General features: G+C 63.8%; 55 protein-coding genes (2 of these 55 only partly in view). 37 read left to right on the forward strand and 18 right to left on the reverse strand.

What is annotated here, in order from left to right:
• Positions 1-1,404: the 3' portion of a dihydrolipoyllysine-residue acetyltransferase gene (gene aceF / locus AWB67_RS15625; RefSeq protein ID WP_087657159.1), read on the forward strand. It extends 243 nt beyond the left edge of the window; 1,404 of the gene's 1,647 nt are visible here — the last part of the coding sequence; its start codon lies beyond the left edge, outside the window; the stop codon is at positions 1,402-1,404.
• 219 nt (positions 1,405-1,623) lie between these two features.
• A complete protein-coding gene (lpdA, locus tag AWB67_RS15630; protein WP_087657160.1) occupies positions 1,624-3,693 on the forward strand; it encodes a dihydrolipoyl dehydrogenase in 2,070 nt (689 codons plus the stop codon).
• Between the two features lie 126 nt (positions 3,694-3,819).
• On the opposite strand, the gene AWB67_RS15635 is transcribed toward lpdA, so the two are convergent.
• On the reverse strand, positions 3,820-4,395 hold the full coding sequence (locus tag AWB67_RS15635; protein WP_087657161.1) for a phasin family protein: 576 nt from the start codon (positions 4,393-4,395) through the stop codon (positions 3,820-3,822).
• A gap of 316 nt (positions 4,396-4,711) precedes the next feature.
• Between AWB67_RS15635 and AWB67_RS15640 the strand changes: the two genes are divergently transcribed.
• Together AWB67_RS15640 and pbpG are read left to right on the forward strand one after the other, a co-directional pair.
• Positions 4,712-5,635, forward strand: coding sequence for a histone deacetylase family protein (locus AWB67_RS15640; protein WP_087657162.1), 924 nt, complete (start codon positions 4,712-4,714; stop codon positions 5,633-5,635).
• A 381-nt stretch (positions 5,636-6,016) separates the two neighbouring features.
• Positions 6,017-7,213: a D-alanyl-D-alanine endopeptidase gene (pbpG, locus tag AWB67_RS15645; RefSeq protein ID WP_125477605.1), complete on the forward strand. Its 1,197-nt coding sequence runs from the start codon at positions 6,017-6,019 to the stop codon at positions 7,211-7,213.
• A 75-nt stretch (positions 7,214-7,288) separates the two neighbouring features.
• On the opposite strand, the gene AWB67_RS15650 is transcribed toward pbpG, so the two are convergent.
• Complete coding sequence (locus tag AWB67_RS15650; protein ID WP_087657164.1) at positions 7,289-8,086, reverse strand: IclR family transcriptional regulator; 798 nt, start codon at positions 8,084-8,086, stop codon at positions 7,289-7,291.
• 180 nt (positions 8,087-8,266) lie between these two features.
• Between AWB67_RS15650 and AWB67_RS15655 the strand changes: the two genes are divergently transcribed.
• Positions 8,267-8,989, forward strand: a complete 723-nt coding sequence (locus tag AWB67_RS15655) for a (Fe-S)-binding protein (protein ID WP_087657165.1) — start codon at positions 8,267-8,269, stop codon at positions 8,987-8,989.
• A 14-nt stretch (positions 8,990-9,003) separates the two neighbouring features.
• Positions 9,004-10,416 carry a lactate utilization protein B gene (locus tag AWB67_RS15660; protein WP_087657166.1) on the forward strand — a complete coding sequence of 471 codons (1,413 nt, stop codon included), beginning with the start codon at positions 9,004-9,006 and terminating at the stop codon, positions 10,414-10,416.
• Between the two features lie 71 nt (positions 10,417-10,487).
• Here the strand turns inward: AWB67_RS15660 and AWB67_RS15665 are convergent, their stop codons facing one another.
• Entirely contained in the window at positions 10,488-11,075 is a 588-nt protein-coding gene (locus AWB67_RS15665) for a hypothetical protein (protein ID WP_087657167.1), read from the reverse strand.
• Positions 11,076-11,333: 258 nt separating this feature from the next.
• Between AWB67_RS15665 and AWB67_RS15670 the strand changes: the two genes are divergently transcribed.
• The 10 genes from AWB67_RS15670 to iscX all read left to right on the forward strand — a co-directional run bounded on the left by AWB67_RS15670 (position 11,334) and on the right by iscX (position 18,185).
• Positions 11,334-11,573: a hypothetical protein gene (locus AWB67_RS15670; RefSeq protein ID WP_087657168.1), complete on the forward strand. Its 240-nt coding sequence runs from the start codon at positions 11,334-11,336 to the stop codon at positions 11,571-11,573.
• 130 nt (positions 11,574-11,703) lie between these two features.
• Positions 11,704-12,186: a low molecular weight protein-tyrosine-phosphatase gene (locus AWB67_RS15675; protein ID WP_087657169.1), complete on the forward strand. Its 483-nt coding sequence runs from the start codon at positions 11,704-11,706 to the stop codon at positions 12,184-12,186.
• 121 nt (positions 12,187-12,307) lie between these two features.
• The gene (iscR, locus tag AWB67_RS15680; protein WP_087657170.1) at positions 12,308-12,835 is read left to right on the forward strand and encodes a Fe-S cluster assembly transcriptional regulator IscR; all 528 of its coding nucleotides are present in this window, start codon (positions 12,308-12,310) and stop codon (positions 12,833-12,835) included.
• Positions 12,836-12,920: 85 nt separating this feature from the next.
• Positions 12,921-14,144, forward strand: coding sequence for an IscS subfamily cysteine desulfurase (locus AWB67_RS15685; RefSeq protein WP_087657171.1), 1,224 nt, complete (start codon positions 12,921-12,923; stop codon positions 14,142-14,144).
• A 50-nt stretch (positions 14,145-14,194) separates the two neighbouring features.
• Positions 14,195-14,623 (forward strand): Fe-S cluster assembly scaffold IscU, encoded by a 429-nt coding sequence (gene iscU, locus AWB67_RS15690; protein WP_087657172.1) that lies wholly within the window; start codon positions 14,195-14,197, stop codon positions 14,621-14,623.
• A gap of 125 nt (positions 14,624-14,748) precedes the next feature.
• Positions 14,749-15,072, forward strand: coding sequence for an iron-sulfur cluster assembly protein IscA (gene iscA, locus AWB67_RS15695; RefSeq protein ID WP_035937934.1), 324 nt, complete (start codon positions 14,749-14,751; stop codon positions 15,070-15,072).
• Positions 15,073-15,170: 98 nt separating this feature from the next.
• Positions 15,171-15,701, forward strand: coding sequence for a Fe-S protein assembly co-chaperone HscB (hscB, locus tag AWB67_RS15700; protein WP_087657173.1), 531 nt, complete (start codon positions 15,171-15,173; stop codon positions 15,699-15,701).
• A gap of 36 nt (positions 15,702-15,737) precedes the next feature.
• Positions 15,738-17,603 carry a Fe-S protein assembly chaperone HscA gene (hscA, locus tag AWB67_RS15705; RefSeq protein WP_087657174.1) on the forward strand — a complete coding sequence of 622 codons (1,866 nt, stop codon included), beginning with the start codon at positions 15,738-15,740 and terminating at the stop codon, positions 17,601-17,603.
• A 28-nt stretch (positions 17,604-17,631) separates the two neighbouring features.
• On the forward strand, positions 17,632-17,973 hold the full coding sequence (fdx, locus tag AWB67_RS15710) for an ISC system 2Fe-2S type ferredoxin (protein WP_087657175.1): 342 nt from the start codon (positions 17,632-17,634) through the stop codon (positions 17,971-17,973).
• Positions 17,974-17,987: 14 nt separating this feature from the next.
• Positions 17,988-18,185: a Fe-S cluster assembly protein IscX gene (gene iscX / locus AWB67_RS15715; protein WP_087657176.1), complete on the forward strand. Its 198-nt coding sequence runs from the start codon at positions 17,988-17,990 to the stop codon at positions 18,183-18,185.
• An 88-nt stretch (positions 18,186-18,273) separates the two neighbouring features.
• Here the strand turns inward: iscX and AWB67_RS15720 are convergent, their stop codons facing one another.
• The 5 genes from AWB67_RS15720 to AWB67_RS15740 form a co-directional block, all read right to left on the reverse strand.
• A complete protein-coding gene (locus tag AWB67_RS15720; protein ID WP_087657177.1) occupies positions 18,274-18,978 on the reverse strand; it encodes a glycine zipper 2TM domain-containing protein in 705 nt (234 codons plus the stop codon).
• Between the two features lie 249 nt (positions 18,979-19,227).
• Complete coding sequence (gene lysS, locus AWB67_RS15725) at positions 19,228-20,754, reverse strand: lysine--tRNA ligase (protein ID WP_087657178.1); 1,527 nt, start codon at positions 20,752-20,754, stop codon at positions 19,228-19,230.
• A 108-nt stretch (positions 20,755-20,862) separates the two neighbouring features.
• Positions 20,863-21,967, reverse strand: a protein-coding gene (gene prfB / locus AWB67_RS15730; protein WP_125474126.1) for a peptide chain release factor 2 whose coding sequence is annotated in 2 segments (ribosomal slippage) — positions 20,863-21,885 and positions 21,887-21,967 — 1,104 coding nt in all. Because the reading frame shifts where the segments join, the coding sequence is not laid out codon by codon here.
• A gap of 94 nt (positions 21,968-22,061) precedes the next feature.
• Positions 22,062-23,768, reverse strand: coding sequence for a single-stranded-DNA-specific exonuclease RecJ (gene recJ, locus AWB67_RS15735; RefSeq protein ID WP_087657236.1), 1,707 nt, complete (start codon positions 23,766-23,768; stop codon positions 22,062-22,064).
• A gap of 8 nt (positions 23,769-23,776) precedes the next feature.
• Positions 23,777-24,874, reverse strand: coding sequence for a regulator (locus AWB67_RS15740; RefSeq protein WP_087657179.1), 1,098 nt, complete (start codon positions 24,872-24,874; stop codon positions 23,777-23,779).
• A 200-nt stretch (positions 24,875-25,074) separates the two neighbouring features.
• Between AWB67_RS15740 and AWB67_RS15745 the strand changes: the two genes are divergently transcribed.
• The 10 genes from AWB67_RS15745 (at position 25,075) to ftsB (ending at position 36,345) form a co-directional block, all read left to right on the forward strand.
• Positions 25,075-26,328, forward strand: coding sequence for a lipoprotein-releasing ABC transporter permease subunit (locus AWB67_RS15745; protein WP_087657180.1), 1,254 nt, complete (start codon positions 25,075-25,077; stop codon positions 26,326-26,328).
• Entirely contained in the window at positions 26,321-27,028 is a 708-nt protein-coding gene (lolD, locus tag AWB67_RS15750; RefSeq protein ID WP_087657181.1) for a lipoprotein-releasing ABC transporter ATP-binding protein LolD, read from the forward strand. Before AWB67_RS15745 ends, lolD begins: the two co-directional genes overlap by 8 nt.
• 4 nt (positions 27,029-27,032) lie before the next feature.
• Positions 27,033-27,821, forward strand: coding sequence for a TatD family hydrolase (locus AWB67_RS15755; protein ID WP_087657182.1), 789 nt, complete (start codon positions 27,033-27,035; stop codon positions 27,819-27,821).
• Between the two features lie 81 nt (positions 27,822-27,902).
• The gene (locus AWB67_RS15760) at positions 27,903-30,371 is read left to right on the forward strand and encodes a DNA internalization-related competence protein ComEC/Rec2 (RefSeq protein WP_235025184.1); all 2,469 of its coding nucleotides are present in this window, start codon (positions 27,903-27,905) and stop codon (positions 30,369-30,371) included.
• A 183-nt stretch (positions 30,372-30,554) separates the two neighbouring features.
• Entirely contained in the window at positions 30,555-31,382 is an 828-nt protein-coding gene (locus AWB67_RS15765) for an alpha/beta fold hydrolase (protein WP_087657184.1), read from the forward strand.
• A 101-nt stretch (positions 31,383-31,483) separates the two neighbouring features.
• Positions 31,484-33,181 (forward strand): CTP synthase, encoded by a 1,698-nt coding sequence (gene pyrG, locus AWB67_RS15770; RefSeq protein ID WP_087657185.1) that lies wholly within the window; start codon positions 31,484-31,486, stop codon positions 33,179-33,181.
• Positions 33,178-34,032 carry a 3-deoxy-8-phosphooctulonate synthase gene (kdsA, locus tag AWB67_RS15775; RefSeq protein WP_087657186.1) on the forward strand — a complete coding sequence of 285 codons (855 nt, stop codon included), beginning with the start codon at positions 33,178-33,180 and terminating at the stop codon, positions 34,030-34,032. Before pyrG ends, kdsA begins: the two co-directional genes overlap by 4 nt.
• 66 nt (positions 34,033-34,098) lie before the next feature.
• Entirely contained in the window at positions 34,099-34,401 is a 303-nt protein-coding gene (locus AWB67_RS15780) for a DUF1330 domain-containing protein (RefSeq protein WP_374729821.1), read from the forward strand.
• A gap of 115 nt (positions 34,402-34,516) precedes the next feature.
• Positions 34,517-35,800, forward strand: coding sequence for a phosphopyruvate hydratase (gene eno, locus AWB67_RS15785; protein WP_087657187.1), 1,284 nt, complete (start codon positions 34,517-34,519; stop codon positions 35,798-35,800).
• 89 nt (positions 35,801-35,889) lie between these two features.
• Positions 35,890-36,345 carry a cell division protein FtsB gene (gene ftsB / locus AWB67_RS15790; protein ID WP_087657188.1) on the forward strand — a complete coding sequence of 152 codons (456 nt, stop codon included), beginning with the start codon at positions 35,890-35,892 and terminating at the stop codon, positions 36,343-36,345.
• 80 nt (positions 36,346-36,425) lie between these two features.
• Here ftsB and AWB67_RS15795 read toward each other — a convergent pair whose 3' ends face one another.
• The 3 genes from AWB67_RS15795 to AWB67_RS15805 all read right to left on the reverse strand — a co-directional run bounded on the left by AWB67_RS15795 (position 36,426) and on the right by AWB67_RS15805 (position 38,418).
• The gene (locus AWB67_RS15795) at positions 36,426-36,764 is read right to left on the reverse strand and encodes a hypothetical protein (protein WP_087657189.1); all 339 of its coding nucleotides are present in this window, start codon (positions 36,762-36,764) and stop codon (positions 36,426-36,428) included.
• 138 nt (positions 36,765-36,902) lie between these two features.
• Complete coding sequence (gene hslO, locus AWB67_RS15800; RefSeq protein WP_087657190.1) at positions 36,903-37,847, reverse strand: Hsp33 family molecular chaperone HslO; 945 nt, start codon at positions 37,845-37,847, stop codon at positions 36,903-36,905.
• Between the two features lie 46 nt (positions 37,848-37,893).
• Entirely contained in the window at positions 37,894-38,418 is a 525-nt protein-coding gene (locus tag AWB67_RS15805; protein WP_087657191.1) for a gamma carbonic anhydrase family protein, read from the reverse strand.
• A 189-nt stretch (positions 38,419-38,607) separates the two neighbouring features.
• Between AWB67_RS15805 and AWB67_RS15810 the strand changes: the two genes are divergently transcribed.
• The 10 genes from AWB67_RS15810 (at position 38,608) to AWB67_RS15855 (ending at position 47,773) form a co-directional block, all read left to right on the forward strand.
• A complete protein-coding gene (locus AWB67_RS15810) occupies positions 38,608-39,432 on the forward strand; it encodes a ferritin-like domain-containing protein (RefSeq protein ID WP_087657192.1) in 825 nt (274 codons plus the stop codon).
• A 60-nt stretch (positions 39,433-39,492) separates the two neighbouring features.
• Entirely contained in the window at positions 39,493-40,377 is an 885-nt protein-coding gene (locus tag AWB67_RS15815) for an alpha/beta fold hydrolase (protein ID WP_087657193.1), read from the forward strand.
• A 62-nt stretch (positions 40,378-40,439) separates the two neighbouring features.
• Positions 40,440-41,270 carry a 3',5'-nucleoside bisphosphate phosphatase gene (locus tag AWB67_RS15820; RefSeq protein WP_087657194.1) on the forward strand — a complete coding sequence of 277 codons (831 nt, stop codon included), beginning with the start codon at positions 40,440-40,442 and terminating at the stop codon, positions 41,268-41,270.
• 208 nt (positions 41,271-41,478) lie between these two features.
• Positions 41,479-42,114, forward strand: a complete 636-nt coding sequence (locus tag AWB67_RS15825) for an L-threonylcarbamoyladenylate synthase (RefSeq protein WP_087657238.1) — start codon at positions 41,479-41,481, stop codon at positions 42,112-42,114.
• Between the two features lie 172 nt (positions 42,115-42,286).
• Complete coding sequence (locus tag AWB67_RS15830; RefSeq protein ID WP_087657195.1) at positions 42,287-42,952, forward strand: site-2 protease family protein; 666 nt, start codon at positions 42,287-42,289, stop codon at positions 42,950-42,952.
• 4 nt (positions 42,953-42,956) lie between these two features.
• Positions 42,957-44,159, forward strand: a complete 1,203-nt coding sequence (locus tag AWB67_RS15835; RefSeq protein ID WP_087657196.1) for a tryptophan--tRNA ligase — start codon at positions 42,957-42,959, stop codon at positions 44,157-44,159.
• Positions 44,159-44,743 (forward strand): class I SAM-dependent methyltransferase, encoded by a 585-nt coding sequence (locus AWB67_RS15840; protein ID WP_087657197.1) that lies wholly within the window; start codon positions 44,159-44,161, stop codon positions 44,741-44,743. Before AWB67_RS15835 ends, AWB67_RS15840 begins: the two co-directional genes overlap by 1 nt.
• A gap of 42 nt (positions 44,744-44,785) precedes the next feature.
• Positions 44,786-45,691: a 4-hydroxy-tetrahydrodipicolinate synthase gene (dapA, locus tag AWB67_RS15845; protein ID WP_087657198.1), complete on the forward strand. Its 906-nt coding sequence runs from the start codon at positions 44,786-44,788 to the stop codon at positions 45,689-45,691.
• A 156-nt stretch (positions 45,692-45,847) separates the two neighbouring features.
• Positions 45,848-46,990 carry an NlpB/DapX family lipoprotein gene (gene bamC / locus AWB67_RS15850; RefSeq protein WP_087657239.1) on the forward strand — a complete coding sequence of 381 codons (1,143 nt, stop codon included), beginning with the start codon at positions 45,848-45,850 and terminating at the stop codon, positions 46,988-46,990.
• A 9-nt stretch (positions 46,991-46,999) separates the two neighbouring features.
• Positions 47,000-47,773 carry an MBL fold metallo-hydrolase gene (locus tag AWB67_RS15855; protein ID WP_087657199.1) on the forward strand — a complete coding sequence of 258 codons (774 nt, stop codon included), beginning with the start codon at positions 47,000-47,002 and terminating at the stop codon, positions 47,771-47,773.
• Positions 47,774-47,870: 97 nt separating this feature from the next.
• Here the strand turns inward: AWB67_RS15855 and AWB67_RS41855 are convergent, their stop codons facing one another.
• Together AWB67_RS41855 and AWB67_RS15870 are read right to left on the reverse strand one after the other, a co-directional pair.
• The gene (locus AWB67_RS41855) at positions 47,871-48,122 is read right to left on the reverse strand and encodes a hypothetical protein (RefSeq protein ID WP_235007615.1); all 252 of its coding nucleotides are present in this window, start codon (positions 48,120-48,122) and stop codon (positions 47,871-47,873) included.
• A 232-nt stretch (positions 48,123-48,354) separates the two neighbouring features.
• Positions 48,355-49,563, reverse strand: coding sequence for a cupin domain-containing protein (locus AWB67_RS15870; RefSeq protein WP_087657201.1), 1,209 nt, complete (start codon positions 49,561-49,563; stop codon positions 48,355-48,357).
• A 33-nt stretch (positions 49,564-49,596) separates the two neighbouring features.
• Between AWB67_RS15870 and AWB67_RS15875 the strand changes: the two genes are divergently transcribed.
• On the forward strand, positions 49,597-50,148 hold the full coding sequence (locus AWB67_RS15875; protein WP_087657202.1) for an FKBP-type peptidyl-prolyl cis-trans isomerase: 552 nt from the start codon (positions 49,597-49,599) through the stop codon (positions 50,146-50,148).
• A 50-nt stretch (positions 50,149-50,198) separates the two neighbouring features.
• Here AWB67_RS15875 and AWB67_RS15880 read toward each other — a convergent pair whose 3' ends face one another.
• From AWB67_RS15880 to AWB67_RS15900, 5 genes are all read right to left on the reverse strand, one after another.
• Positions 50,199-51,449 carry a hypothetical protein gene (locus AWB67_RS15880; protein ID WP_087657203.1) on the reverse strand — a complete coding sequence of 417 codons (1,251 nt, stop codon included), beginning with the start codon at positions 51,447-51,449 and terminating at the stop codon, positions 50,199-50,201.
• Positions 51,412-54,105 carry a DNA mismatch repair protein MutS gene (gene mutS, locus AWB67_RS15885; RefSeq protein WP_087657204.1) on the reverse strand — a complete coding sequence of 898 codons (2,694 nt, stop codon included), beginning with the start codon at positions 54,103-54,105 and terminating at the stop codon, positions 51,412-51,414. The genes AWB67_RS15880 and mutS overlap by 38 nt, the downstream gene beginning before the upstream one ends.
• Before the next feature lie 190 nt (positions 54,106-54,295).
• On the reverse strand, positions 54,296-54,664 hold the full coding sequence (locus AWB67_RS15890; RefSeq protein WP_087657205.1) for an ElaB/YgaM/YqjD family protein: 369 nt from the start codon (positions 54,662-54,664) through the stop codon (positions 54,296-54,298).
• A gap of 200 nt (positions 54,665-54,864) precedes the next feature.
• The gene (gene lplT / locus AWB67_RS15895) at positions 54,865-56,163 is read right to left on the reverse strand and encodes a lysophospholipid transporter LplT (protein WP_087657206.1); all 1,299 of its coding nucleotides are present in this window, start codon (positions 56,161-56,163) and stop codon (positions 54,865-54,867) included.
• 162 nt (positions 56,164-56,325) lie between these two features.
• Positions 56,326-56,548, reverse strand: partial view of an inositol monophosphatase family protein gene (locus AWB67_RS15900; protein WP_087657207.1) — the 3' portion only. It continues 581 nt past the right edge of the window; 223 of the gene's 804 nt are visible here — the last part of the coding sequence; its start codon lies off the right edge, out of view; its stop codon occupies positions 56,326-56,328.

Genomic DNA, 56,548 nt, shown 5'->3' on the forward strand with positions numbered 1-56,548 from the left:
AACGCGGGGTCTTCCGCGGCTGCTCCGGCCGCTGCGCCCGCGAAGGCCGAAGCGGCGCCTGCTGCTGCGGCGGCTCCCGCATCGGGCGGCGGCACGATCGACGTGAAAGTGCCGGACATCGGCGATTTCACGGATATTCCGGTCATCGAGATCGGGGTGAAGGTCGGCGACAAGGTCGAGAAAGAGCAGTCGCTCATCACGCTCGAATCCGACAAGGCGACGATGGACGTGCCATCGCCCGCCGCCGGCACGGTCAAGGAACTGAAGGTCAAGCTCGGCGACACGGTCTCCGAAGGCACGCTGATCGTCGTGCTGGAAGGCGGTGGCGGTGCTGCTGTCGCGCCGGCCGCTCCCGCCGCGAAGCAGGAAGAGCCGAAAACCGTTCCGTCCGATGCGCCCGCGAAGCCCGCCGCGCAGAAGGAAGCACCGTCCGCGCTCGCTCAAGCGCCCGCGATGCCTGCCGGCGACGGCACGCACACGTCGAGCCACGCGTCGCCGTCGGTGCGCAAGTTCGCTCGCGAACTGGGCGTCGACGTGTCGCGCGTCACGGGTTCGGGTCCGAAGGGACGCATCACGCAAGGCGATATCACCGCGTTCGTCAAGGGCGTGATGTCCGGCCAGGGCAAGGCGCCGGCGGCGGCTGCCGCACCGGCTGGCGGTGGCGGCGGCGAGTTGGGCCTGCTGCCGTGGCCGAAGGTCGACTTCACGAAGTTCGGTCCGGTCGAGCCCAAGCCGCTCTCGCGCATCAAGAAGATTTCGGGCGCGAACCTGCATCGCAACTGGGTCATGATCCCGCACGTTACGAACAACGACGAAGCGGACATCACCGAGCTGGAAGCGCTGCGCGTGAAGCTGAACAAGGAGAACGAGAAGGCCGGCATCAAGATCACGATGCTCGCGTTCGTCATCAAGGCGGTTGTATCGGCGCTTAAGAAGTTTCCGACGTTCAACGCGAGTCTCGACGGCGACAACCTCGTATTCAAGCAGTATTACAACGTCGGTTTCGCCGCCGATACGCCGAATGGCCTGATGGTCCCGGTCATTCGCGATTGCGACAAGAAGGGCCTGCTCGACATCGCGAAGGAAATGGCGGACCTGTCGAAGGCGGCGCGCGACGGCAAGCTGAAGCCCGATCAGATGCAGGGCGGCTGCTTCTCGATTTCGTCGCTCGGCGGGATCGGCGGCACGAATTTCACGCCGATCATCAACGCGCCGGAAGTCGCGATTCTCGGGTTGTCGCGGGGCGCCATGAAGCCGGTCTGGGACGGCAAGCAGTTCGTGCCGCGCCTGACGCTGCCGCTTTCGCTCTCCTATGACCATCGCGTCATCGACGGGGCGGAAGCTGCGCGCTTCAATGCGTATTTGTCGGGGATTCTGGCGGATTTCCGTCGGGTGATTCTTTGAACGTGGTGCGTGGGTGAGTTTGTTTCGGTCATCCACGCGCGTCATTGAACTTGTCGACTCGCCGGTCTATTAGCGTTGCCCCTGTCCGGGGCGGGACTTACTTGCTTTGGCTATCGCCAAAGAAAGTAGGCAAAGAAAGGCGAGTCTGCCGACGGCAGAACCGATCACCACGCTCGTTGCTTAAGGTCGGTTCTCTCCGCTACATCTTTAGGGGACAACATGAGTCTCGTCGAACTAAAAGTACCCGATATCGGCGACTTCACTGACGTCGATGTCATCGAAGTCAATATCAAAGCCGGCGACGCCATCGAAAAAGAACAAGGCGTCATCACCCTCGAAACCGACAAGGCCACGATGGAAGTGCCCGCCGACGTCGCAGGCACCATCAAGGAAGTGAAGGTCAAAGCCGGTGACAAAGTATCGCAAGGTTCGGTCATCGCAATGATTGAAACCGAAGGCGCGAGCGCCGCCGCCCCCGCTCCGAAGGCCGAAGCGCCCAAGGAAGCACCCGCCGCGAAACCCGCCGGCGGTGGCGGCACGCAGGACGTGAAAGTACCGGACATCGGCGATTTCTCCGATATCCCGGTCATCGAAATCCACGTCAAGCCGGGCGATACCGTCGAGAAGGAGCAGTCGCTCGTCACGCTCGAATCCGACAAGGCCACGATGGACGTGCCGTCGCCCGCCGCCGGAACCGTCAAGGAACTGAAGGTCAAGATCGGCGACAACGTGTCGGAAGGCGTCGTCATCCTGACGCTCGAAGGCGCGGGCGGCGGCGCAGCTTCTGCCGCCGAAACCAAGCCCCAACAAGCCGCGCCGCAAGCAGCCGCGGCGCCGGCCGCGCCCGCGCCGAAGGCCGGCAGCTACTCGGGCGCAGCCGACTTCGAATGCGACATGCTCGTGCTCGGCGCAGGCCCCGGCGGCTATTCCGCCGCGTTCCGCTCGGCCGACCTCGGCATGAAGACCGTGCTCGTGGAACGCTACGCGACGCTCGGCGGCGTGTGCCTGAACGTCGGCTGCATTCCGTCGAAGGCGTTGCTGCACACGGCGCTCGTGCTCGATGAAGCGAAAGCGCTCGAACACCACGGCATCACGTTCGGCGCGCCGTCGGTCGATCTCGACAAGCTGCGCGGCTTCAAGGAAGGCGTCGTCAAGAAGCTGACCGGCGGCCTCGCCGGCATGGCGAAGGCGCGCAAGGTGCAGGTGGTCAACGGCGTCGGTACGTTCGTCGATCCGAACCACATGGAAGTCGCTACCGCCGATGGCAAGAAAGTCGTGAAGTTCGCGAAAGCGATCATCGCGGCGGGGTCGCAAGCGGTGAAGCTGCCGTTCATGCCGGAAGACCCGCGCGTCGTCGATTCGACCGGCGCGCTCGAACTACGCCAGATTCCGAAGCGCATGCTCGTGATCGGCGGCGGCATCATCGGTCTCGAAATGGCGACGGTGTACGCGGCGCTCGGCTCGCAGATCGACGTGGTCGAAATGCTCGACGGCCTGATGACGGGCGCCGACCGCGATCTCGTGAAGGTCTGGGAGAAGTACAACGCGAAGCGCTTCGCGAACTTCATGCTCAAGACCAAGACGACCAAGGCCGAAGCGAAGGACGACGGCATCTACGTGTCGTTCGAAGGCGAGAAGGCCCCGGCCGAAGCGCAGCGCTACGACCTCGTGCTCGTCGCGGTGGGGCGCAGCCCGAACGGCGGCAAGATCGGTGCGGACAAGGCGGGCGTCGCGGTGACGGAGCGCGGCTTCATCAACGTCGACAAGCAGTTGCGCACCAACGTGCCGCACATCTTCGCGATCGGCGATCTCGTCGGCCAGCCGATGCTTGCACACAAGGCGGTGCACGAGGCGCACGTCGCGGCGGAAGTGGCGCACGGCGAGAAGGCGTATTTCGACGCGATCCAGATTCCGTCGGTGGCCTACACCGATCCGGAAGTGGCGTGGGCCGGCAAGACTGAAGACGAGTGCAAGGCGCAGGGCATCAAGTACGGCAAGGCGGTGTTCCCGTGGGCCGCATCGGGCCGGGCGATCGCCAACGGCCGCGACGAAGGCTTCACCAAGCTGATCTTCGACGAAGAGACGCATCGCGTGATCGGTGGCGGGATCGTCGGGCTGAACGCGGGCGATCTGATCAGCGAAGTGTGTCTGGCGGTCGAAATGGGCGCGGACGCGACGGACATCGGCAAGACGATCCATCCGCACCCGACGCTCGGCGAATCGATCGGCATGGCCGCGGAGCTGTACGAAGGCGTTTGTACCGACCTGCCGCCGCAGAAAAAGAAGTAAGTTTTCGGCGCGGCAACGCAAAAACGGCCACCTTCTAGGGGGTGCGCCGTTTTTTATCGCGTGAAGCGAAGTCCGAAGACACAAAAAAACCGGCCGAAGCCGGTTTTTTTGAATCAGGCTAATACCTTAGGCAACCGACTTCTTGGCGGTGCGGGTAGCTTGCTCGGTCGCCTGCGTAGCGGCCTTCGTGGCGGCCGTAGCGGCTGCGTTGAAGTTGCTTTCAGCGATTTCGACAGCTTGCTTCGTTGCCTTGTGAACCGTTTCGTACGTGGTGTTGGCAGCGGTGATCGCCGACTTCATCACGGCGACAGCCGTTTCCGAGCCTGCCGGTGCGTTCTTCGCGACGTTGTCGACGAGCGTTTGCACCTTGCGGTTTTGCTCTTCGTATTGCGCTTCAGCGACGCGGGCGAATTCAGCTTGCGTGGCCGATGCGATTTCATACAGGTGACGGCCATACGAGAGAACCTTCTCGGCGACCGGCTGCGTCAGGCTGGCTTGCAGCGAGAGCAGTTCTTGCGCGTCCTTGACCGACAGGGCGCGTTGCGTGTTTTCCTGGCTTTCTGCGAGCGTCGACTTCACGACTTGCAGGTTCAGTTCAACCAGCTTTTCGATGCCTTCGAATGCCTTGTTCGTCAGGCCGAAGAGCGTGTCGAATTGAGCTTTTTGTGCGGCGGCGATTTGTTCGGGGGTCAACAGGGTCATATCACACTCCTGAAAGCCGACCCAGCAGCGCGCGGGTCGTGGTTTTGTGACGGTAGCCGGAAATCCGGCTACCGGATGAAGCAAGTGCGATTGGTGCGTCGCAACATGAAGCTTATTTTAGCCAAATTCCTAAGCGTGTCAAGCGCTTTTTGTTGCGCTGCACAAAATGGCTAATTTATTTGTTAAACAAAGGCTTATATGTGGGGACGGGTTCTCAGCGCGACTACGGGAAAACCCGTATGCACCAAGACGGGACAAGGAATACAGGACGGTTCCGATGCTACGATCGGGCGTCTGAGAACCTGCCCAGGACGTGATGAGAGCATTTTATAGTGACCGTTTTGTGTTGCCACTCCCGGTCGGCCATCGCTTTCCGATGCAGAAATATCGTTTGCTGCGGGAGCGTGTGGAGGCCGAGTTGCTTGGCGTAGCGCTGCACGAGGCGCCTATCGCGAGCGACAGCGAACTCGTGCGCGTGCATCGTGCGGACTATGTCGAACGGGTCGCGACGGGCGCGCTCGATGCCCGCGAGCAGCGCGAAATCGGCTTTCCGTGGTCGCCCGAGATGGTGGAGCGCTCGCGGCGGTCAGTCGGCGCGACGATTGCCGCGTGTCGCGCCGCGCTCACCGATGGCTTCGCGGTTAATCTCGCGGGCGGCACGCATCATTCGTACGCGGCGCACGGCGCGGGCTTTTGCGTGTTCAACGACGCCGCCGTCGCCGCCCGCACGATGCAGGACGACGCGCGCGGGCAGGGCGGCCGCGCGCAGATCGCCATCGTCGATCTCGACGTACATCAGGGCAACGGCACGGCATCGATCTTCCGCGGCGACCCGAGCGTTTTCACACTGTCGCTGCACGGTGAGTCGAACTATCCGTTTTCGAAGGAAACGAGCGACCTCGACGTCGCGCTCCCCGACGGCTGCGATGACGATGCCTACGCCGACGCGCTTTCCCGCGCGCTCGCGACGATGTTCGAGCGCGTCGAACCGATGTTGATCATCTACCTGGCAGGCGCCGATCCGCACGCGGGTGACCGTCTCGGCCGTCTTTCGCTGACCTTCGACGGCCTCGCGCGCCGCGACCAACTCGTGTTCGATGCCGCGACGGCCCGCAACTTGCCGGTGGCGATCGCGATGGCGGGCGGCTACGGACGCAACATCGACGACACGGTCGAAATCCACCTCCACACGATTCAACTCGCCGCCGCGGCAAGCCGGCTTTTTAGGATGGCGCCGTAAACCAAAATTGTTCAAGGAACGTTAACATTTCGTCTTAGTCGAAACGCCCGTTGCCGTTCGGCGACACGCGTTCCAGCCATTTCCGACAATCATCGATTGCGCGCGAAACGGTTTCGGAGACCGCAGAGTCGACATTTCACTAAAGATTCAGAATTAATTGCCGATATGCCTGGAAAGCCCGCAAGGCGTCTGCGCAAATCGGCGAACAAATTTCCGTATCACGATCGTTTTTGACGATCAACATACAGAACCTTATTGTGTTTTTGCAATCGAGGCTTACAACTCGGTTTAAAGAGCGTCGATAAGTGCTTAATATTGCTTAAATTTCGCAGCTTTACTACACTTGCGGTACTCTCACGCCGCTCCCAGAACAGAACACTAATGAAAACCGAAATGTTTTCGCCGCTAAAGGTGATGCAAGGCGTGGCGCTACGCACCGTGATGTCGGTCGCGGTGTCCGTCGCCGTGGCGACCTCCTTTGCGGCAATGCCCGGCGAAGCCTTCGCCAAGACCGCGGCGCAATCGAAATCCGCGGCCAAGAAAGCCAGCAAGTCCCCCTCCACAGCGGAATCACCCAAAGTTCAAGGCACCAAGACCGCCAAGCTGCGTGCGCCCGCGCCGGCCAAGGCCGCGAAAGTAGCAGCCGCCAACGACGACGATGACGCCCCGCGCGCATCGCGCAAACGCCGCGTCAGCTACAAAATGGACCCGCACAGCCGCCGTAGCGCCGTGCACGCGGTCGCGTACCAGCCGCGCACGCCGACCGTCGGCCAGGCGTTCGGCCTGCATGAGACGCCGGACAGCCTCGCGCTGCGCTCGAGCGTTGCGTACGTCGTCGATCAGAACACACAGGAAACGCTCTTCGACAAGAACTCGCGCGCCGTCGTGCCGATCGCATCGATCACCAAGCTCATGACAGCGATGGTCGTGCTCGATTCGCGCGAGCCGCTCACCGACGAACTCATGGTCACCGACGAAGACCGCGACTACGAGAAATATACCGGCTCGCGGCTCGCGGTCGGCTCGGTGCTGAATCGCGAGGACATGCTGCATATCGCGTTGATGGCGTCGGAAAATCGCGCGGCAGCGGCGTTGTCGCGCTATTACGCGAACGGCCGCCCCGGCTTCATCGCCGCGATGAACGCGAAGGCGAAGTCGCTCGGCATGACTGACACGCACTTCGAGAACTCCACGGGCTTGACGAGTCTGAACGTGTCGAGCGCGCGCGACCTCGTGAAGATGGTCAACGCCGCGTATCAATATCCGCTGATCCGCCGCTTCTCGACCGACACGAGCTACGACGTCTACACGGGCAAGCGCAACATCGCCTACCGCTCGACGAACGCGCTGATCCGTAATCCGACGTGGGATATCGGCTTGCAGAAGACAGGCTTCATCAACGAAGCGGGCGAGTGCCTCGTGATGCAGGCGACGATCAACGGCCGTCCGGTCGTGATGGTGCTGCTCGATTCGTCGGGCAAGTATTCGCGCTTCGCCGACGCGGGCCGCATCCGCTCGTATCTCGATACGGCCGGCGAGCCGCGCATCACCAGCGCCGACGCAGGCGGCGGCGCCTGATCTTTTAGGCCACTGCGCATAAAAAAACCGGATTCATCGTGAGATGAATCCGGTTTTTTCTTGGATCGGCGCTTTTCAGCGCTGCTGCGAATCCGAACCCTGATCCGGCCGATACCCGAGCGACTGCGAAATTTCGAGCGCCGTATGGCTCAGTTGCTTGAGCCACGCGTCCTGCAGACGATCAGCCGGCGCCGATAGCGACAGTCCCGCCACGAGCCGCCCCGTATCGTCGTAAATGCCGGCGGCGATGCAGCGTACGCCCAGTTCCAGTTCCTCGTTATCGCGCGCGCAGGCCTGCTGGCGCACGAAGGTCAGCTCGCGCTCGAGCTTCGCGAGATCGGTGATGCTGTTCTGCGTATGCCCCGAGAGGCCCGTGCGCGTGGCGTAGGCGCGCACGCGCGAGGCTTCGTCGGCGGCGAGAAAGAGCTTGCCCACCGAGGTCAGATGCAGCGGCGCCCGCCCGCCGATCGCACGCACGACCTGCATGCCCGAGCGCTCCGAATACGCGCGCTCTATATAGACGATCTCGTCGCCCTGACGCACCGACAGGTTCACCGTCTGCCCCGTCTGCCGGTGCAGTTCGCGCATCGGCGGCATCGCGGCTTCGCGCACCGAGAGCCGTGCCTTCACCAGGTTGCCGAGTTCGAGCAGCCGCATGCCGAGCCGGTACGTGCCCGGGTCCGAGCGGTCGACGAGCCGGCACAGCACCATGTCGTTCAGGATGCGGTGCGCGGTCGACGGATGCAGCTCCGTGCTCTGCGAGAGTTCCTTGAGGCTGACGGGATCGGTGTGCGCGGCGAGGGCATCGAGGAGACGCATCATGCGCTCGATGACCTGGATGGAGGTTTTGGATTCCGGGTTCGTATCGCTCATCGTGGAAAATCGGTTGACGCGTCAAACAGCGGAAGCGCAATTGTATCTCATAATGTGAAAAAAGCGAAATTGAGATGGCGTGCTTCGACTTGAGCCGCTTCCGGCCCTTTTTCGCAGGGGAGGCTCGCGCAGTCGAGTTAATCGCGGATAATCGGCGAGAAATTCAGGAGAGAAATCCCCATGCGAGTCGGTTTGTTCGTCACTTGTCTCATCGACCTGATGCGCCCGGAGATCGGTTTTTCCGTCATCAAGCTGATCGAGAAGGCGGGCTTTGAAGTGATCGTGCCGCCTGCGCAGACCTGCTGCGGCCAGCCGGCCTATAACTCCGGCGACCGGCCGCTCGCCCGCGATCTCGCCGAAAAGACCCTGCGCGAATTCGAGCAGTTCGATTACGTGGTCGTGCCGTCGGGATCGTGCGGAGGGATGATCCGCGCGCATTACGGCGATCTTTTTCGCGACGATCCCGAGTTGAAGAGCCGTTACGCGCGCGTGCAGCCGCGCGTCTTCGAACTGACCGATTTCCTCGTCACGGTCGCCAAGGTGGAGCTCGAAGCGGGCGTGTTCGAAGGTGGCGTGACCTATCATGATTCCTGCTCGGGCCTGCGCGAACTCGGCGTCAAGGCGCAGCCGCGCGCGTTGCTCGCGCAAGCTGGCGTGCCGGTCACAGAGATGAAGGGCTGCGAGCACTGCTGTGGCTTCGGCGGCACGTTCGCGGTAAAGTACGGCGCGATCTCGACGGCAATCGTCGACGAAAAATGCGCGAACATCCGCGAAAGCGGGGCGAACGCCGTCGTACTCGGTGATCTCGGCTGCATGCTGAACATAGAGGGGCGCCTGCGTCGCACCGGCGACACCACGACGCGCGTGCTGCACATCGCGCAAGTCCTCGCAGGCGACGCCTGAATCACGGAGCGACGATGCAAGTTCAGACGATGCATTTCAAGGCGCGCGCGGGCAGCAAGCTCGCCGATGAGCGCTTGCAGCAGAACCTCACGAAACTCTCGACGAAATTCGTCAGCGCCCGCGCGAGCGCGATCACCGCGATCGACTTCGAAGCGACGCGCGCCGCGCTGAAAGAACGCCGCAACCGCGCGATCGAGAATCTCGACGTGTGGCTCGAAACCTTCGAGCGCGAGGCCACGCGCCGCGGCGCGACCGTGCTCTACGCCGAATCGACGCAGGACGCGGCGCGGCTCGTCGCGGACATCGCACGGAAGCACGACGTGAGAAAGGTCATCAAGACGAAGTCGATGGTGTCGGAGGAGATGCAACTGAACCGCGTGCTCGGCGAGATGGGCGTGCAGTCGATCGAGACGGACCTCGGCGAGTACATCCTTCAGATCAACGACAACGAGCCGCCGAGCCACATCATTGCGCCCGTCGTCCACAAGGACAAGGAGCAGATCGCCGATCTTTTCGCCAAGACGCACGGCAAGCCGCGTCTGACCGATATCCCCGACATGACGCGTGAGGCGCGCGAGGTGCTGCGGCCGCACTTCATGTCCGCAGACATGGGCGTGACGGGCGGCAATTTCGTGATCGCGGAGACCGGGTCGGTCGCGGTCGTCACGAACGAGGGCAACGAAGGCATGTGCACGGTGATGCCGCGCGTACACGTCGCGGTGACGGGCATCGAAAAGGTGCTGCCGACGCTCGAAGATCTCGCAACCGCGATGCGTCTTTTGCCCCGCTCGGCAACCGGGCAGACGATGTCGAACTATTTTTCGCTGCTGACCGGGCCGGGCGCCGAGGGCGAGCTGGACGGGCCGGAGCATATGTACTTCGTGCTCGTCGACGGCGGGCGGACCGGACTCGTCGGCGGGGAGTTTCAGGAGATGCTGCGCTGCATCCGCTGCGGTGCGTGCATGAACCACTGTCCGGTGTATCAGAAGATCGGCGGACATGCTTATGGTTGGGTCTATCCCGGGCCGATGGGGTCGGTATTGACGCCGGCTTATGTCGGCATCGATCGCGCCCTCGATCTGCCGCAGGCCGCGACGCTCTGCGGTGAGTGCAACAGCGTGTGTCCTGTGGGAATTCCGCTTTCGGACCTTCTGCGCAAGCTCCGGGAGAAACAGGTGGAGCGGCGTCTGCGGCCGCGGAACGAACGCGTGGCGCTCGCCGTTTGGGGTTTTCTCGCGCTGCATCCCGACTGGTATGCGCTGTTCACCAAGCTATCCGTGCGGATTCTCGAGCGCATGGGCGGCAGCAAGAAAGCGATTTCGCGGATGCCGCTCGGCGGAGGGTGGACGAATACGCGCGATTTGCCAGCTCCGGTCGGAAGGACGTTTCGCGAGTTATATAAGGCGCAGAGATCGCACATCGGGTGATACGCGGGCGTATAAAAACCGCGCGAGACCTTTTGTGTCTCGCGCGGTTTTTTTCATGCGACACGACGTGGTCAGCCGCCGAAGGGCCCCGACTGACGCTGCGAATTGCCTCGGTTACCGCCGCCTCCGTTTCCGCCGTTGCCTTGATTTCCTCCGCCATTGCCACGCTGAACAGGAGGCGGCGCGACATTCGGACGGCTAGGCGCCGGCCCGCCGACAGCGACCGGAGGCGGCCGGCCGCCTCCGGCTTGCGGTCCGCCTTGTCCGCCACCGCCACCACCGCCTGCCTGCTGTCCAGGTGGAGGTCCGCCGTGATTTCCACCGCCATTCCCGCCGCCGTTTCCACCACCGCCGCCACCACGGCCGTGATAATTGTCGCCACCGTAGTAACCCCCGCCGCCACGACGATATCCGGGACCATCATCCCAATACCGGCGCGGCGGCGGCCCGCCGTAATACCCCGGCCCGTAATAGCTCCCGCCGCCGACGTACACGCCGGACTGCACCACGGCGGGCGCGCCATACCCATACGCCGGATAGCCGGGATCGTAACCGGCCGGATAGCCGCCGCCGTAGGCGGGCGTGCCGTCCGGATAAACCGCGCACCCGCCCAGTAGGGCCGACGACGCGACAACAAGTCCTGCGACTGCGAGTTTCATGATGTATGGGAACAAACGTTGACCGATTGGTTAATAAGACACCCGCCGGGATGCGGTGTCGCGAAAAGTTTGTAAGCCTTTATGACGGTCGGTTGGGATTATCTCCGCATCGACCGTGCCGCAAGGGCTTGTTGTTCCCAACGCAACATACCTTTGCTTACAGGTGTATTTATGAGATACGGGGAAACCCGTAAACTTCGAAGCGTCGATAAGTGCGCCTTTCCCTTTGGCCACGCGACCCAGAAGCAGGGGTATCCAATGAAAAAGACAATAGCGACCTACTGGCCCATCGCGATCCTCGTCCCGATCGCGCTTGCCGCGTACATGCACGCAATGGGCGCCGCCGAGCCTGCCGCCGCGCCGCGCGAGATGACGACCGCCGCGACCGTCAGCGCCGAGCTGGCGCGCGCGGTGTCGTTCGGTTACGTCGAGCCGGACGGCGACTGGATGCCCGCGACTCCGATGCCGCACGAAGCACCGTCAGCGCGCGTCCTCTAAGCGAGCGTGCGTAGGCCAACAGGGCAGATTTTTCCGACTCTTTGTATAATTCGCGGCAACCGCAAGCAGGGCCGGATCGCACGCGGCCCGCGCAGCACCTGACAACCGACGCAGCCTCCTCTCCAACCGAATGAACTCGATCGCCGTCTGCTTCGTCTGTCTGGGCAACATCTGCCGCTCGCCGAGCGCGGAGGCGGTGATGCTGCATCTGGTGGCGGAGGCGAAGCTCGGCGACCGGATCGTCGTCGATTCAGCCGGCACCGGCGACTGGCACATCGGCCAGCCGCCCGACGAGCGCGCCCAGCGCGCCGCACAGCGCCGCGGCTACGATCTCTCGACGCTGCGCGGCCGCCAGATCGCCGCTGCCGACTTCGCGCGCTTCGACCTCCTGATCGCGATGGACGACGCCAATGCCGCCGCGCTCGGCGAAATCTGTCCGTCGGAGCACGGCGACAAGATTCGTCTGCTGATGGAATTCGCCACGCGCGACGACAGCCGCGTCGTCGTCGATCCGTACTTCGGCGGCGACGATGGCTTCGAGCGCGTCCTCGACCAGTGCGAAGACGCCTGCGCAGGTCTTTTGAAGGCGCTGCGCGCGCAACTCGTCGTCTAGAGCGAATCGTCGGACGGCCTTAAGTAACTTCCTATAGATTTTTTGGGATGGATACTTGACTAAAAGCGTAGGCTATTTATACTGGACGAAAATCCTCAAGTATTAGCGGTAGCCCCCAATTATGAGACTCACCACGAAAGGCCGTTTCGCCGTCACGGCGATGATCGACCTGGCTTTGCGCCAGGAGCAGGGCCCGGTGACGCTGGCCGGCATCAGCCAGCGCCAGCGCATCTCGCTGTCCTATCTCGAACAGTTGTTCGGCAAGCTGAGGCGTCATGAAATCGTCGAATCGGTCCGCGGGCCGGGCGGCGGTTACAACCTCGCGCGTCGCGCCGAGAACGTCACGGTGGCGGACATCATCATCGCGGTCGACGAACCGATCGACGCCACTCAGTGCGGCGGCAAGGGTACCTGCGAAGGCACGAAGCAGCACGACGGCCATTGCATGACCCACGAACTCTGGGCGACCCTCAACCAGAAGATGGTCGAGTATCTCGATTCCGTGTCGCTGAAGGATCTCGTCGATCAGCAGCGCGCGCGCGAAGGCTCGCCGGCAGTGCTGCGCGACCGGCGCACCGAGAGCGCGGGCGTCGAAGCCGCGCGCGTCGCGCCGAAGGGACCCAATTCCGTTTTCAACCTGGCGGGCTGACGGCCGGCGCGCTCGTTCTCGGGTGCGAGCCGATGCGCCATGCGTCGATGACAACGCCATTTGACAGATTTATCCGGAGCGACAGATGAACAACGATATCCCCCACCTGCCCATTTACATGGATTACAGCGCGACGACGCCGATCGATCCGCGCGTGGTGGACAAGATGATTCCGTTTCTGCGCGAGCAGTTCGGCAATCCGGCGTCACGCAGCCATCAGTACGGATGGGACGCGGAGCGTGCGGTCGAGGAAGCGCGCGAGAACGTCGCGGCGCTGGTGAACTGCGATCCGCGCGAGATCATCTGGACGTCGGGCGCAACGGAGTCGGACAACCTCGCGATCAAGGGCGCCGCGCACTTCTACAAAAGCAAGGGCAAGCACGTCATCACGGTAAAGACCGAGCACAAGGCCGTGCTCGACACCTGCCGCGAACTGGAACGCGAAGGCTTCGAAGTCACGTATCTGGATGTCAAGGACAACGGTCTCATCGACCTGGACAGGCTAAAGGCCGCGATCCGCCCGGACACGATCCTCGTTTCGGTGATGAACGTGAACAACGAGATCGGCGTGATTCAGGACGTCGCCGCGATTGGTGAGATCACGCGCGAGAAGGGCATCATTTTTCACGTCGACGCGGCGCAGGCCACCGGCAAGATCACGATCGATCTGCAAAAGCTGAAGGTCGACTTGATGTCGTTCTCGGCGCACAAGACGTATGGCCCGAAGGGCATCGGCGCGCTGTATGTGCGCCGCAAGCCGCGCGTGCGCATCGAAGCGCAGATGCACGGCGGCGGTCATGAGCGCGGCATGCGTTCGGGCACGCTCGCGCCGCATCAGATCGTCGGCATGGGCGAGGCGTTTCGCATCGCCCGCGAGGAAATGGCGACCGAGAACGAGCGCATCCGCATGCTGCGCGACCGGCTGCTCAAGGGCCTCTCGGATATCGAGGAAACCTATGTCAACGGCGACATGGAGCAGCGCGTGCCGCACAACCTGAACATCAGCTTCAATTTCGTCGAAGGCGAGTCGCTGATCATGGCGGTGAAGGACGTGGCGGTGTCGTCGGGATCGGCTTGCACGTCGGCTTCGCTGGAACCGTCGTATGTCTTGCGCGCGCTCGGCCGCAACGACGAACTCGCGCACAGCTCGATCCGCTTCACGGTCGGGCGCTTCACGACCGAGCAGGACGTCGACTACGTGATCAACCTGTTGAAGGGCAAGATCGCGAAACTTCGCGATTTGTCGCCGCTCTGGGAAATGCACAAGGACGGCATCGATATCTCGACCATCCAGTGGGCCGCGCACTGAGCGCCCCGGACCGCGACAGACACACACGGAATACGAAAGGAGTTTGAATCATGGCATATAGCGACAAGGTTCTGGACCACTACGAAAACCCGCGCAACGTCGGCTCGTTCGGCAAGGACGATGACACCGTCGGCACGGGCATGGTCGGCGCGCCGGCTTGCGGCGACGTGATGAAGCTGCAGATCCGCGTGGGCGCAGACGGCATCATCGAGGACGCGAAGTTCAAGACGTACGGCTGCGGCTCGGCGATCGCGTCCAGCTCGCTCGTGACCGAGTGGGTGAAGGGCAAGACGCTCGACCAGGCGCTCACGATCAAGAACACGCAGATCGCCGAGGAACTGGCGCTGCCGCCGGTGAAGATCCACTGCTCGATCCTCGCGGAAGACGCGATCAAGGCAGCGGTCGCCGATTACAAGCAACGCCATGGCGCGGCGGCTCCGGAAGCGGCATCGGCGGAAGCGAAGCAGCACGCAGCGTAATGAGTGGACGGGTTTGCCAGGCGGCAGGCCCTTGATTGATCGATGCTTAAAGCAAGGCCGCAGCTTGCGACCGCGCAGCCCGAAAGGGAAGAGCGGCGGACGAGCGGCTGCGAGAACAAGAGACTATGGCAATCACGTTGACGGATAAGGCAGCACAGCACGTGCAAAAGTATCTGGCGCGACGCGGCAAAGGCGTCGGGCTGCGTCTGGGCGTGCGCACGACGGGCTGTTCGGGCCTCGCGTACAAGCTCGAGTATGTCGACGAACTCGCGCCGGAAGACCAGGTGTTCGAGTCGGCGGGCGTGAAGATCATCATCGATCCGAAGAGCCTCGCCTATCTCGACGGCACCGAGCTCGACTTCGCGCGCGAAGGGTTGAACGAAGGCTTCCGCTTCAACAATCCGAACGCGAAAGACGAGTGCGGTTGCGGCGAGTCGTTTCGCGTTTGACGCCGGGAGTACCGGCCAAAGAGGCGGCATGTGCCGCCTTTTTCTTTCGTGGTCCCACTTGTGGTTCTGCTTTAAGCATCCGGCTCACTGGGTAAATCATGGCAACGCTCAACGACAGCCACTTCGACCTGTTCCATCTGCCGCCGGTCTACGCCGTCGATCAACCCACGCTCGACGACGCCTATCGCACCGTGCAGGCGCAGGTGCATCCGGACCGCTTCGCCGCGGCCGGCGACGCGCAACGCCGCATCGCGATGCAATGGGCGACGCGCACGAACGAGGCGTATCAAACGCTGCGCGATCCGCTGAAGCGCGCGCGCTACATGCTGGCGCTGCGCGGCGTCGATGTCGGCGCGGAGAACAACACGGCGATGGAACCCGCGTTCCTGATGCAGCAAATGGAATGGCGCGAGAGTATCGAGGACGCGGCCGCTGCGAAGAATCTCGGCGCGCTTGAAGCGCTGCTCGACGAACTGCGCGACGAAGAGCGTATCCGCTTCGACAAGCTCGCGGCGCTGATCGACAGCCATTCGGACCAGGCGGCGGGCGAAGCCGTGCGCCAGTTGATGTTCATCGAGCGCGTGGCGAGCGAGACCGGCGCGCAGATCGAAAAGCTCGAACACGCGTGAGCGCGGCTCGCGCGAATAACCCCCACTAAAACAACGATGGCTTTACTGCAAATCTCAGAACCCGGCATGGCGCCCGCGCCGCACCAACGGCGCGTGGCGATCGGCATCGATCTCGGGACGACCAACTCGCTGGTCGCCGCCGTGCGCAACAGCGTGCCCGAAGTCCTGCCCGACGAGGACGGCCATGTGCTGCTGCCGTCCGTCGTGCGTTATCTCGAAAAGGGCGGGCGGCGGATCGGCCGGATCGCGAAGGACGAGGCGTCGCTCGATCCGCTCAATACGATCGTGTCGGTCAAGCGCTTCATGGGGCGTGGCAAGAGCGAGGTGGAAGGGGCGGAGAACGCGCCGTACGACTTCATCGACGCGCCGGGCATGGTGCAGATCCGGACCATCGACGGCGTGAAGAGCCCGGTCGAGGTATCGGCGGAAATTCTGGCGACGCTGCGCTACCGCGCGGAAGACACGCTCGGCGACGATCTCGTCGGCGCGGTGATCACGGTGCCCGCCTATTTCGACGAAGCGCAGCGCCAGGCGACGAAGGACGCCGCGCGGCTCGCCGGCCTGAACGTGCTGCGCCTCTTGAACGAGCCGACTGCGGCCGCGATCGCCTACGGGCTGGATAACGCGTCCGAAGGGCTCTACGCCGTGTACGACCTGGGCGGCGGCACGTTCGATCTGTCGATTCTGAAGCTCACGAAAGGCGTCTTTGAAGTGCTCGCGGCGGGAGGCGATTCCGCGCTCGGCGGCGACGATTTCGACGCCGTGCTTTATCGGCACGTAGTGGCCGAGGCGGGTATCGACGTGAATACCGCCGAAGATGTGCGCCTGTTGCTCGATCGCGTGCGTTCGGCGAAGGAAGCACTTTCGGAAACGTCCGAGACGCGCGTCGATGTCACGTTGTCGGACGGCAAGCGGATCGACGTCACGATCACCGAAGCGCAATTCGCGACGCTCGCCGACGCGCTCGTCGCCCGCACGCTCGCGCCGACCCGCAAGGCGCTGCGCGACGCGAAAGTCGCGCCAGCGGACATCAAGGGCGTCGTGCTCGTCGGCGGCGCCACGCGCATGCCGGTAATCCGGCGCGCGGTCGAACAGTATTTCGGCCAGCCGCCGCTCACGAATCTCGATCCGGATCAGGTCGTGGCTCTTGGCGCCGCGATCCAGGCCGATCTGCTCGCGGGCAACCGCCGCGGAGAAGGCGACGAATGGCTGCTGCTCGACGTGATCCCTCTGTCGCTTGGCGTCGAGACGATGGGCGGCCTGACTGAGAAGATCATCCCGCGCAATTCGACGATTCCCGTCGCGCGCGCGCAGGATTTCACCACGTTCAAGGACGGCCAGACCGCGATGGCGATCCACGTCGTGCAGGGCGAGCGCGAGCTCGTCGCCGACTGCCGGTCGCTCGCGCGCTTCGAACTGCGCGGCATCCCGCCGATGGCGGCGGGCGCGGCGCGCATCCGCGTGACTTACCAGGTCGACGCGGACGGTTTGCTGTCCGTTTTCGCGCGCGAGCAGGAATCGGGCGTGGAGGCGTCGGTGGTGGTGAAGCCGTCCTACGGTCTCGCCGACGACGACGTCGCCCGCATGCTCGAAGAGAGCTTCAAGACAGCCGAGGTCGACATGCGCGCCCGCGCGCTGCGCGAGGCGCAAGTCGATGCACAGCGTCTCGTGGACGCGACCCAGGCGGCGCTGGAAGCCGACGCCGAACTCCTCGACGACGACGAACGCGCCCAAATCGACGCCCTCGTCGCCGAGTTGGCCGCCGTCACGAGCGCGGACAACCTCGACGCGATCGACACTGCGACCAAGGCGCTCGCCGTCGCCACCGACGAGTTCGCCGCGCGCCGGATGAACAAGAGCATTCGCCGCGCGCTCGCGGGCCGCAAGCTCGACGACGTCTGATCGAACCATCGAATCTACGGAAAGACTCATGCCTCAAATCGTTGTACTGCCTCATGTGGAACTGTGCCCGGACGGCGCCGTGATCGACGCGGATCTGTCGAAAAGCATCTGCGACAACCTGCTCGATAGCGGCATCGAGATCGAGCACGCCTGCGAGAAGTCGTGCGCGTGCACGACGTGCCACGTGATCATCCGGGAAGGGTTCAACGCGCTGGTGCCGTCGGAGGAAGACGAGGACGATCTGCTCGACAAGGCCTGGGGCCTCGAGCCGACATCGCGGTTATCATGTCAGGCGATGGTGCCGGCCGAAGAGGATCTGGTGGTCGAGATCCCGCGCTACTCCATCAATCACGCCAAAGAAAATCACTGACAGGAGAAACGCCCATGAAGTGGACAGACACGCAGGACATCGCGATGGCGCTCACCGATGCGCATCAGGACGTGGACCCGCAAAATGTGCGCTTCACGGACCTGCATCGCTGGATCACCGAACTGGATGGCTTCGACGACGATCCGCAGGCGTCGAATGAGAGGATTCTGGAAGCGATCCAGGCGGCCTGGATCGAAGATGCGGATTATTGATTTGCGCGGCGCGGTGTAAAGCAAGACGCGGCAAAACGGCGATTCCCGAAGGAATCGCCGTTTTGCTTTTCAGGCTTCGGTTTAAGGATTATCCGGCGACAAGCGCGCCGTTCTGCACGCGAACGCGTTGGCCTTGCTGGAACGGCGGCGCTTCGTGATAGGTGAAATAGCGCGTCTTGCCGTTTTCCATGTGAACGCGCACCGAGTAATCGGTCTCGCTGCGGATGTGCTTTTCCACCGAGTTGCCCGCGAGACCACCGCCGAGCGCGCCGAGCAGGGTCATCGCGGTTCTGCCGTGGCCGCTACCGAACTGATTGCCGACCACTCCGCCCGCAACCGCTCCGCCCACCGCGCCGATGCCTGTGCCGTGTCCTTCGCGTCGCACGGCGCTGATGGCTTCGACCGTGCCGCAGGTCGAGCAGTACGCGGGTTTTTGCGCGTAAGAGGGCTGGGGTTGCGCCGGCGTTTGTTGAGCCAGTTGTTGCTGTTGTTGCGCTGCGGCTTGCTGCGCCGCGCGCTGTTGTTCGGCTTGCTGCTGCGCGGCGGCTTGTTGCGCTGCCGCTTGCTGTTGCGCCGCTTGCTGCTGAGCCAGAGTCGGGCCGACCGCGGACTGAGTCGAAACTGCAGCCGATTGCGTCTGCCCGTTCTGCGCGAGATTGCTCGACGCCTTCGGGAAGATGCCGGTGATGGCGGCCGTCGCGGCGAGGCTCGCGACGATCACGGCGCCCGCGGCAGTCGCAACCAGAGGATGCAGGCGACGCGGCGTCGCGGATTTATCGTTGATGTTGTCCATGTTCAACCTCCGTATCGAGGCTCGATTTCGTTATCGGGTAGTGTCAGGGAAAACGAATTGGCAGGCATTTCATTTTGTAACTAGTCCCTGTGCTGCGTTTTACTCTTCTAAGCAGGATGGATGCCAACGCATGTTCTGCGCACATCCCGGCCTGAACGAGCCGTCAAGGTCTTACCGATAGTTACAAATGCCCAGCAAAAAAACGCGCGCCTCAGGCGCGCGTTTTTGCTGTCTTGCGGCGTGGGAGCGTTAGTCTTCGCGACGCAAATGCGGGAACAGAATCACGTCGCGGATGCTCGGGCTATCGGTCAGCAGCATCACCAGCCGGTCGATACCGATGCCGCAGCCACCTGTCGGAGGCATGCCGTACTCGAGCGCGCGGATGTAGTCGGCGTCGTAGTACATCGCTTCTTCGTCGCCTGCGTCTTTCTGGTCGACTTGTTTCTGGAAGCGCGCAGCCTGGTCTTCCGGATCGTTCAGTTCCGAGAAACCGTTCGCGATCTCACGTCCGGTGATGAACAGCTCGAACCGCTCGGTGATGCCGTCGACCGTATCCGACGCGCGCGCCAGCGGCGACACCTCGATCGGATAATCGATGATGAAAGTCGGCTCCCACAATTGCGACTCGGCGGTTTCCTCGAACAGCGCGAGTTGCAGCGCGCCGACGCCCGCGTTGAGAAACTGCGGTTGTCCTGCATCGACGCCGAATTTCTTCAGCTCCGTACGCAAAAACGCGCTATCGGCGAGTTGCTCGGTGGTGTACTGCGGCGCGAATTTCTGAATCGCCTGAACGATCGTCAAGCGATGGAACGGCTTGGCAAGATCGAGCTCGCGGCCCTGATACGTGATCGACGCCGTGCCGCGCGCGTCGATGGCGGCCTCGCGGATCAGCGCTTCGGTGAAGTCCATTAGCCACTGGTAGTCCGTGTACGCGGCGTAGAACTCCATCATCGTGAATTCCGGATTGTGACGCGGCGACACGCCTTCGTTCCGGAAATTGCGGTTGATCTCGAACACGCGCTCGAAGCCGCCGACGATCAGCCGCTTCAAATAAAGCTCGGGTGCGATACGCAGGAACATCTGCATGTCGAGCGCGTTGTGATGCGTAACGAAGGGCTTGGCCGCCGCGCCGCCGGGAATCGGATGCAGCATCGGCGTCTCGACTTCCATGAAGTTCGCGCGCGCCATGAAATTGCGAATCGACGTGAACGCCTTCGTGCGCGCGATGAACGTCTGGCGCGCTTCTGGCGTCACGATCAGATCGACGTAGCGCTGGCGATAGCGCATTTCCTGGTCGGCCAGGCCGTGGAACTTATCGGGCAGCGGACGCAGCGCCTTTGACAGCAGCCGCAACTCCGTGCAACGCACCGACAGCTCGCCCTTGTTCGTGCGAAACAGCACGCCTTTCGCCGCGACGATATCGCCGAGATCCCACTTCTTGAAGGCGTCATAGACTTCCGCGCCAACGTCCGCTGGCGTGATGAAGAACTGGATCTGGCCGCTGCCGTCCTGCACGGTCGCGAAACTCGCCTTGCCCATCACGCGCTTCAGCATCATCCGGCCGGCGAGTGCCACCTGAAGCGGATTGGCTTCGAGCGCTTCCTTGTCGGACTCGGCGTATTCGGATTGCAGCGCGGCGGCCTGATGCGTCGGACGGAAATCGTTCGGATACGCGATGCCTTGCTCGCGCAGCGCGCGCAATTTCTCGCGACGCTCGGCGACGATCTGGTTCTCTTCCAGTTCAGGAGCGGCGCTCGTCTGGGTCGGTTCGGTCATGATGGTTGGCTTTGAATTCGGTTGGGCAGTGGCGCGGCGTGCGCGAGCCGCGCAGTGCGCCTGCTGAAAATGACGCGGCGCGGCCTCAATCAGCCGCGCCGCTCGCGCTTACACGCCCTGTTTCAGGCTGGCGCTAATGAAGTCGTCGAGATCGCCGTCGAGCACAGCCTTTGTGTTGCTGATTTCGACGTTGGTGCGCAGATCCTTGATGCGGCTGTTGTCGAGCACGTAGGAGCGGATCTGATGGCCCCAGCCCACGTCCGTCTTGCTCGATTCGAGCTTGTCCTGTTCGACCTGGCGCTTGCGCATTTCAAACTCGTAGAGCTTCGCTTTCAGCATCTGCATGGCTTCCGCGCGGTTGCGGTGCTGCGAGCGGTCGTTCTGGCACTGCACGACAATGCCGGTCGGCCCGTGCGTGAGACGCACCGCGGAATCTGTCTTGTTGATGTGCTGGCCGCCTGCGCCGGACGCGCGATACGTATCCGTGCGGATATCGGCGGGATTGATCTCGATTTCGATCGAATCGTCGATTTCCGGGTACACGAACACCGAAGAAAACGACGTATGCCGCCCGCCCGACGAATCGAACGGCGACTTGCGCACGAGCCGGTGCACACCGGTTTCGCTGCGCAGATAGCCGTACGCGTATTCGCCTTCGACCTTCACGGTCGCGCTCTTGATGCCCGCGACGTCGCCTTCGGATTCTTCGAGCACTTCGGTCTTGAAGCCCTTGCGCTCGCAGTAGCGCAGGTATTGGCGCAATAACATTGCCGCCCAGTCGCACGCTTCGGTGCCGCCGGCGCCGGCCTGGATGTCGATGAAGCAGTTGTTCGGGTCGGCCGGATTGCTGAACATCCGGCGGAACTCCATGTCTTCGACGCGTTTTTCGAGCGCGGCTGTATCCGTTTCGCAGGCGACGAGCGTTTCTTCGTCGCTTTCCTCGCGGGCCATGTCGAAGAGATCCTGCGTGTCGCGCAGATCGTTATCGAGATCGGTGAGCGTCGTGACGACGCCATCGAGCAGTTTCTTTTCCCGGCCAAGCGCCTGCGCGTTCTTGGAGTCGTTCCAGACGTTCGGGTCTTCGAGAACCTTGTTGACTTCCTCTAGACGCTGGGCTTTTGCGTCGTAGTCAAAGATACCCCCGAAGCTCGGCCGCGCGGCGGCGCAGGTCGGCGAGAAGGTTCTCGATCGAGTTGAGACGTTCCGCTTCCATGTTCGATCTTTTCGGCTTGATGAAAAGGGGAAATTATAGCCGATCGGATGTTTCCGAAGCGGGGCGGACGAGGCGCGGGGCGGCAGGGCGGCGCTCAGCCTGCCGCGTGCTCCACGACCATCTGCACCCTCGCCACGCCATTCCACGTATCGCTGACGAGCCGGTACGCCACCATCGCTCGCGCGGGCAGCGTATCGACGTGATTGAACCAGATCGCGTTGAAGCGCTGCCGCCCGCGCACGAGTTGTAGCTTCAGATGCTTGTCCTTCACCAAAGCCTGAGACGCCACGTCGAATTCGCCCGAAAACACCGGCGCCGGAAACCCTTGCCCCCAAACCGCCGCATCGATCAACTCTACGAATTGCGGTGTGAAATACGCGTCCTCGAGTTCGCCGTCCGTCTCCACGACGCGCGACAGCGCTTCGGCCGTCAGCCATTCACGGCCGATCTTCTCGAACGCCGCCGTGAAGCGCGGAATGTCGGCGGTGGCGATCGTGAGGCCCGCCGCCATCGCGTGGCCGCCGAACTTGACGATCATCCCCGGTTCGCGCTTCGAGATCAGATCGACCGCGTCGCGCAGATGAAAACCAGGGATCGATCGCCCCGATCCCTTCGACAGCACGCCGCTTTCGTCGGCGTGCGCGAACGTGAACGACGGCCGGTGGAAGCGCTCCTTCAACCGCCCCGCGACGATCCCGATCACGCCCTGGTGCCAGTCGGGGTTGAAGAGCGTGAGGGTGGCGGAATCGGCGGGATCGATCGATTGCAGTTCGTCGAGCGCCTGCTGCTGCATGCCCGCTTCGATCTCGCGACGCTCGCGGTTGATCGAATCGAGCTGCTGCGCGAGTTCCCACGCGCGGCCGATGTCGTCGGTCGTCAGGCACTCGATGCCAAGCGACATGTCCGCGAGCCGTCCCGCCGCGTTCAGGCGCGGCCCGAGCGCGAAGCCCATGTCGAAGCCCGACGCCACGCGCGCGTCGCGGCCGGCTGCGCGAAAGAGCGCGGCGATGCCCGGCTGCATACGTCCCGCGCGAATCCGCTTGAGCCCCTGCGCGACCAGGATGCGATTGTTCGGATCGAGTCTGACGACGTCCGCGACCGTGCCGAGCGCGACGAGATCGAGGAGGCCGTCGAGACGTGGCTCGGGGTTTGCATCGGTGAAGGCGTTGCGGCGCCGCAGTTCGGCCCGCAGCGCAAGCAGCACGTAGAACATCACGCCGACGCCCGCGATGCATTTGCTCGGAAACGAGCAGCCCGGCTGGTTCGGATTGACGATCGCGCGCGCGGGCGGCAATTCGTCGCCGGGCAGGTGGTGATCGGTGACGAGCACGTCGATGCCGAGCGCGTTCGCCGCTTCCACGCCGTCGACGCTCGCGATGCCGTTGTCCACCGTGATCAGCAGTTCGGGCTTGCCGTTCGGGCGCCGCGCCGCCAGTTCGACGATTTCCGGCGTGAGGCCGTAGCCGTATTCGAAGCGGTTCGGCACGAGATAGTCGATTTGCGCGCCGAACATGCGCAGGCCACGCACGGCGACGGCGCAGGCGGTCGCGCCGTCGCAGTCGTAGTCGGCGACGACGAGCATCCGGCGCTTCTGAGCGAGCGCATCGGCGAGGACGACGGCGGCCTCGTCGCAGCCTTTCAGTCCGACGGGCGCATGCAGTTTCTTCAGCTCGATCTCGATCTCATCCGGCGACGACACGCCACGCGACGCGTAAAGCCGCGCGATCACCGGATGCAGGCCGTGGCGCATCAGCACTTCGGCATCGGCGGGGGAGGAGGCGCGGGTGACGATTCGAGTCATGCTGTCGTTCATTCGATGAAAAGTGCGGCGATCGGACGGCGGCGCCAGAATTTGCGCAAGGTGCCGCGCGTGACGGTGAGCGTGACGGAGCCGGTGTCGCTGCAAAGCGTCATGCGCAGCGTGCCGAGCGAGCCGTCGTTCAAGGCGGCGAGGGCGGGCGCGAACCAGTCGGCTTCGAGTTGCTGCAGCGAGGCGTTCCAGCGCGCCCAGTCCTGCTCGATGAAGGGCGCCGAAAACGGATCGAGTTCGATCAGTGTGCGGCCGGTGTCGCTGCTGCTCGACGCCAGCGCCGCGAACGACGTCAGTGGAGGCTCCGGCGAAAGACCGGCCGCGAGCGCGACGCCGCGCGTCGCGGCGGCATCGGACATCACGCGGGCGAACGGGCTCGTGACCGCGCGGTACGCGCCTTGTCCGTGCAGCCAGATGGAGTTGATCGCGGGCAGGCCGCGCGCCTCGCGCGACTCGTTTAGCGGATGCTCGAACCACGCCATCTGCACTTCATTCTGCAGCTTCATCCACGCGCGCGAGCGCTGGCCGGTCTTCGCCTCGTGCGGCAGCCAGATTTCGATGTTGCGCCCGCTCGCCCGCAGCGGCGACGCGCCCGTCAGCGTGCCGAGGCTCGCGCCGCTGACGTACCAGCGCGTCGCGCGCGGCGCCTGGACGTCGACGTCCAAATCTTCTATCAGCGGCTTCACGACCTGGAAAAGTGTGCGGGCTTCGTCGTCGGAGACTTCAAGCGTCGCCGGGTCGATGAGCACCAGATGATCATGCGCGATACGAACGTGCACCGGCTCGATGCAGGCCCAGAGCGCATCGCCGGGCGTGCCGCCGTCGGCGAGGAGCATATAGGGCGCGAGCGGCGCTTCGTCCGCCGCAGTCCCCGCCGACGCGTTCGCCACGCCGAACTGGCGCGCGATCCAGCGCTCGTGCGGCAAAGTGCGCTGAAAATCCTCGCCAATCACACGCTCGTCGAGCGTCGCGCGGGCGAGCAGCTTTTCGAGGGCGGGCGTATCGAGGTTGTGCAGCGCGGTCGCGGCGTCCGCGGCCGCGGGGAGCGCGAACGGGAGCAGGAGGTGGAGGTCGTGAACGGGCATGATGGTGCGCATTGTAGGGCAAACCGATGGGGTTCCCCGGTACGCGCGCCGCGCGTTCCGGCCGCGACCGCGTAACGGGCCGCACCGCGTTTGTATGGCAAACTTCGCGGTTGACCGGTAAGAAGAATAGCGTCCGGCGCGCCCAGCCTCACGTATATAGAGCGGCGTCAGACCGCGCGACGCAACATCGAAGAAACGACACAAGGACTCGCTTGAAACTACCCTACGAATGGCAGATCGGCTGGCGCTACACCCGCGCCGGCAAACGCACGACAGGCAACGGCTTCATCTCGTTCATCGCGCTCGTGTCGATGGCGGGCATCGCGCTCGGCGTCGCGGCGCTGATCGTGGTGCTGTCGGTCATGAACGGCTTCCAGAAGGAAGTCCGCGACCGCATGCTGTCCGTGCTCTCACACGTCGAGATTTTTTCGCCGACCGGCTCGATGCCCAACTGGCAGCTCACCGCGCAGGAAGCGCGCCGCAATCCGGAAGTGATCGGAGCCGCGCCCTACGTCGAAGCGCAGGCGCTCCTGACGCGCCAGGGCGCGGTGAGCGGCGTCGCGCTGCGCGGCGTGGAGCCGTCGCTCGAGCCGCAGGTGTCGGACATCGGCAAGGAAATGCGCGCGGGATCGCTCGCGAGCCTCGTGCCGGGCGAATTCGACATCGTGCTCGGCGCCGATCTCGCGACCAACCTCGGCGTCACCACCGGCGACAAGATCACGCTCGTCGCGCCCGAAGGCACCATCACGCCGGCCGGCATGTTGCCGCGGCTCAAGCAGTTCACGGTTGTCGGCGTGTTCGAATCGGGGCACTACGAGTACGACTCGACGCTCGCGCTCATCTCGATCAAGGACGCACAGGCGCTGTTCCGCCTGCCCGCGCCGACCGGCGTGCGCCTGAAGCTCAAAGACATGCAGCGCGCGCCCGAAGTCGCGCATCAACTGGCGCGCACGCTCTCCGGCGATCTCTATATCCGCGACTGGACGCAGCAGAACAAGACCTGGTTCTCCGCCGTGCAGATCGAAAAGCGCATGATGTTCATCATCCTCACGCTGATCATCGCGGTGGCGGCGTTCAATCTCGTGTCGTCGCTCGTGATGACCGTGACCGACAAACAGGCCGACATCGCGATCCTGCGCACGCTCGGCGCGCAGCCCGGCTCGATCATGAAGATCTTCGTGGTGCAGGGCGTGACGATCGGCTTCATCGGCACGGCGCTCGGCGTGACGCTCGGCTGTCTCATCGCGTGGAGCATTCCGTGGCTCGTGCCGATGATCGAGCACATGATCGGCGTGCAGTTCCTGCCGCCTTCGGTGTATTTCATCAGCGAGTTGCCGTCGGAGCTCGTCCCCGCTGATGTCGCGAAGATCGGCATCATCGCGTTTGTGTTGTCGTCGCTCGCGACGCTCTATCCGAGCTGGCGCGGCGCGAAGGTTCGTCCGGCGGAGGCACTGCGGTATGAGTGATGTGAATAAGGACGTCGTGCTGGAGGCATCGTCGATTTCGAAGACGTTCGTGCAGGGCGGCTTCAACGTACAGGTGCTCGACAACGCGCAGTTGCAGGTGTTTCGCGGCGAGAAGCTCGCGATCGTCGGGGCGTCGGGCTCGGGCAAGAGCACGCTGCTGCACGTGCTCGGCGGTCTCGACGAACCGAGCGCCGGGCGCGTGTCGCTGCTCGGCAAGCCGTTCACCGACCTGAAGGAGCGCGAGCGCAACGACCTGCGCAATCGCGCGCTCGGCTTCGTGTATCAGTTCCACCATCTGCTCGCGGAATTCACGGCGCTCGACAACGTCGCGATGCCGCTGCGCATTCGCCGCCTGTCGGAGGACGAGGCGCGCCGCGAGGCGATGCAGATGCTGGAGCGCGTCGGCATCGGGCATCGGGCGAAGCATCGGCCGGGCGAGTTGTCCGGCGGCGAGCGGCAGCGCGTGGCGATCGCGCGGGCGCTCGTGACGCGTCCGGCGTGCGTGCTCGCCGACGAGCCCACCGGCAACCTCGACGGCGGCACGGCGGACACGGTGTTCAACCTGATGCTGGAACTGTCGCAGACGCTAGAGACGAGCTTCGTGATCGTCACGCACGATCCCGATCTCGCGGCGCGTTGCGACCGCATCATGCGACTGCGCGACGGCGTGCTGCACGAAGAGCCGCCGGTACCGGTGTAAAGCCATGTGGATCGATACGCACTGTCACCTCGATGCCTCCGAATTCGACGCAGACCGCGACGACGTCGCGGACTCGGCGCTGCGGGCGGGCGTGACGCGTATCGTGATTCCGGGCGTCGAGCGCGCGAACTTTGCGACGGTGCGCGAGCTCGCGCATCGTATCGACGGCGGCGCGTACGCGCTCGGCATCCATCCGCTTTTCACGCCGCGCGCGGAAAACGACGATCTACGCGTGCTGCGCGACGAAATCGCAGCGAGTCTGGACGATCCGCGGTTCGTGGGTATCGGCGAAATCGGGCTGGATTATTTCGTGCCCGGCCTCGACGACGCCCGTCAGCAATTCTTCTACAACGAGCAACTCAAACTCGCGCGCGAATTCGACTTGCCCGTGATCTGCCACGTGCGCAAATCGCAGGACAAAGTGCTCAAAGGGCTGCGCGTCAATGGCGTGCGGACCGGTATCGCGCACGCGTTCAACGGCAGTTTCCAGCAGGCCGAGGCGTTCATCGCGCAAGGCATGCATCTCGGCTTCGGCGGGAACCTCACGTTCGAGCGCGCGCGGCAGATTCGCCGGCTCGCCGAGCAATTGCCGCTCGGGGCGATCGTCCTCGAAACCGATGCGCCCGATATCGCGCCTTCGTGGTGCTACAAGGGACGCAACGCGCCGGACCAGGTCGCGGGCATCGCGAAGGTGCTGGCCGAGTTGCGTGGCATCGACGAAGCGGTGCTTTCAGTAGGCACAACGGCTAACGCGCACGCCGCGCTCCCCCGGCTCGGGCTTCTCTCCTCATAATCGTTTGCGTGTCGAATGCGGGCATCGGATGAAGTGGTCATCCGGTGTGGATGCGCTCGCCGTTTCGTGAGGGGCGCGTGTGTGCGTGGGGTTTTGCTTGGCTTCGCGGCGGGCGTCTGGTGTTTGCAGCAGCAGGCCGTGTTGCCGGGATGGGGCTTTGTCGCTTTGTGCGCGTTGTTTTGCGGAGCTTGCGCTTGCTTCAAATGCCGCCGCGTGGCGCTGATCGTTGTGGCGTTTGCGTTCGGTTTTGCATACGCCGCGCTGCGTGCCGAAGTGCGTCTGCAAGACCAACTGCCGTCGGCGTACGAAGGACGCACGATCGAAGTCGCGGGGTACGTGCGCGGCCTGCCGTCCATCGACGCCGACGGCACGCGCTTTCTCTTCGAAGTCGAATCGAACGATGCGCGGTTGCGAAATTTTCCGCGCGTCGTGCGTTTGTCGTGGCTGGTAGTTGAAGGTGAGGCGCCGCCGCCCGCGCTGTGGGCCGGACAGCGCTGGTCGCTCGACGTGCGATTGAAACGCGCGCACGGCAACGCGAACTTCGGCGCACGCGACGCGGAAGCTGCGCTGCTCGCCCGCGATATCCGTGCGACGGGCTATGTGACGCGCGCACATCGACTGCCGCGCGATGTGATCGGAATCGCGCTCGCGATCGACCGGCTGCGGGCGCATCTGCGTGATCGTATCGAACGCGTTCTTGGGGACGCTGCACATCGCGGCATCGTCGTGGCGCTCGCAGTGGGCGCGCAGCACGGCGTCAGCGATAGCGACTGGACGCTCATGCGCGCCACCGGCACGAGCCATCTCGTGGCGATATCGGGGCTGCATATCGGCTTCGTCGCGGGGCTGGCGGCGCTATCGATCGGATTTGCGTGGCGGCGTCTGCGATGGCGCGGCACGCCGTTGCCTTTGTACGTATCCGCGCAGAAGCTGGCGGCGGCGGGCGCGGCGGCGTTCGCCGCGTTCTACGCGGGCCTCGCGGGTTTCAACGTGCCGGCGCAGCGCTCGCTGTGGATGCTGGGCTTTGTCGCGATCGCGTGGGTGACGGGGCGGCGGGTGGCGTCGTCGCTGGTGCTGGCGTGGGCGCTCGCGCTCGTGCTGCTCGCCGATCCGTGGGCGGTAACGGCAGCGGGGTTCTGGCTGTCGTTCTGCGCGGTCGCGGCGATTCTTTACGCGATGGCGGCGCATGGCCGGCGCGCGTCGAAGCGGCGCGATGACGGCGAGGAAGCGTCCACCGATACATACGAAGCGCAGCAGCGGGCGGGCGAGGGGCTGGCGACGGGGCGTCGTGGGCAGCATTTCTTTGCCGGGTGGCGCCGGTTGGGCTATGGCTTGCGACGGACCATCGCGTCGAGCACGCGCGTCCAGTACGCCGTGACGGTCGCGCTCGCGCCGCTCACCGTCTATTGGTTCTCGCAGATCCCGCTGATCGGTCCGCTCGCGAACGCTGTCGCGATTCCCTGGGTCAGCCTCTTCGTCACGCCCGCGGTGCTTGCGGGCGTGCTGCTGCCCGCGCCGCTCGATGCCTTCGCCTATCGCCTCGCGCACCATCTGCTCACGATCATGTGCGATGCCCTCACCTGGCTCGCTGGCCCAGCGTGGGCGCTCTGGCGGCTGCCGCAGCCCGGCGCGTTCGCACTGATCGCGGCGGCGATAGGCGTGGCATGGGCGCTCGCGCCACGCGGTTGGCCGATGCGTTTCGCCGCACCGCTCACGTGGCTGCCATTGCTGCTGCCCGCGCCGCACGCGCCGCCGCCGGGCGCGTTTCGCCTGACCGCGCTCGACATCGGCCAGGGCTCGTCGATCGTCGTCGAGACCGCGCGCCACGCCTTGCTCTTCGATGCCGGCCCCGGTCCCGAATCGACGCATGCCGGCGAGCGTATCGTCGTGCCGTATCTTTTCGCGGACGGCCTGCCGGCGATCGATACGCTTGTCATCAGCCACTCTGATTCGGATCACGCGGGCGGCGCACCGGCCGTATTGCAGGCGATCGACGTGCGCCAACTGCTGGCATCGCTGCCGCCGCAGGACGCGCTGTGGCAAGCGGCGAACGAGCGCGGGGCGGAGACGCTGCGCTGCGCGGCGGGCCAGCACTGGACGTGGGACGGTGTGGAATTCGCGATTCTTTGGCCTGACCCCGCGCCTCTCGCAGGCAAGCCGAACGGGCAGTCCTGCGTGCTGAAGGTGACGAGCGCGGCGGGCCGCTCGGCGCTCCTCGCCGCCGACATCGAAAGCGACGTCGAGCGCACGCTGCTCAAGCGCGAAGCCAAAGCATTGCGCGCCGACGTCCTGCTGGTGCCTCATCACGGTAGCAAGACGTCGTCGACCGAGCCTTTCCTCGACTCTGTCGAGCCGCTCGTCGCGGTATTTCAGGTAGGCTATCGCAACCGTTTTCATCACCCGCATCCGACCGTCTTCGAGCGCTATCGGCTGCGCGCGATCGAGCTCTCGCAGAGCGACGACGACGGCGCTGTACGTATCGAAGTGTCATCGACGATCTCGCTCGAACGTTATCGGCAGACGCATGCGCGGTATTGGATGGGGCGGTGACGCAGTGATTCGCACAGAACCAAAAAGCAACTTCGTTGCATGGAACGAGAGCAAGCGCTGACTCTCGCCTGCTACAAATGCGTTGCATGGGACGAGAGGAAGCGCATGGGATCAGAGCAAGCGCTAAAGCGCTAACTCCGATCGACAGCGCCAACTCTGATCGACAAAGGGAGGCCACACCGCTTGAAAGACATCATCCACTTCTCCCACGCGAACGGCTTCCCCGCCTCGACGTATCGCACGATCTTCGCCGAACTCGCCGACGATTACGAGATCCGTTCCGTCGAGCGCTTCGGCCACGATCCGCGCTATCCGGTCACGCGCGACTGGCCGCATCTCGTCGACGAGTTGCTCGACGATATCGCGAGCCACCATCGCGACGAGGAACGCCCGAAGGTGTGGCTCGTCGGCCATTCGCTCGGCGGGTATCTTTCGCTGATGGCGGCGATGAAGCGCCCGCAGTGGGTGAAGGGCGTCGTGATGCTCGATTCGCCGGTGATCGGGGGATGGCGCAGCAGTCTCTTGCGCGTGTCGCAATTCACGGGTCTCGACGAGCGTCTTTCCCCCGCCGCCGCGACCAGAAAACGTCGTACGCACTGGGCGAGCCGCGACGAAGCCTGGCGCCACTTTCACTCGAAGCCCGCGTTCGCGCGCTGGGACGAGCGCATGCTTTCGGATTACATCGACTACGCGATTCCGCAGACGGGCGCGAACGGCGCGCGCTCGCTCGCCTTCGAGCGCGAAGTCGAATATCTCGTCTATCGCACGCTGCCGCATACGATCGGCGCGCGCCTCTCGCGCCGCGCGCACGGCAGGCAAGTGCCCGTCGGCTTCATCGCGGGGACGCAATCGAAGGAAGTACGGCAAGTGGGGCTGGGACTCACGCGACGCATCACGGGCGAGCATTTCGAGTGGATCGAGGGCAGCCATCTGTACCCGATGGAACGCCCGATCGACACCGCGCGCGCAGTGCAACGGATGCTTAACGCGCTGTCGGGCGAAGCCGCGTGACGCGCTGAAATGCCGCGCTGCAGTGCAAAAACTCGCCACGCGTGCGCTGGGTGGGAGGCCTCCTTTACGGTATAATCCGTTTTTCCCGCGAGCACCTAGCGATGACCAAATATGTATTCGTCACCGGCGGCGTAGTTTCTTCACTTGGCAAAGGTATTGCCGCCGCTTCCCTCGCCGCGATCCTCGAATCGCGCGGCCTCAAAGTCACCCTCCTCAAGCTCGATCCCTACATCAACGTCGACCCCGGCACGATGAGCCCGTTTCAGCACGGCGAAGTGTTCGTGACGGAAGACGGCGCGGAAACCGATCTGGATCTCGGCCATTACGAGCGCTTCATCAGCACGAAGATGCGCAAGGCCAACAACTTCACGACCGGCCAGATCTACGAATCGGTGATCCGCAAGGAACGCCGCGGCGAATATCTTGGCAAGACGGTTCAGGTCATCCCGCACATCACGAACGAAATCCAGGCTTTCCTCGAACGCGGCGCCGCAGCGGCGACGAGCGGCGAGCCGGACGTGGCGATCGTCGAGATCGGCGGCACGGTGGGCGACATCGAATCGCTGCCGTTCCTCGAAGCCGCGCGCCAGATGAGCCTGCGCCTCGGCCGCAACAGCGCGTGCTTCGTGCACCTGACGCTCGTGCCATACATCGCCACCGCGGGCGAACTCAAGACGAAGCCCACGCAACATAGCGTCCAGAAGCTGCGCGAGATCGGTATCTCGCCGCACGTGCTGTTGTGCCGCGCGGATCGCCCCATTCCCGACGACGAATCGCAGAAGATTTCACTCTTCTCGAACGTGCCGGAAGACGCGGTCATCTCGGTATGGGACGTGGACAGCATCTACAAGATCCCGCAGATGCTGCACGACCAGGGCCTCGACGACATCATCTGCGAAGAGCTGAAGCTCTCGCCGCAGCCGGCTGACTTGAGCATGTGGTCGCAGCTCGTCGAGAAGCTGGAGAACCCGAAGAGCGAAGTGACGATCGGCATGGTCGGCAAGTACGTCGAGCTCACCGAGTCGTACAAGTCGCTGATCGAGGCGCTCCGCCACGCGGCCATCCACACGTCGACGAAGGTCAATATCGAGTACATCGATTCCGAGCAGATCGAAGCCGAAGGCGTCGAAGGGCTGAAGCATCTCGACGCCGTGCTGGTGCCGGGCGGCTTCGGGCGCCGCGGCACGGAAGGCAAGATCAAGGCGATCCAGTACGCGCGCGAAACGAAGACGCCGTATCTCGGCATCTGCCTCGGCATGCAGTTGGCCGTGATCGAATTCGCACGCGACGTCGCCGGCCTCGCCGATGCGAACAGCACCGAATTCGACCAGAGCACGCAGAACCCTGTCGTCGCGCTCATCACCGAGTGGTACGACCGCGCGGGCCGCGTCGAAAAGCGCAACGAGGAATCGGATCTCGGCGGCACGATGCGCCTCGGTTCGCAAAAGTGCCCGATCAAGCCGGGCACGATGGCCTCGCGCATTTACGGCACGGATGTGAACGAGCGACATCGTCACCGTTATGAAGTCAATAACCGCTTTGTGCCCCAACTCGAAGCGGGCGGCCTTATCATCAGCGCCCGTACCCCGAGCGAGGATCTGCCGGAAATGATGGAACTGCCGCAATCGATGCATCCGTGGTTCGTCGGCGTTCAGTTCCACCCGGAATTCACGTCGACACCGCGCGACGGCCATCCGCTCTTCAAGGCGTTCGTCGAGGCAGCACGCTCGCATAGCGACGCGCCGGACAGCGTGAAGGCGCCCGCCGAAGCCAAAGCTACTGCCGGAGCGCAGGCATGAAACTGTGTGATTTCGAAGTCGGTCTCGACCAGCCGTTTTTCCTGATCGCGGGCACGTGCGTCGTCGAATCGGAGCAAATGACCATCGACGTCGCGGGCCGCCTGAGGGAAATCTGCGCGAAGCTCGGCGTGCCGTTCATCTACAAGTCGTCGTATGACAAGGCGAATCGTAGCTCCGGCAAGTCGTTTCGCGGGCTCGGCATGGACGAAGGTCTGCGCATCCTCGGCGAGGTGAAGAAGCAACTCGGCCTGCCCGTTCTCACCGACGTGCATTCGGAGCATGAAATCGAAGCGGTGGCGTCGGTGGTCGACGTTCTGCAGACGCCCGCGTTTCTCTGCCGCCAGACCGATTTCATCCACGCGTGCGCGCGTTCGGGCAAGCCCGTGAACATCAAGAAGGGCCAGTTCCTCGCGCCGCACGACATGAAGAACGTCATCGACAAGGCGCGCGACTCCGCTCGCGAAGCGGGGCTGTCGGAAGACCGGTTCATGGCGTGCGAACGCGGCGTGTCGTTCGGCTATAACAATCTGGTGTCGGACATGCGCTCGCTCGCGATCATGCGCGAGACGGCCGCGCCCGTCGTCTTCGACGCGACTCACTCGGTGCAATTGCCGGGCGGGCAGGGCACGAGTTCCGGCGGCCAGCGCGAGTTCGTGCCGGTTCTGGCGCGCGCGGCGGTCGCGACCGGCGTTTCCGGACTCTTCATGGAGACGCATCCGGACCCGGCGTGCGCCAAGTCCGACGGCCCGAACGCGGTGCCGCTGCATCGGATGGAAGCCCTGCTCGAGACGCTCGTCGCGCTCGATCAGGCTGCAAAGCGCGGCCCGTTCCTCGAGAACGACTTCAACTGACGCATTCATCGCGGACGCCGGCAAGCCGTCCGCATCACAACAAGCGCCGCACGAGCGGCGCGTCGAGTGGGGGAGAACGAAGTGGCGAAGGGTTACATCATCGCGAACGTGGAAGTAACGAACCCCGATCAATACGCCCAGTACCGGCCGCTGTCGAGCGTGGCCGTTGAAGCGCACGGCGGCACGTTCATCGTGCGCGGCGGCCAGAGCGAAACGCTCGAAGGCGCGTTCAATTCGCGCACGGTCGTCATTGAATTTCCTTCTTTCCAGGCAGCGCAGACGTTTTATCATTCGGCCGAATACGAAGCCGCGCGGCATGCGCGCGCGGGCGCGGCGCAAATGAACCTGATGGTGGTCGAGGGAGTCTGATCGGTTCGGCTGGTTTTTACGGCCAAATCCGGATCGTTTCCTTCGAATATCTTAAGTAAAGCCGGCAGAAGCAACGCCCGGCAGCAGGAATTCAACGTCATTTCTTGAGGAAATCATGAGTGCTATCGTAGATATCATCGGCCGCGAGATTCTCGATTCGCGAGGCAATCCCACCGTCGAATGCGACGTGTTGCTCGAATCGGGCACGATGGGCCGCGCAGCCGTGCCGTCGGGTGCATCGACGGGATCGCGCGAAGCGATCGAACTGCGCGACGAGGAAGGCAACCGCTATGGCGGCAAGGGCGTGCTGAAGGCCGTCGAACACATCAATACCGAAATCTCCGAAGCAATCATGGGCCTCGACGCTTCGGAGCAGGCGTTCCTCGACAAGACGCTGCTCGAACTCGACGGCACCGACAACAAGTCGCGCCTCGGCGCGAACGCGATGCTGGCCGTTTCGATGGCCGTCGCGAAGGCCGCTGCCGAAGAAGCCGGCCTGCCCCTCTACCGCTATTTCGGCGGCTCGGGAGCGATGCAACTGCCGGTGCCGATGATGAACATCGTCAACGGCGGCGCGCACGCGAATAACAGCCTGGACATCCAGGAATTCATGATCGTCCCGGTCAGCCAGCCGACCTTCCGCGAAGCGCTGCGCTGTGGCGCCGAAGTGTTCCACGCGCTGAAGAAAATTTTGAGCGACCGCGGCATGAGCACGGCGGTGGGCGACGAAGGCGGCTTCGCGCCGAACTTCGGCAGCAACGACGAGTGCCTGTCGACGATCCTGCAAGCCATCGAGAAAGCCGGCTATCGCGCGGGCGAAGACGTGCTGCTCGCGCTCGACTGCGCGGCGAGCGAGTTCTACCACGACGGCAAGTACCAGCTCGCGGGCGAAGGCCTGCAACTGTCGTCGACGGAATTCGCCGACTACCTCGCGGCGCTCGCCGACAAATTCCCGATCGTCTCGATCGAGGACGGCATGCACGAAAGCGACTGGGAAGGCTGGAAGATTCTCACCGACAAGCTCGGGAAGAAGATCCAGCTCGTCGGCGACGATCTGTTCGTGACGAACACGCGCATCCTGAAGGAAGGCATCGACAAGGGCATCGCGAATTCGATCCTGATCAAGATCAACCAGATCGGCACGCTGACGGAAACCTTCGCGGCGATCGAAATGGCGAAGCGCGCGGGCTACACGGCCGTGATCTCACACCGCTCGGGCGAAACCGAAGATTCGACGATCGCCGATATCGCGGTCGGCCTGAACGCGGGTCAGATCAAGACCGGCTCGCTGTCGCGCAGCGACCGCATCTCGAAATACAACCAGTTGCTGCGTATCGAGGAAGATCTCGGTGATATCGCAAGCTATCCGGGCAAGTCTGCGTTCTATAACCTGCGCTAAAGCTTTATCCGAATTGGACGTTAGTTAATTTTTCAGCCCGCCGCCCTCGCGTTTTCCGACGCCGGGCGGCGCTTCTTTCGGCTCTATCAATGCGGCTTGTTACTGTCGTCCTCGTTCTCCTGCTGGCGCTGATCCAATATCCGCTTTGGTGGGGGCACGGTGGTTGGCTGCGCGTCCATGAATTGCAGGGACAACTCGCGCAGCAGACCCACAAAAACGCCGACCTGAAGCTGCGCAACGAACGCGTGCAGGGCGAAGTGCAGGATCTGCAAGGCGGCACCGCGGCCGTCGAGGAGCGCGCGCGCTACGAGATGGGCATGATGAAGGACAGCGAGGTGTTCGTGCAGTTCGTTGCACCGAATTCCGCTGCGCCCGTCAATTCGGCGAATGCGCCGGGCGCGAACGCGTCGACGCGGGGTCAGGTATCGGCAGCGCCGTTCCGCGTGTTGCCAAATCCGGTGTCGCGTTCGAAGGAAGAGCGTCGCGCGCTGGAGAAGAAGGCCACGAAGGAAAAGGAAGAGGCGAAGAAGAAGCAGGGCGGCTGAAAAACGAAACGTCTGGACGAAAAAAAGCGCGGTCAATCAAATGACCGCGCTTTTTTATTTCAAGGCAGCGAACAAACGGCTTACCACGAATAACCGGTGCCGATGCCCCATCCCGAGCCGCCCCAACCGCCGGTGGAATAACCGCCATAGAGGCTGACAGGCGCGCGGTAATACTGCGACGCGGCTTGAGCGGCGGCATCGACGGCCATGGCTTGCTGTTGATCGGCGAGCGCCTGGCGGTCGATCTGGTTATAGCGATCTTGCTCTTCCTTCGTCATCGGCTGGGCCGATTGCGTCTGCGCGGAAGGCAAGCGGCTATAGATCGGCGAAGGGCCGGGCGGATCCATCATGCAGCCGGTGAACATAGTCACCGAGACGATTGACAAGGACAAACGACTTAACAACACAGCGTTTTTCATTTCGACCTCCACCGGGCCGGACAGCCAAACAGGACTCGGATGATATCGTGCCGGAACACTCGCGACGAGGGCGCCGGCGTCGCCGAATCCTGGCCGCAAGAAGCGGGCCGCTTGCGTATTTTCCTTAAGTATCAAGCCCTAATGACGCTGTTGAGACGCGCCGCTCACACCTTGTGAGAGTTCTTTTGCGACAAAAAGTTGCGCAACGTCGACCGGATCGAACTCGTAGCGCTGGTTGCAGAACTCGCAATGCACTTCGACGTCACCGCGTTCCGCGATCACGCTGTCCACTTCCTCGCGGCCGAGCATCTTCAGCATTCCGCCGACTTTCTCGCGCGAGCACGAACACTGAAAACGAGTCGCCGCCGGCTCGAAATGCTGCACGTTTTCCTGCCAGAAAAGGCGACGGAACACGGTTTCGGGCTCTTCCTTCAGCAATTCCTCGTTCGACAACGTCCCGCCGAGATGGCAGACGCGCTGCCACGTATCGGCGTCGTGCTCGCCGGGATGCGGCACGATGCCGCCATCACCGGGCAGCTTCTGCAGCAGCATGCCAACCGCGCGGTCGGTGTTCGCCGCGAGCCACATCCGCGTGTCGAGCTGCTCGGAATGATGCATGTAGTGCTCAAGCACCTCGGCCATCGACGCGAGCGGTCCATGTTCGCCCGACAGCGGCACGATACCCTGATACGGCTGCTGCCCCGGGCGCTTGTCGTTCGGGTCGAGCGTGATCACGCAGCGGCCGTGGCCGCGCTCGTTCAGGAGCGCGGGGAGCATCATGTCGTCGGTGATGACGGCGCCTTCGGCTAGCTTGGCCGTTGCGCGCAGGGACAGATCGGAGTGGCACTGCACGACCAGCATCTGGACCGGCCCGTCGCCGTAGATTTGCATGATGAGCGTGCCGTTGAACTTGAGATTCGCCGACAGGAGCGCGCACGCCGCCATCATTTCGCCGAGCACGTTGCGCACCGGCGCCGGATACGAGCGGCGCGCGAGCACTTCCTGCCAGGTGTTGCGCAGCGAGACGATTTCGCCGCGCACGGGCGCCGCGTTGAACATGAATTTCTGCAACTGGTCGTTCACAACTCTTCCTTGATCGATACGGCGGCAAATCCGGTGCGCTCGGGTGTCAGCCGATGCGCACGAGTTGCGCCTTGTAGTATTCGCGCCGGTCCGCGTAACTGGCGGTGGCCGACTGCATGCGGGCGATATCCGCCTCGGTGATTTCGCGAATCGCCTTGGCGGGCGAACCGAGAATCAGCGTGTTATCGGGAAAAACCTTGCCTTCCGTGACCACCGCGCCTGCGCCAACCAGACAGTTGCGGCCGATCACCGCACCATTCAAGACCACGGCCTGAATTCCGATCAACGAGCCTTCCTTGACCGTGCAGCCGTGCAGCATCGCCTGATGACCGACCGTCACGTTCGCCTCGATCGTCAGCGGGAACCCGGGATCGGCGTGGAGGATCGCGCCTTCCTGGACGTTGCTGCCGCGGCCGACCATGATCGGCTCGTTGTCGCCGCGCAGCGCGGCGCCGAACCAGACGCTCGAGTTCTCTTCGAGCGTGACGCGGCCGATGATGGTCGCGGTGTCCGCGAGAAACACGCTTTCGTGGATGGTGGGGGCTTCGTCGCCGAGCTTGTAGATGGCCAACTGTGTCTCCTGAGCGGTTTGGGTGCGGTTGCGCTCGCCGTTTGCACGCGAGCCCACCGGCTACAATGCCGGACGCCGCCGTGTTTTTTTAGGCGAAATCCGATGCGCAAAACGCTATTTTAGCCGTTTGCGTGGTGATGCCGCCGCGGGCGCGGCCCGGCGTTCTATCCATCGTTCGAAATCGTTTCCATGTCCAGCGTCCCTGTTCAAACCGGTTGCACGCGGCAGATGGCGCTCGACGTGTTGTGCGAGCGCGATCCGCAGACCAAAGCTGCACGCGCCCGCGACCTTTACGCGCTGGCGCAGGACGGTGCTGCGTCGATCGATCCAGCGGCGCGGTTGTCGGCGCCCGCCGGGCTGCCGGGGCGGCCGGAGCGGCCGCCGCTCGTCGAGCCGGGCTCGCTCAAGCGACGCGGCATGCAGACCGAAGCGGGGCGCGCCGTGCTACTGCACGCGCTCGCGCACATCGAATTCAATGCGATCAATCTGGCGCTCGATGCCGTCTGGCGTTTTCATTCGATGCCAGTTAATTTTTACCTCGATTGGTTGAAGGTCGCGTCGGAGGAAGCGTTTCACTTCTCGCTGTTGAGCGCGCGCTTGGGCGAGTTCGGCCACGTCTACGGCGATTTCCCCGCGCACGACGGCCTCTGGGAAATGGCTGAGCGCACCCGCGACGACGTCCTTGCGCGCATGGCGCTCGTCCCGCGCACCCTCGAAGCGCGCGGCCTCGATGCCTCCCCGCCGATCCGCAAGCGTCTCGCGCAAGCAGGCGATCACGCCTCAGCCGCAATCCTCGACGTGATCCTGCGCGACGAAATCGGCCACGTGCTGATCGGCAACCGCTGGTTCCGCCATCTCTGCGACGCAGTCGGCGCCGACCCGCACTCCGCCTACGCACGCCTTGCCGAACAGTATCGCGCGCCAAAACTACGCGGTCCGTTCAACTTCGAGGCCCGCCGCGACGCCGGTTTCGACGAAGCCGAACTGCGCGCGCTCGCCGGCCTCGACGACTGATTCATCTCGAAAACGCCGCCGCTGACTATAATAGAACGATCATTCGTTTCGAGACCAGCGATGCACCAATCCCATTCCGATTTCATCGATGCGCGCGGCGTGCGCCTGCACGTACGCCGGTGGGGCACGCCTGACGCGCCCACGCTCTTCATGCTGCACGGCTGGATGGACGTGGCGGCGTCGTTCCAGTTCGTCGTCGACGCGCTCGGCGACGGCTGGCAGGTCATCGCGCCGGATGCGCGCGGCTTCGGGCTGTCGGCGTGGCCGGTGGTCGAGCGTGGCGGCGGCCACTACTGGTTTCACGACTACCTCGCGGACCTCGACGTCATCCTCGATCATTACGCGCCGCACGGCCAAGTGAATCTGGTAGGGCACAGCATGGGCGCGAACGTGGTCGGGCTATATGCCGGGGTCAGACCACAGCGGGTGCGGCGCGTGGTCGATCTGGAAGGATTCGGCGTCGCCGCCGCCGAACCGAGACAATCGCCCGCGCGCATCGCGCAATGGCTCGACGACCTGCGCGCGCCGCCCGAACTTCGCACCTACGCGACGCTCGACGAGGTCGCCGAGCGCCTGATCCGCACGAATCCGCGCCTCGCCCGCACGCGCGCGACGTTTCTCGCGAAGCACTGGTCGACGCCCACGGACGACGGCCGCTACCGCCTGCTCGCGGATCCGGCGCACAAGCTGCGCGGGCCGCTGCTGTATCGGGTGGACGAAGTGATGGCGGTCTGGTCGCAGGTGCGCGCCAAGGTGCTGCACGTCGAGGCGGCGCGCTCGTCGACGCTTGCATCGATCGCGGGTGACGTTCCGCTCGCCGAGTTCAAGGCGCGTTTTTCCGCGTTTCCCGACTGGCGCGAGGAAATCGTCGAAGGCGCGGGGCACATGCTGCACCACGACCAGCCGGAGCGAATCGCCGCGCTGATCTCCGATTTTTGCGCGTAGCAGGGCACACGGCCCGAAACGTGCGTTGCAGTAGAATGTTAGTCAATCCCGAAATACTCACGATGAACGCCGATCTGCACTGCCACTCCACCGTTTCCGACGGCCAGCTCCAGCCTGCCGAGGTCGCCGCGCGCGCGCACGCGAACGGCGTAACGGTGTGGTCGCTCACCGACCACGACCAGTTGGGCGGGCAGCGCGAGGCGCGCGAAGCGGCCGAGGCGCTCGGCATGCAGTTCTTGAGCGGCGTCGAGATTTCGGTGACGTGGGCGGGGCGCACGGTGCACGTTGTCGGCCTGAACGTCGATCCGGAGAACCAGGAGTTGCTCGACGGACTTGCCGCCACGCGCGACGGCCGCGCCGCGCGCGGCGAAGCAATCGGCGAGGCGCTCGCGAAGGCGGGCATTCCGAACGCCTATGAAGGCGCGCTGCGCTACGTCGCCGATCCGAAGATGATTTCTCGCACGCACTTCGCGCGCTATCTGGTCGAAGCCGGGCTCGCGCAATCCACCTCCGATGTGTTCGCGCGCTATTTGGGCGAGGGCAAGCCGGGTTACATCGGCCATCGCTGGGCGAAGCTGCCGGACGCCATCCGCTGGATCAAGAATGCAGGCGGCGAACCGGTGATCGCGCATCCCGGCCGCTACGATTATTCACAGACGGAATTCGCCGCGCTCTTCGACGAATTCATCGGGTTGGGCGGTAATGCAATCGAAGTCGTGACCGGCAGCCACACGCCGGACCAGTATCGCGAGTACGCCGACGTCGCGCGTCGCTATGGTTTTTACGCGTCGCGCGGGTCGGATTTTCACGGCGCGGGCGAGGGACGGATCGACCTCGGCCAGCTCCCGCCGCTGCCTTCCGACCTCAAGCCGGTCTGGGAACGCTGGCTCTGAGAACGCGCCCGGCGCGCAGGCGCCGCACGGTTGGCACGGTTCTGGCAAGTTGCAACGGGTTCCCCAAGGCGGCGTTCACATCATGCATTTCGCCACTCGTGTCCTGAATCGAACCGCGCCGTCGAGCTTGCGCGAACGTTGCACTGACAGCACGCAGAAGAGCCCCGCCGCGTCCCGCGCGAAGCGAAACCATAAGAACCATGCCGCCATGTCTCAATTTTTTCGCATTCATCCGGACAATCCGCAGCCGCGTCTGATCAATCAGGCGGTGCAGATCATCAACGATGGCGGCGTCATCGCCATGCCGACCGATTCGAGCTACGCGCTCGCCTGCCATCTCGACGACAAGGACGCCGTCGAGCGCATCCGCCGCATTCGCGGGCTCGACGAGAAGCAGCTTTTGTCGCTCGTCGTGCGTGACCTGTCGCAGCTTTCCAATTTCGCGCAGGTCGACAACCGGCAGTACCGGCTGATCAAATCGGTGACGCCGGGGCCGTACGTCTTCGTCCTGCAGGCGACGAAGGAAGTGCCGCGGCGGCTGTCGCACCCGTCGCGCAAGACGATCGGGCTGCGCGTGCCCGACCACGCGATCACGCTGGCCTTGCTCGAAGCGCTTGGCCAGCCGCTGCTCGGCTCGACGCTGATCCTGCCCCCCGACACCGAGCCGCTCAACGACGCCGAGGAAATCCGCGAGCGTCTCGAAAAGCAGATCGACCTCGTGATCGATGCCGGCGCGTGCGCGGCGGAGCCGTCGACGGTCATCGATTTGACGGGCGCCGCGCCGGTGCTGGTGCGCCCGGGACGCGGCAGTCTGGAGCCGTTCGGCCTGACCGCCGGCGCCTGAGTGCAAAAACTGCAAAAACGCGCGCGAACTTTTGCCGTCCGGGGCATCATCTGCGTTCGCGACCGTCAGCCGACGCAACCGAGAACCACCACGCTCGCCCCGCGCAACCGTGACTTTCCACCGCCATGAGTGGCGCCTGAACTGCCTGATACGCTTGATACAATAGCGAGCTATGGATTCTTCCCTGATACAGACAATCGCGGTCTACGCGCTCCCGGTGATCTTCGCGATCACGCTGCACGAGGCCGCACACGGTTACGCCGCGCGCATGCTCGGCGATAACACGGCCTATGTGCTCGGTCGCGTTTCCCTCAATCCGATGCGTCACATCGACCCCATCGGCACCATCGTCATACCAATCGTTCTCTATTTCGCGACCAGCGGCGCGTTCATGTTCGGCTACGCGAAGCCCGTGCCAGTCGCTTTCGGTAATTTGCGCAATCCGCGCTGGGGCAGCCTCTGGGTCGCCGCCGCTGGTCCCGGCAGCAACTTCGTGCAGGCGCTGATCTGGGGCATCGTCGCGGTGCTGCTGGCGGGCTTTCACGTCGAAGAAGCGTTTTTGACGCGCATGGCGGCGGCCGGCGTCGGCGTGAATCTCGTGCTCGGCGTGCTGAACCTCTTTCCGCTGCCGCCGCTCGACGGCGGTCGCGTGCTGATGGCGCTTTTGCCCATCCGCGCGTCGCTGGCGGTGCAAAAGCTCGAACCCTACGGCTTTTTCATCGTGATGGCGCTCGTCATGACGGGCGTGCTGACGCGGTTCTGGCTGAGCCCGCTCGTGACCGTCGGCTATGCGGCGGTGTCGGCCATCCTGAATCCCTTTGCTTCGTTCTTTCTATAAAACCATGTTCCCTGACCGTATCTTCTCAGGCATGCGGCCGACCGGCACGCTGCACCTCGGCCACTATCACGGCGTGCTGAAAAACTGGGTGCGGCTGCAATCCGAGTACCCGTGCTTTTTCGCCGTCGTCGACTGGCACGCGCTGACGACGCATTACGAAACGCCCGAAGTCATAGAGAAGAACGTCTGGGAAGTGCTGATCGACTGGCTCGCGTCCGGCATCGATCCGGCGCAGGCGACGCTGTTCATCCAGAGCCGGGTGCCGGAGCACGCGGAACTGTCGCTGCTGCTCGGCATGGCGACGCCGCTCGGCTGGCTCGAGCGCGTGCCGACCTATAAGGAACAGATCGAAAAACTGCGCGAAAAGGACCTGTCGACGTACGGTTTTCTCGGCTATCCGGTGCTGATGGCGGCCGACATCCTGCTGTACCGCGCGTCGCTCGTACCGGTCGGCGAGGATCAGGTGCCGCACGTCGAGATGACGCGTGAAATCGCGCGTCGCTTCAATTATCTGTACGGCAAAGAGCCGGATTTCGAGGAAAAAGCGCTCGAAGCCGCGAAAAAGCTCGGCGGCAAGCGCGCGAAGCTGTATCACGAGCTGCGCGTCGCGTACCAGCAGGAAGGCGACGACGAAGCGCTCGAACAGGCGCGTGCGATGCTGCAGGAGTCGCAGAGCCTGTCGATGAGCGATCGCGAGCGGCTTTTCGGCTATCTCGAAGGCGCGCGCAAGCTGATTCTGGTCGAGCCGCAGGTTTTGCTGACGTCCGAATCGCGTATGCCGGGGCTCGATGGGCAGAAGATGTCTAAGTCGTATGGCAACACGATCGGCCTCCGCGAAGACGCGGAAACCATCACGAAAAAGGTCCGCACAATGCCGACCGACCCCGCGCGCGTGCGCCGCACCGACCCGGGTGATCCGGACAAATGCCCGGTATGGCAACTGCATCTGGCCTATACCGACGAAGCCACGCACGAGTGGGTGCAAAAGGGTTGCAGGACCGCGGGCATCGGGTGTCTGGAGTGCAAGCAGCCGGTGATCGACGGCATCCTGCGCGAGCAGCAGCCCATGCTCGAGCGCGCGCAGAAGTACATGGACGATCCGTCGCTGTTGCGTGCGATCGTCGCCGACGGCTGCGACAAAGCCCGCAAGTTCGCCACCGAGACCATGCGCGACGTGCGCGAGGCGATGGGGCTGTCGTACAACTGATGGCGGATCCGGCGAGCGCGTGGGTGTGCAAGTGGTCGCATCTCGTCGAGGCGGGCGGGGCGGTGCTCGATGTCGCCTCGGGGAGCGGCCGGCATGCGCGCTGGTTCGCGTCGCGCGGACATGCGGTGCTCGCCATCGACCGTGATGGCGAAGCGCTCGGTTCGATGGCGGGCGTCGAGCGCATCACGACGCTCGCCGCCGATCTCGAAAGCGCGCCGTGGCCGTTGCCGGCTGATCAGACGTTTGCCGCGATCGTCGTGACGCGCTACCTGCACCGGCCGCTCTTCCCCCATCTCGCCGATGCTCTCGCACCCGGCGGCGTGTTGATCTACGAAACCTTCGCTTTGGGCAACGAAACGGTCGGCAAGCCGTCGAATCCGGCGTTTCTGCTCACACCCGGCGAACTGATCGACGCGTTTCACGCGCGGCTGCGAATCATCGCTTATCAGGATGGTTTCACGGCCCTTCCGCGCGCATCCTGTGTGCAGCGAATCTGCGCGGTCCGCGAGCCGGACCGATCTTCAATCGACCTCACCATTCGTAACAATGCGTTGAACCCGCCGCGTTACGAGTTGGTGGACTAATCCGCTACAATCGCGGTTTACCCATTAAATTCATAGCGTTTCATGACAAACGGAACACACGGCGGCATCCAGATCCGCGGCAGCATTCCTGCCATCGTCACACCGATGCACGAGGACGGTAGTCTCGATCTGCCGGCGTTTCGAAAGCTGATCGACTGGCATGTCGCGGAAGGCTCGAACGGTCTCGTCGTGGTGGGGACGAGCGGCGAGTCGGCCACGCTTTCGGTCGAAGAACACGTTTTGATGGTCCAGACGGCCGTTGAGCATACGGCTGGACGCTTCCCGATCATCGCGGGCGCAGGCGGCAATTCCACGGCCGAAGCAGTCGAATTGTCGAAGGCGGCGAAGAAGGTCGGCGCTGACGCCACGCTCCAGGTCGTTCCCTATTACAACAAGCCGACCCAGGAAGGCATGTATCGCCATTTCGTGAAGATCGCGGAATCGGTCGATCTGCCGGTCATTCTGTACAACGTGCCGGGCCGCACCGTGGCCGACATGAACAATGAGACGATCCTGCGTCTTGCGGACGTGCCGGGCATCATCGGTGTGAAGGAAGCGACGGGCAACATTGACCGCGCCGCGCACCTGATCAAGTACGCGCCCGCGAATTTCGCAATTTTCAGCGGCGACGATCCGACCGCGATCGCGCTGATGCTGCTCGGCGGCCACGGCAACATCTCGGTGACGGCGAACGTCGCGCCCAAGGCGATGAGCCAGCTCTGCCGCGCCGCGCTCGAAGGCGACGCGATCACCGCGCGCAAGATTCATCTCGGCCTGCTGTCGCTCCACAAGCAGCTTTTCTGCGAATCGAATCCGATTCCGGCGAAGTGGGCGCTCCAGGAAATGGGCCGCATGCAAGGTGGCATCCGCCTGCCGCTCACGCCGCTCGACGCGCGTTATCACGACATCGTGCGCGACGCGTTGCGCGAATCAGGGCTTCTGGCCTGATGACACGCGGCGGCGCGCCGAATGCATCGCACCGCGCCGCCGCAAGTCATCGAACGTCACGCAGCCAGTCATCAACCGTCGCTCGCCGACCTCGTTATCGACCCCGTTCTTGGCATCTGCTCCAGGCAACGCGCTTTCAGCATCACGAAGGACCCCATGAAACGATCCGCACTTTCCACTCACGCCACGCGCCTGAGCGCGCTGTCGCTTGGCCTTGCAACGGTCGTCGCGCTCTCGGGTTGCGATACGCTCAACGACTGGCTCGCCCCTGACCGCGTCAACTACAAGGCCGCTGAAACCGCGCCCGCGCTGACGGTCCCGTCCGATCTCTCCACCGCCGACATCAGCCAGCGCTACGCCGCGCCGCCGAAGGTCAACTCGCTCGGCGGCGGCGCGCAGCGCGCGCTCACGCCGGCCGGCAACGCGACGCTCGGCGTGCCGACGGCGCAAGACCCGTACGGCATGCACGTCGAGAGCGACGGCGACCGCCGCTTCCTCGTGGTCGACGGCCGGACACCTGATCAGATCTGGCCGCAGTTGCAGGAGTTCTGGACGGACAACGGCTTCACGCTCAAGACCGATGCACCCGCCACCGGCATCATGACGACCGACTGGGCGGAAAACCGCGCGAACATCCCCGACGACTGGTTCCGCAAGAGCATCGGCAAGCTGGTCGATTTCGCGTATTCGTCGGGCACGCGCGACATGTTCCGCACGCAGGTCGATCGCACGGCAAACGGCTCGACCGACATCTCCGTCACTCACAGTGCAATGGAAGAAGTGCTGACGGGGCAGGACAAGACGTCGTCGCGTTGGGAAGCGCGTCCGCGCAATCCGGCGCTCGAGGCCGCGTTCCTCGCGAAGATCATGGAGAAGTTCGGCCTCACAGACGCGCAGGCGAAGCAGTTGATCACCGAAGCGCGTCCGGCGGGCGCGAAAGTGGCGGTGGAGCAATCGGGCAGTTCGTCGACGCTCGACATCGCCGAACCGTTCGATCGCGCGTGGTTGCGCGTGGGCCTTGCGCTCGACCGCACGAATTTCACGGTCGACAACCGCGATCGCGAGAAGGGCCTGTATTACGTGCACTACTCGGACTCGATGCAGGAGCTGAAGAAGGACGGCCTTTTCAGCAAGTTCTTCTCCAGTAACACGCCGAAGCCGACGCGCCAGTTCCTCGTGAACGTGCGTCCGAAAGCGGATTCGTTGACGCAGGTCGCAGTCGTCGACGCGAACGGTCAACTGGATAGCTCGACGGATGCGCAGCGCATCGTGTCGCTGTTGCACGCGCAGTTGAACTGAGCACGGGCCGTGCGATTCGCGAGCCTCGGCAGCGGCAGTGAAGGCAACGCGTTGCTCGTCGAGGCGCAGTGCGGCACGACCACCACGCGCGTGCTGCTCGACTGCGGTTTTTCAGCGAAGGAAGTGGAACGCCGGCTAGGCCGATTGGGACTGCGAGTCGACGATCTCGACGCGATCCTCATTACGCATGAGCACACGGATCATATCGGCAGCGCGCTGACGCTCGCGCGCAAGTGGTCGATTCCGTTGCACATGAGCTGGGGCACGGCGCGTGCGGTCGGTGCCGACGAGGCTCCAGTCGACCTTCACGTGCTGTGGGGCGACGAGAGCGTCACCATAGGCAACCTGAGCGTGCTGCCGTACACCGTGCCGCACGACGCGCGCGAACCGCTGCAGTACGTCTTCTCGGACGGCGCAAGCCGTCTCGGTGTCCTGACCGATGTCGGCGTCTCGACACCGCACATCACGAGCACCCTGAGCGGCTGCGACGCGCTTGTCCTCGAATCCAACCATGATCTCCAGATGCTCGCGACGAGCCGCTACCCGGCGTCGCTGAAGGCGCGCATCGGCGGGATGCACGGACACCTGAACAATGACGCGGCTGCAGGCATCCTTGCCGCGCTCGATCGTTCTAAACTGCGCCATCTCGTGGCTGCGCACTTGAGCCAGCAGAACAACCTGCCGCATCTGGCGCAGGCGGCGTTGTCGGCGGTGCTGGGGGTATCGGCTGTCGATGTCGTCGTCGCGACTCAGGCAGAGGGCTTCGACTGGCTCACGTTATGATCCATCTTGCATAATCCTGCATAGGTACAGACGTAAAAAAACCGGCTCGAGAGCCGGCTTTTTACGCAAGTCTCGCAAGGAGACCCGCACGCAAACCTTACTGGCTTGCGCCCGATGCCGGAGCAGCCGAAGCAGCAGCAGCAGCGTCGCTGGCAGCAGCCGAAGCGTCGCTAGCAGCGGCCGAAGCGCTCGATGCAGCCGTGTTTGCGTCCGATGCAGCTGCGGCGGCCGGTGCCGAGGCAGCCGGGGCTTCGCTTGCAGCGCTCGGAGCAGCCGTATCGCTAGACTTGTTGCATGCAGCAAGAGCAACAGCAGCCAACAGGGATGCTACGAGGAGAGATTTCTTCATGATCACGTCCTTTTATGGTTAAAGGTAAGCAACAGCGCAAAGTACCGGTAATGTGTGCTCCAACACCGACCCGGGCCGCTGTGGAGACCCACATTTTATTGGATGTGTGAGACTTTCCACGGCTTGGGCGGAAATTATATGCACTTTCGTACTGACCGTCGATAAATGCGGGGCCAATACGTTGTCTTTCTCATACAAATTTTAACACTGCGGAACAGCAAGACGCATGACGTCAGGCGCAGGCGTCGACCTGAATCCAGCCCGCACGATACCACTCGTGCAGTAAGGCTGTCTCTGACGAATCGTCTTCAAGTGTTACAAAGCGTTTCGCCTCCAAGAGCCGTTTATCGGCCAATTCGGGGAGCCATTTTTTGGTTCTCGAATCGAATATCTCCGCCTCGCCATTGATGAAATACGAGCGTTTGTCGTAAAGCAAAATCGTTTTTCGATCGAGTCGCACACCGGACTTCTGAATGCGCTCAACAAACTTTTGCTCATTCAATGGGCGATTAGGCGGATCGAAGACCACATTCGCTTTCGGCTCGCTCAAATACGACCCGAGGAATGATGCCACGTCCTTTTCATTCCAACTGACGTTCGCAAGGATCGCGCCAACCCGGTCGACGAGTAGTGAGGGAAGCTGCGCCGGATGAGCGACCGGATCCTGCTTTGGATCGCGGTAGAGCGCAGGGGCGGAATCCGCGTCAGTCGAGCGCTCTGCAAGGTGGTAGAGGAACTGTCCCGTGAGCTCGCGGGTGGACGGCGCGCGAAAGCCGATGGAGCACGTCATGCATTCGCCCTCGGCCACGCCATCGTGGGCGATGTGCGGCGGCAGGTACAGCATGTCGCCGGGTTCCAGCACCCATTCCTCTTCCGGCTCGAAATGCTGTAAAACTTTCAACGGCAGTCCCGGATTTAGCGTGAGATCGCGTTGCGCGCCGATCCGCCAGCGGCGTTTACCATGCACCTGCAGCAGGAAGACGTCGTAGGAGTCGAAATGCGCGCCTACGCCGCCGCCATCGGTCGCATAGGAGATCATGAGGTCGTCGAGGCGCGCATCGGGGATAAAGCGAAAGCGGTTCATCAGCGCGTGCGCGCGGTCGTCGTGCAGGTTCACGCCTTGCACGAGGAGCGTCCATTCGCGCTTTTTCACCGGCGGCAATTCGTCAGGCGCAAAGGGACCGTGCTCCAGCGCCCACGTCTTGCGAAAGTGCGTGATCAGGCGTGACTCGACGTCGTCGAGATCGGCGAGGTCGAAGAGCTCATCACGTGTCAGAGGCGCCTGGATATCGGGGATCGCCTGGCGGATCAAGAGCGGCTTTTTCTGCCAGTAGCGGCGCATGAACTGCGCGGGCGTGCGGTTGCCCAACAGGGGAGTGACTTCGTCCGGCAGCGGCGCTTCAGGCCGGCCGGCGGTTGCATCTAGGGGCCGCGTTGGCATCGTATAATTGAGGCTTGTATCTTGGAGAATCCAATGAAAATCGCAAAAGACACCGTCGTATCAGTCGCTTACAAGCTCTCGGATGCGCAGGGCAATCTGATCGAGGAAAGCGACGAGCCGATGGTCTATCTGCACGGCGGCTATGATGGCACGTTCCCCAAGATCGAGGAAGCGCTCGACGGCCAAGAAGCCGGCTACCAGACCCAGCTTCAACTCGAACCCGTGGACGCGTTCGGCGAGTACGATCCCGAACTCGTGAAGGTCGAGGCGCGCAGTCGCTTTCCCGAACCGCTCGAAGTCGGCATGCAGTTCGAAGGCACGCCGGAAGACGGCGAAGAAGACGTCGATTCGCTGATCTACACGGTCACGGATGTCGCCGAGGACAAGGTCGTGCTCGACGGCAATCATCCGCTCGCGGGCATGGCGCTGCGTTTCGCGCTGTCGGTGCAGGAGGTGCGCACCGCGACCGAAGACGAAATCCAGCATCAACATGCGCACGGCGCGGACGGCCTCGAAATCCTCGATGAGGACGAAGACGACGCCGAAGGAGAACCGGGCAAGGTTTCGGGTCCGACATTGCATTGAGAGTCGGACCAGTTTGAACGAGAAGGGCGCAGCATGGGCTGCGCCCTTTTTCATTCGCCGGCGCCGCTCGCGGGCGCCGCGCGATAAATGCCGTTCTGCACGCCCGATGCGGGCGTCGGCAAAATCGGTGGGAGGGCGGGCGGCGGCGTGAGGATCGGTGGCATCGGCGTCAGCGTGGCCGGCGGCAGGTCGTCGCGCGGCGGAGAAGGCGCAGGCTCGACAGTCGCCGGCTCGTTCGCTTCAACCGTCTTGCTGCGTCCCGATACATCGCGCAGATCGACCTTGAACGGCGGTCGCCATCCGGCATTCGTCTGCACTTCGAGCCATTGCGCTTGCGGTTTTTTGAACGCGATCGCGATGCGCGTCAGATTCGCGACGACCGCGCCTTTTTCATCGCGCAGCGGCTGGTCGATGCGATACCCCGCCGGCAGCGACGTTTCCGAGCCGTGGATCACGATCACCGGACCACGGAACGAGTTCGCCATTTTTACGAGACTGCGCTTGAATTCGACGAAGCCATCGCGCGGCGGGTTGTTACGCGTAAAGCGCAGCCACGCGAAACGGTCGCGGCGTTCGTAGCGCGTGAAATCGGGATCGCCCTGCAGGATGACGACTAACGCTCGCTGATCCGCGCGCCGTGCCCACTCGGCCGCGTGTTCGAGCCAGAACGTGTTCGCGATCACGCGGTCTTCGAACTCACCGTTGCGACCGCCCGCTGTCAGATAATGGTTGTTCGGACTCGGTGCGTTTACGCCGACGAAAGCGACGCCTTGCGACTGCCAGCGCACGTTTTCACGAAACGTTCGAAATCGCGCGACTTCGCTTTCGCGCGTGACGGAAAGAGGCGCGGCGCCGAGCGCGTTGGCATCGGCGAAGAAAAGTTGTCGCAGAAAATCGAGCCGTTCGACCGGGTCGTAGGCGCCTGATTGCGCAAGTCCGCAGTCGGTCCAGTCGTGCTGTCCGGGCAATACGACGAGCGGCTTGCGCGACGCGTCGAGCAAGTCGCGGCGCGCTTCGAATACCTTGTCGCGGCACGGCTCCGCCGGACCCTTGATGTTGCCGTCGTAGACGATGAACGCGATGTCGCGATCGCGTGCGATCGTATCGAGCATCTGGCGCGTGGGCGCTTCGTCGGCGGGCTTCGTCAGCGCGTCGGCGATGATGGCGAACTTGAGCGGCGTGTCGTCGGCAGCGACGTGCTGTTGGGCGAGCACGCCGCACAAGAGCACGGCGAGCAACGTACGCGATGCCGCCGCGGTCAGATTAACGCGATGCATCCGGCGCGGACGTCGCCAGTTCATGCAGTTCGTAGAGCAGATCGAGCGCGTCGCGCGGACGCAGATCATTAGGATCGAGCGTGCGCAGCTTGTCGAGCACAGGATGCTCCGGTGCGGTTGCGGCTGGCGTGGGTTCCGCGGCATCCTCCGCATAAGGCGACGCCGCGAACAAATCGAACTGCGGCGACGGCTGGCCGATCGACTGCTGCTCCAGATGCACGAGGTGCTTGCGCGCCGCGCGGATCACTGCCGACGGCACGCCCGCCAGTTGCGCGACCTGCAGGCCGTAGCTCTGGTTCGCGGGGCCTTCGTTCACAGCGTGCAGAAATACGATGCCATGATCGTGCTCGACCGCCGACAGATGCACGTTCGCCGCATGCGCGAACTCGTGGGGCAACTGCGTCAATTCGAAATAATGCGTGGCGAAGAGCGTGTAGCAGTTGTTATGCGACAGCAGATGCCGCGCGATGGCCCACGCGAGCGCGAGGCCGTCGAAGGTCGAAGTGCCGCGGCCGATTTCGTCCATCAAGACGAGGCTCGATGCGCTCGCGTCGTTCAGGATCGCGGCGGCTTCCGTCATCTCGACCATGAACGTCGAACGGCCGCCGGCGAGATCGTCGGCGGCGCCGATGCGAGTGAAGATGCGATCGAGCGCGCCGAAACGCGCGCGCTTCGCCGGCACGTAGCTGCCGACATACGCCATCAACGCGATGAGTGCGGTTTGCCGCATGAACGTCGATTTACCGCCCATGTTCGGGCCGGTGATGAGCAGCAGCTTGCGTTCGGTGGATAGGCAACAGTCGTTCGCGATGAACTGCTCGACCTGCGCCTCCACGACCGGGTGCCGCCCCTGCTCGACATCGATACCGGCGTCCGCAGCGAACTCGGGCGCGACCCAGTCGAGCGCGCGCGCCCGTTCGGCGAACGCGCCGAGCAGATCGAGCTCGGCGAGCGCTTGCGCCACGCGCTGGCAATCCGCGATGAAGGGCAGCAGATTCTGCAACAGCGCGTCGTACAGCGCGCGCTCGCGGGCGAGCGCGCGTTCTTGCGCGGAGAGCGCCTTGTCCTCGAACGCCTTCAGCTCGGGCGTGATATAGCGCTCGGCGTTCTTCAGCGTCTGGCGGCGGCGATAGTCGTCGGGGACCTTGTCGGTCTGGCCGCGCGTCACTTCGATATAAAAGCCATGCACCTTGTTGTACTCGACCCGCAGGTTGCCGATGCCGGTCCGCGTGCGCTCGCGCGTTTCGAGGTCGATCAGGAACTGGTCGCAGTTTTCCGAGATGTCGCGCAGTTCGTCGAGATCGGCGTCGTAGCCGCGCGCGATCACGCCGCCGTCGCGGATCAGCGCCGCCGGTTCGGGTGCGATCGCGGCGACGAGCAGGTCGAGACACTCGCGCGGCGGTTCGAGCGCGTCGTCGATGCGTTCCAGCGCGGCCGCGTTCGTGCGCACGGCGACAAGCAGTTCGCGCAGCTTCGGCAGCGCGGCGAACGTATCGCGCAGACTCGACAGGTCGCGCGGACGCGCCGACAGCAGCGCAAGGCGCCCCGTGATCCGCTCGATGTCCGAGATCTGCCGCAGCGCCACGCGCAGCGTTTCGAGACTCGCGCCCGACGGTGCTTCGAGCAACGCGCCGATCGCCTGCTGGCGTGCGCGCGCAATCGACGCATCGCGCGGCGGATGATGCAGCCAGTGGCGCAAAAGACGGCTGCCCATCGTCGTGCAGCAGGTGTCGAGGAGCGAGCAGAGCGTCGGCGATTCGGTGCCGCGCAGCGTCTCGGTGAGTTCGAGATTGCGGCGCGTGGCTGGATCGAGCCCGATGTATTCGGATTCGTGCTCAACCTTGAGGCTTCTCACGTGCCGCAATTGCTGGCCTTGCGTCGCGGCGGCGTAGAGCAAAAGCGCGCCCGCCGCGCCCGATGCGCAGGTGAGCGAATGCGCGCCGAAGCCGTCGAGGCTCGCGACGTCGAGTTGCTCGCAAAGCCGTTGGCCGCCCGACGCGACATCGAAATGCCAGGCCGGCACGCGCGTCGTCGCGCCGATGTTCGGCACGCTGAACGACGCGTTGATATCGGTGATTGAATCGGCGATCAGCGTCTCCGCCGGCCGGATGCGCTCGAGCGCCGCGCCGACTTCCTCGGGCGCGACTTCCGCAAGCCTCAGCGCGCCGCTCGCGAGATTGAGCCACGCGAGCCCAACGCTCGTCACCACGCCGCGCCGGTTGTGCGACGGGCAGAGCGCGAGCAGATAGACATCGCTTTTGTCGGAGAGGAGGGCGGCATCGGTGAGCGTGCCCGGCGTGACGACGCGCACGACCTTGCGCTCGACCGGTCCCTTCGACGTCGCCGGGTCGCCGATCTGCTCGCAAATCGCCACCGATTCGCCGAGCTTCACCAGCTTCGCAAGGTACTGTTCGCACGAATGATGCGGGATGCCCGCCATCCGGATCGGATTGCCGCCCGATGCGCCGCGCTGCGTGAGCGTCAGGTCGAGGAGGCGCGCGGCTTTTTCGGCATCGTCGAAGAAAAGCTCGTAAAAATCGCCCATCCGATAGAAAACGAGCGTGCCGGGGTGCTCCGCCTTGATGCGGAGATATTGCTGCATCATCGGCGTGTGGTGCGACAGATCGACGGCCGCCGCCTGCGCGCCTGCTGATTCGGGAGTTGCGGTATGAGTGCCCATCTTGCGTGCGTTCGGTGCGGGAAAACCGGTTGCCAGACGAACCGGTCATATAGGGCGAGAGTGTAACCCGTCGCGCTGAAGCCGCGCCCTCGGCTGATCGGCTAACCCCCACGCAACACCATGAAACGACGACGCCCGCCGCGAACCGTCGTTCGCAGCGGGCGTCAGGGTCAGAAGCGGCGAGACTTATTTAAGAACGTCCCGCGAGAAAGCCGACCAGCAACGCCAGGCCAGCCACGGCGCCGAGCGTATGCCACGGCTTGTCGTGCACGAATTCGTCGGCGTAACCGGCTGCATCGTTCAACTTCGCCGTCACGGCCGATCCCGCGCCGTCCATCTGCGAGCGCACCGTCTTCAGCTTGGCCTGCAATTCCTTGCGGAGCTTGTCCGCATCGAGATCCTTGGCGTCGCGGATCGAGCTGTCCAGATCGTCCAGAAGGCTGCGCAACTGGCTGCTGGCGCTATCGACCGCGTCGCTTGCTCCGCTGACGGCGCGCTGGCCCAGGTCGGCTGCGCCGTTGATTTTGCTATCGAGCGTCGAACGTGTGAACAATCCCATTTGCTGCTCCTTTTGACGTGCCGAAAAAAAGAAAATCGCGGCTCGTTCGGGCACCTGGGCGCGCGGCGCCAAGGTTGCGTGACGAGCCGTCCGGTATTTACGACTTCAGCCCCCGCCTCATCGTTCCCCGCTTGTTTTTGCATCCTCTCGCGGGGCAACAAGGGGAGATTACACCCGTCAGCAAGTCCCGTTCCTCGATCTCATTCGCCCGCGAGCGCGCCCAGATCGACCTGCCGTTCGTTTCTCGCGTGGCGGCGCATCGCGAGCGACATCATCGCGCAGACGAACACGCCGAAGATCACGATGATCCACTCCACCGGCACCTGCGTCGTCAGGAGCAGCGCGTAGGACCCGAGCATCGCGAGCACGGCGAGGTTCTGGTTGAAGTTCTGCACGGCGATCGAGTGTCCGGCAGAGAGGAGCGTCGCGCCGCGATGCTGGAGGATCGCGTTCATCGGCACGATGAAAAACCCCGACAGGCTTCCGAGCAGGATCATCAGCGGATACGCCCCGAGGATATAGGCCGGCGCGAAGAGCGGCCCGATATGCACGCCGGCTGTGGATGGAAAAAGGTCCTTGTTGTAGAACGCCATCGCCACGGCGACCGCGCCCGTCACCACGCCGATCGGCAGCACCTTCAGCGACTGCCGCAGCGGAATCAACGCGGCGGCGGCTGCCGCGCCAATCGCGATCCCGATACCTGTCACGCCTTGAAGCACCGCCGCCTTCGACAGCGACAGCCCGAGGTTCGCATCGGCCCATTTGAGGACGAGCAGTTGCAGCGTGACAGCCGCGCCCCAAAGCAGCGTCGTGACCCAGAGCGCGATCTGCGCGAGCTTGTCGGACCAGAGCACCTTGAAGCAGTGCGAGAAATCGCCGATGAGCAGCGCCGGTTCCGCGAGCCGGTTCGGATAGCGCGCGCCGGTATCGGGGATGCCGATGTTGATCACGGCCGCCGCCGCGTAAATCAGCATGACGGCGGACAACGCGGCGTCGGCGGCGGTGTGCACGAGCGGCCAATGCGCCCCCGACACCCAGCGCTCCACGTACTGGCTGACGAGCGCGCCGCCGATCACGGTGCCGAGGATCGTCGAGCCGACCGTCGCCGATTCAAGCCACGCGTTCGCCGGGATCAGCTTGTGGGGCGGCAGCAGTTCGGTGAGGATGCCGTACTTGGCCGGCGAGTACGCGGCGGCACCGAGGCCGACAACGCCATACGCGATCATCGGATGCACGCCCGCGATCATCAGCGCGCAGCCCGCCGCCTTGAGCGCATTCGAAATGAACATGACGTGGCGCTTTTGCAGTGCATCGGCGAATGCACCGACGAAGGGCGCGAGCAGCACGTAGGAAATCGTGAAGAATATTTGCAGAAGCGGCGTGATCCACGATGCCGATTTGATCATCGTCAGCATCGCGATTGCGGCGATCAGGAGCGCGTTGTCGGCGAGCGATGAGACGAACTGCGCGGCGATGATCGTGTAGAAGCCTTTTTTCATGGGAGAACGCTTGCCGGGCGGGCCGGTGCGGGCAAAGAAATGCACTGTAGCGGAGCCGCAAATAGCGTGCACAAACGTGCCCAGCGTGTTGGCTCGCTCCCAAAAGCAAAAAAGGCAGCCGAAGCCGCCTTTCCCTTCCATGCGAAGAAAACGCGCTGCGAGTTACGTTGCGCTTTGTCGCGTTTTCGAATACGGATCGAGGATCTTGATCATCTGCGCGTACACCTTCGGATTGCCCGCGACGATCTCGTTCTCATGCAGGAAATTCGATTCGCCCGTGTAATTGCCGACCAGCCCGCCCGCCTCGGTGATGATGAGGCTGCCCGCTGCCACGTCCCACGGGTGGATGCCTTGCTCGAAAAAGCCGTCCATGCGGCCCGCTGCG

Origin of the sequence: Caballeronia terrestris, from assembly GCF_001544515.1 — a bacterium.
In the GTDB taxonomy this organism is placed as follows: Bacteria; Pseudomonadota; Gammaproteobacteria; order Burkholderiales; family Burkholderiaceae; genus Caballeronia; species Caballeronia terrestris.

What these genes read in the sequence shown, in the direction of transcription:
- lpdA (WP_087657160.1), top strand. Translation starts at nt 1,624, where the DNA reads ATGAGTCTCGTCGAACTAAAAGTACCCGATATCGGCGACTTCACTGAC.
- AWB67_RS15635 (WP_087657161.1), bottom strand. Translation starts at nt 4,395, where the DNA reads ATGACCCTGTTGACCCCCGAACAAATCGCCGCCGCACAAAAAGCTCAA.
- AWB67_RS15640 (WP_087657162.1), top strand. Translation starts at nt 4,712, where the DNA reads ATGAGAGCATTTTATAGTGACCGTTTTGTGTTGCCACTCCCGGTCGGC.
- pbpG (WP_125477605.1), top strand. Translation starts at nt 6,017, where the DNA reads ATGAAAACCGAAATGTTTTCGCCGCTAAAGGTGATGCAAGGCGTGGCG.
- AWB67_RS15650 (WP_087657164.1), bottom strand. Translation starts at nt 8,086, where the DNA reads ATGAGCGATACGAACCCGGAATCCAAAACCTCCATCCAGGTCATCGAG.
- AWB67_RS15655 (WP_087657165.1), top strand. Translation starts at nt 8,267, where the DNA reads ATGCGAGTCGGTTTGTTCGTCACTTGTCTCATCGACCTGATGCGCCCG.
- AWB67_RS15660 (WP_087657166.1), top strand. Translation starts at nt 9,004, where the DNA reads ATGCAAGTTCAGACGATGCATTTCAAGGCGCGCGCGGGCAGCAAGCTC.
- AWB67_RS15665 (WP_087657167.1), bottom strand. Translation starts at nt 11,075, where the DNA reads ATGAAACTCGCAGTCGCAGGACTTGTTGTCGCGTCGTCGGCCCTACTG.
- AWB67_RS15670 (WP_087657168.1), top strand. Translation starts at nt 11,334, where the DNA reads ATGAAAAAGACAATAGCGACCTACTGGCCCATCGCGATCCTCGTCCCG.
- AWB67_RS15675 (WP_087657169.1), top strand. Translation starts at nt 11,704, where the DNA reads ATGAACTCGATCGCCGTCTGCTTCGTCTGTCTGGGCAACATCTGCCGC.
- iscR (WP_087657170.1), top strand. Translation starts at nt 12,308, where the DNA reads ATGAGACTCACCACGAAAGGCCGTTTCGCCGTCACGGCGATGATCGAC.
- AWB67_RS15685 (WP_087657171.1), top strand. Translation starts at nt 12,921, where the DNA reads ATGAACAACGATATCCCCCACCTGCCCATTTACATGGATTACAGCGCG.
- iscU (WP_087657172.1), top strand. Translation starts at nt 14,195, where the DNA reads ATGGCATATAGCGACAAGGTTCTGGACCACTACGAAAACCCGCGCAAC.
- iscA (WP_035937934.1), top strand. Translation starts at nt 14,749, where the DNA reads ATGGCAATCACGTTGACGGATAAGGCAGCACAGCACGTGCAAAAGTAT.
- hscB (WP_087657173.1), top strand. Translation starts at nt 15,171, where the DNA reads ATGGCAACGCTCAACGACAGCCACTTCGACCTGTTCCATCTGCCGCCG.
- hscA (WP_087657174.1), top strand. Translation starts at nt 15,738, where the DNA reads ATGGCTTTACTGCAAATCTCAGAACCCGGCATGGCGCCCGCGCCGCAC.
- fdx (WP_087657175.1), top strand. Translation starts at nt 17,632, where the DNA reads ATGCCTCAAATCGTTGTACTGCCTCATGTGGAACTGTGCCCGGACGGC.
- iscX (WP_087657176.1), top strand. Translation starts at nt 17,988, where the DNA reads ATGAAGTGGACAGACACGCAGGACATCGCGATGGCGCTCACCGATGCG.
- AWB67_RS15720 (WP_087657177.1), bottom strand. Translation starts at nt 18,978, where the DNA reads ATGGACAACATCAACGATAAATCCGCGACGCCGCGTCGCCTGCATCCT.
- lysS (WP_087657178.1), bottom strand. Translation starts at nt 20,754, where the DNA reads ATGACCGAACCGACCCAGACGAGCGCCGCTCCTGAACTGGAAGAGAAC.
- recJ (WP_087657236.1), bottom strand. Translation starts at nt 23,768, where the DNA reads ATGACTCGAATCGTCACCCGCGCCTCCTCCCCCGCCGATGCCGAAGTG.
- AWB67_RS15740 (WP_087657179.1), bottom strand. Translation starts at nt 24,874, where the DNA reads ATGCGCACCATCATGCCCGTTCACGACCTCCACCTCCTGCTCCCGTTC.
- lolD (WP_087657181.1), top strand. Translation starts at nt 26,321, where the DNA reads ATGAGTGATGTGAATAAGGACGTCGTGCTGGAGGCATCGTCGATTTCG.
- AWB67_RS15755 (WP_087657182.1), top strand. Translation starts at nt 27,033, where the DNA reads ATGTGGATCGATACGCACTGTCACCTCGATGCCTCCGAATTCGACGCA.
- pyrG (WP_087657185.1), top strand. Translation starts at nt 31,484, where the DNA reads ATGACCAAATATGTATTCGTCACCGGCGGCGTAGTTTCTTCACTTGGC.
- kdsA (WP_087657186.1), top strand. Translation starts at nt 33,178, where the DNA reads ATGAAACTGTGTGATTTCGAAGTCGGTCTCGACCAGCCGTTTTTCCTG.
- eno (WP_087657187.1), top strand. Translation starts at nt 34,517, where the DNA reads ATGAGTGCTATCGTAGATATCATCGGCCGCGAGATTCTCGATTCGCGA.
- ftsB (WP_087657188.1), top strand. Translation starts at nt 35,890, where the DNA reads ATGCGGCTTGTTACTGTCGTCCTCGTTCTCCTGCTGGCGCTGATCCAA.
- AWB67_RS15795 (WP_087657189.1), bottom strand. Translation starts at nt 36,764, where the DNA reads ATGAAAAACGCTGTGTTGTTAAGTCGTTTGTCCTTGTCAATCGTCTCG.
- AWB67_RS15810 (WP_087657192.1), top strand. Translation starts at nt 38,608, where the DNA reads ATGTCCAGCGTCCCTGTTCAAACCGGTTGCACGCGGCAGATGGCGCTC.
- AWB67_RS15815 (WP_087657193.1), top strand. Translation starts at nt 39,493, where the DNA reads ATGCACCAATCCCATTCCGATTTCATCGATGCGCGCGGCGTGCGCCTG.
- AWB67_RS15820 (WP_087657194.1), top strand. Translation starts at nt 40,440, where the DNA reads ATGAACGCCGATCTGCACTGCCACTCCACCGTTTCCGACGGCCAGCTC.
- AWB67_RS15825 (WP_087657238.1), top strand. Translation starts at nt 41,479, where the DNA reads ATGTCTCAATTTTTTCGCATTCATCCGGACAATCCGCAGCCGCGTCTG.
- AWB67_RS15830 (WP_087657195.1), top strand. Translation starts at nt 42,287, where the DNA reads ATGGATTCTTCCCTGATACAGACAATCGCGGTCTACGCGCTCCCGGTG.
- AWB67_RS15835 (WP_087657196.1), top strand. Translation starts at nt 42,957, where the DNA reads ATGTTCCCTGACCGTATCTTCTCAGGCATGCGGCCGACCGGCACGCTG.
- AWB67_RS15840 (WP_087657197.1), top strand. Translation starts at nt 44,159, where the DNA reads ATGGCGGATCCGGCGAGCGCGTGGGTGTGCAAGTGGTCGCATCTCGTC.
- dapA (WP_087657198.1), top strand. Translation starts at nt 44,786, where the DNA reads ATGACAAACGGAACACACGGCGGCATCCAGATCCGCGGCAGCATTCCT.
- bamC (WP_087657239.1), top strand. Translation starts at nt 45,848, where the DNA reads ATGAAACGATCCGCACTTTCCACTCACGCCACGCGCCTGAGCGCGCTG.
- AWB67_RS41855 (WP_235007615.1), bottom strand. Translation starts at nt 48,122, where the DNA reads ATGAAGAAATCTCTCCTCGTAGCATCCCTGTTGGCTGCTGTTGCTCTT.
- AWB67_RS15870 (WP_087657201.1), bottom strand. Translation starts at nt 49,563, where the DNA reads ATGCCAACGCGGCCCCTAGATGCAACCGCCGGCCGGCCTGAAGCGCCG.
- AWB67_RS15875 (WP_087657202.1), top strand. Translation starts at nt 49,597, where the DNA reads ATGAAAATCGCAAAAGACACCGTCGTATCAGTCGCTTACAAGCTCTCG.
- AWB67_RS15880 (WP_087657203.1), bottom strand. Translation starts at nt 51,449, where the DNA reads ATGAACTGGCGACGTCCGCGCCGGATGCATCGCGTTAATCTGACCGCG.
- mutS (WP_087657204.1), bottom strand. Translation starts at nt 54,105, where the DNA reads ATGGGCACTCATACCGCAACTCCCGAATCAGCAGGCGCGCAGGCGGCG.
- AWB67_RS15890 (WP_087657205.1), bottom strand. Translation starts at nt 54,664, where the DNA reads ATGGGATTGTTCACACGTTCGACGCTCGATAGCAAAATCAACGGCGCA.
- lplT (WP_087657206.1), bottom strand. Translation starts at nt 56,163, where the DNA reads ATGAAAAAAGGCTTCTACACGATCATCGCCGCGCAGTTCGTCTCATCG.